Source organism: Williamsia sp. Leaf354 (genome assembly GCF_001424365.1).
Lineage (GTDB): Bacteria > Actinomycetota > Actinomycetes > Mycobacteriales > Mycobacteriaceae > Williamsia_A.
In genome coordinates this window covers 1,479,026-1,536,182 of record NZ_LMPL01000001.1, presented here as the reverse complement: position 1 = coordinate 1,536,182, position 57,157 = coordinate 1,479,026, and the positions used below count along the sequence as shown (strand labels likewise).

The following is a 57,157-nucleotide window of genomic DNA, read 5'->3' as shown; positions in this document are numbered from 1 at the left end:
TGGGCCAGGGGTCGCCGCCGAACGGCCGATCCTCCGGCGCCACCGGGCGACGGGGTTGCTCGTAGCGCAGCGACTCCCCCAGGTCGGTCCCGACGCGGGCGTAGAGGTGCCGGGCGTACTCCTGCCACAGGAGTTCGTCGCGGTACTTGCTCTTGTCGCGACCCGGTGTGTCGGACACCGCGTCCCACACCTCGCGCAGCGACAGCAGCCCGTGGCGGATGTAGGGCGACATCCGACTCGCGCCGCGACGGTTCACGGGCAGCACGGTGTTGCGGTCACGCGCGTAGCCGGTGATGTCGAGGGATGCCAACGCGACATCGGCCGCGGTCTGGCCGCCGGTGAACGCGCCGGCGGCGATGTCGGCCGGGTCCTCACGGGCCAGATCACCGAGATGTTCGGCGACCCAGGCGATCGTCGCGCTGTGGTCGTCGGTACCCGAGGGCGCCGGCGGAGTCGGTATCAGGGCCATGGTTCGACAGTAACCACCGACGCCGACACCGCCTCGGCGGTGACGTCAGACGAGACGCTTCTCCGGGCTCTTCGTGAGCGACGCGTCGCGGATGATGCTGCCCGACAACGCCTCGTCGATCTTCGCGAGCACGTCGGCGTCCAGGGTGACCTCGGATGCCTTCACGTTCTCGCTGATCTGCTCGGGCCTCGAGGCGCCGACGAGGGCCGCGGCGACGTTGTCGTTGGCCAGCACCCACGCGACGGCGAGCTGCGCCATCGTGATGCCGAGATCGGCGGCGATCGGTTCGAGCTTCGCGACGTCGGTCAGCACCGAGTCGTCGAGGTAGCGCTTGATCATCTGATCGCCACCCTTGTCGTCGGTGGCACGCGACCCGGCCGGCGGCGCCTGGCCCGGCTTGTACTTGCCGGTGAGCACGCCCTGGGCGATCGGCGACCACACGATCTGCGAGATGCCGAGCTCCTCTGAGGTCGGCACCACCTTCTCCTCGATGACGCGCCACAGCGCCGAGTACTGCGGCTGGTTGGAGATGATCGAGAAACCGGCCTCGCGGGCGAGGCGCTGCCCTTCCCGCAGCTGCTCTGCGGTCCACTCCGACACCCCGATGTAGAGGGCCTTGCCCGACCGGACGACATCGGCGAACGCCTGGATCGTCTCCTCGAGCGGCGTCTCGTGGTCGTACCGGTGGGCCTGATAGAGGTCGACGTAGTCGGTGCCGAGGCGACGCAGGGACGCGTCGATGCCCTCGGAGATGTGCTTGCGCGAGAGCCCGGTGTCGTTGGGACCGCGTTCGCCGACCGGGAAGTAGACCTTGGTGAAGATCTCCAGCCCCTCGCGACGCTCCCCGGCCAGCGCCTGTCCGAGCACCGTCTCCGCGGCACCGTTGGCGTAGACATCGGCGGTGTCGAAGGTGGTGATGCCGGCGTCGAGTGCGGCGCGCACACACTTCTCGGCGATGTCGTTCTCCACCTGCGAACCGTGGGTCAGCCAGTTGCCGTAGGTGATCTCGGAGATCTTCAGGCCACTGTTGCCCAGGTACCGATACGCCATCGCTGCACACGCTCCTCGTCTTCGTGGCAACCGGTCTCCTGTGACACGGTTCGCCGTCCACACGACTGTAGGCGCGGCGCCCGAGCAGCCGGAGGGCGTCGGTGTGACCTGCGACTCTTACAAAAAATTTGCACTCGTTCGCGACCATCTGCCCTCGGAGAGCGAGGTGGTGGGGATGAGCCAGCGGGAGATGCAGGACAGCGAGGTCGGTGGCCGCAGACATGTGGACAGTGATGAGCAGACCGACACGCTGCGGCGATGGGCGGGGCGCGCGCTGCGGGCCGGCAACCCGCTGACCGCGGGCGGTGCGACGATCAGTGGACACCTCTACATCGACGACACCGACCCCGTCTCGGTGCGACACCGGATGACGGTGCTGCCCCGTCTCGGTCGGGCGTCGATCATCGGGGCGACGCAGTTCCGCTACGTCCCGACTCGCTCCGCACTACGGTCCGCGGCGACCGGCGGACCGACCCACGACACCTTCGTGGTGACCGGCAGCGAGCGCAGCGGTACCGCGCGCCGTATCGCGGTGGTGGTGCCGGTCGGCACGGGGTCCCCGACGGCGGACGTGGCGACCAGCGCCAACACCACGAGCGCGACGATCCCTCTTTCGCACACGCCGTCCGCCCTCGTGGCGAGTCCCGACGGGGAACGGCTGTATGCGATCTCGCCCGACGCAGCCGTCGTCGTCGTGATCGACGCGATGTCGTGCCGCGTCGTGGAGACGTTCGACCTCAGCGGTAGGGCCGTCGCGCTCGTCGTCGACCCCCACCGACCACGGTTGTACGCCGCGATCGCCGGGAGCAATTGTGTCGACGTCCTCGACTCGGACTCCGGCGAGATCCTCGATTCGCTGTGGATCGACGACCCCATCCGTCTCGCGGTGTCGTCGGACGGGTCGCGTCTCGTCGTCGCGACCGGCGGCGGGGAGATCGAGGTGATCGACACCGCGACGATCCGCACCCTGGTGAACCTCGACGATCTCGGCGCGGTGCGCGATGTCCTGCTCTCACCCGATGACTCCCGGCTGTACGTGATCGCCCACGACGGTGTGGCGTGCGCCGTGCAGCTCATCGAGTCGCCGATGAACGCGCCGTTGCCGACCCACCGCTTCACCGCGCGCGGCGTGATCGGCGGTGTCGCGATGTCGGCCGACGGTCGCCGCCTCGCGCTCCTCGACGTCGGTGCCGATCACCGCGGGAACGGTGACCGGCTCGTCGTCCTCGACGCCGCGACCCTCATGACGCGGCACACCGTCTCCGTCGCACCGGGACATGGCGCCCCGACGTTCGGCGCCGATCAGCGGTCGGTGGTCATCGTCAACGCCCTCGACGAGACCGTCACCGTGATCGCCATCGATGGCGAGCGCACCGGCGCGGTGACGGTGCGCGCCGGCGCACGGCCCCGATGTGTGGTCGTCGCTACCGACGCCGACACCCTCTACTGCGCGGGGGCCGAGGGCGTGACGGTGCTGTCGCGGACGGTGACGGGCACCGTGCTCGGCGGCCTGCTCGACTCCGGCGTCCACCACGAGCTGTCGCGCGCCCCTCGCCACGGCTCGGTGTCGGTGTGCGAGGACGGTTCGTTCGTCTACACCACCGACGGTCCGTTCGTGACCGACGATCGTTTCGCGGTCCGGATCACCGATCTCTATCGGCGCAATGCTCCCGTCGATGCCGACGTGGTGGTCGTCGGCGTCCACTGAGCACCGACGGTCGCCTGCTCGGTCGTCAGACGCCGAGCGCGTCGGCGAGCAGGGCGACACGGCGGACGATCGCGGTCGCGCCGATGCGTTCGGCGCGCGCCGACACCGCCTGCAACTCCCCCGGCTCGACGCCGGCGCCGGTCTCGGCCGCGAGGATCAGGGCGAGGTGCTCGGTCTCGATCTCCCACGCCGCGTAGCCGCGACGTCGGTGCTCGCGTCGCGCGTCGGCGAGATGCACGGCCGCACATGTGTGGTCGCCGAGGGTGATGGCGAGGTGCGCCAGATGGTGGTGCACCACGCCGAACACCGCCGCCCACACCATGACCGTCTGATCGGCGAACGGCAGCAGCCGCGCGTACACCGCACGGCACGCCTCGAGGTTGCGCGTCACCGCCGCGGCGCGGGCGAGCGTCGCGAGGTATAGCGACGACAGCACCGACGTCGGGATCTCGGCGACGCGTTCGGCGGTGTAGTGGTCCATCACCTCGACGGCCTCGGCCCGCAGGGCCGCCGCACCCTCGACGTCGGTGTGCCCGATGTCGTGGAGGGCTAGCGCCAGGATCGGTCGGAACATCGGCACCACGCGCGCGAGCTCGGCGAACGTGTCGCGTTCGGCGACCTGGGTGGAGAAATCACCGCGCAGGGAGTTCAGCGCGAGCAGCGACAGCTGCAGCCGCCCCCACTTGCCGTGATCGTCGGGCGCGGTGGGCAATGCGTTGAGCATCGCGATGCGTTCCTCGGCCTGCGCGAGACGGCCGACGGTGACGTCGATGCCGACGAGCCCGTACTGCACCAGCGCCGCCAGCTCCGGGTTGCGTGACGTCTGGGCCTCGGTGATCCGGTCCAGGATCCGCAGCGCCGCATCGGGATCGCCGTGTTCGACCTCCGCGCGCGACGACCAGATGGCCACAGCCGGGTCGCGGACGCGACGGGTCGCGAGCGACATCAGGTCCGACAGCTCGGTCCGCGCCACCTCACGCAGATCGGCGCATTCGGGCACACGCAGGCCGATCAGCACCGACAACATCACCGCAGCGAGCGCATCGCGGTCACCGGTCGCGCGGGCGGCGGCCAACGCACGCAACGCGAAACCGCGGCGCGCCTCCCAGTCGTTCTCCCACCCGAGCTCGATCACCAACTGCGACAGCAACCGCGCCGTGTCGGCGTCGTCGGCGACACCGGCGGCCTCCTGCGCCGCGAGCACCTCGCCGAGACCGTCGACCCGCTCGTGGTCGATGCCCTGGATCTGGACGAACAGGATGCCCTCGAGCGCGTTCGCCAGCGTCGCCGCGATCTGCAGGTCGAGTTCGCCGAGGCGTCGCGCCATCGCCGCCGCCTCGAACAGGGTCGGACGGGCCTGCGCATCGCGGATCCGACGCATGGAACGCCCCCGGGCGATCAGCACCTCGCAGCGGGCCACCGAGTCGCCCCGCGGGACCATCCGGTCCAGCGCGTCGCCGAAGTACTCGATCGCGTCCTCGTAGGCGGCGACGCGATGGGCGCTCTCCCCCGCACGCCGCGAATACATCGCCGCGGCAGGCCGATCGGCGTCGAGCGCGCGACTGAGGTGATAGGCCAGCCGCACGAAGTCGTCGGTGTCGACCGACGCACCGAGCTCCTCGAGCGCGCGCGCCACCGACGAGTGCATCCGGGCGCGGACCGCACCGGCGGTGTTCGCGTACAGCGTCTCCCGCACGAGCGGGTGCCGCAGTCGCATGGCGTCGTCGGAGTCGTCGTCGGACAGCAGGAAGCGCCGCAGCATCAGCTCGTCGATCGCCTCGGCGAACCGGGTGTCGTCATCGAACGCATCGGGATCGAGCCAGCGGGCGGCATGTCGGAGCACGCTGCGCGACACCGACATCCCGATCACCGCACACAGGTGCAGCAACCCGACGGTGGCGTCGGACAGGCGGCGTTCGAGTTGGGCGACGGCGTCGGCGACCGACGAGGGCAGCGCCTCCTCGGGCATCCGCCAGTGCGCGGCCATCAGCGACGCGATGAACATGGGCAACCCGTTGGAGCGCTGGTGCAACGCGTCGGCGTCGATGTCGAAGCCCGCGAGCTCGACGAGTTCCTTGACGTCGGTCGGCGTGAGCAAACCCAGCGGGATGCGGTGCAGGCGGCCCGCGGACTCCGCGGCGTGCATCGTCGCGAGGAGTTCGGGGTGCGGGATGAAATCGTCACGGACCGTGGCCACCACGCACAGGTTCGACTGCGCGGACGCCCCCACGACGTAGCGCAGCACCGCCAACGTCGCCGCCGACGCCCACTGCAGGTCGTCGATGACCAACACCGTGATGGTGCCGGGATCACCGGTGAGCCACGTCGCCACCGCCTCCATCACCAGCGGCCGGTCGTCGGACACCGACGCCGGCGCGAGGTCTCCGAAGCGCCGCGCCGCACGTGGTGTGAGGCGCAGGATGTCGGCGCCGTGGCGGGTCAGCCACGCGCGGGTGTCGGCGGTGTCGCGGCGATCGATCTCGTGGGTGACCGCCTCGACGAAGGGTTCGTAGGGGGTGGCGGCGTTCTCGCTGCACCGGCCGACGACGACCTCGACACCGGCCGCGCGCGCCCGGCGGGCGGCCTCGGTCACCACCGTGGTCTTTCCCGTGCCGCTCTCACCGGACACCACGACGAACCGCCCGTGCCCACCGACGGCGGCCTCGATCGCGGTGTCGAGTTCGCGCAGCTGCTCACCGCGACCGACGATGTGCAGCCACGGATGGGTCGACCAGCCGACCGGGACCGGCTCGTCGATGGCGCCGCCGGGCGAGGCGGCGTGCGTGGCCGCGTCGTCGCGCAGCAGTCCCGCGAAGACGGCGTCGGTCTCGGCGGAGGGACTGACGCCGAGGGAGTCGGCGAGCACCCGACGACATCGCGCCGCGACCGACAGGGCCTGGGCGCGGTCGCCGAGGGCGGCGTAGGCGCGCATCGCCATCCGGTAGCCGACCTCACGCAGGGGATCGGCGGCCAGCAGGGCCTCGGCCGACGCCACGGCCTGCTCGTACTCGCCTGTCTCCAGCGATGATCCGGCGTCGAGATCGAGGGCACGCAACCGCAGGGTCACGCATTCGGCGCGGATCGGGTCGGCCCAGTCCCCCGTCACACCGACGAGCGCCTCGTCGGACAACAGCGCCAGCGCCGCACGCGCCCGCTCGGCGACCGCCCGGTGATCGATCTCGCCACGGGCATCGGGGATCGCCGGCCGACAGTTCGCCCGTGCCGTCTCGAGATCGACGGTGGCGGAGTCGGGGAGCAACAGCCGGACGTTGCCGCCGCGCGAGCGCACACAGTCACCCGCGATGCCGGCCGCCTCGACCGCGTCACGGACCTTCGAGATGAGACCCCGCAGCGCCGAGGTCCACGATCGCGGTCGCCCGTCGGGCCAGATGAGGTCGGCCAGTTCGGTGGTGCTCACCTCGCGCTGGCGGTGCAGAGCGAGGTAGGCCAGGACCTCGACACACCGCGGTCCACCGACCACGCGTGGATCGACGACACGTTCGCCGTGGACCGCCGACACGACCCCGACCGACACGACGCCGATCAGGCGAATCGTGATCGGAGCCCCGGTGTCCATCCGACGACGATATGCCGATACCCCGACCCCGTACTCGCCGAGGCGAGCCCCGCGGGGGATCCACGTCCACAAATCCCGACTCAACCATCCGTGAACTGCGGTTTTTGCATTTTTTTCGCACTTCGGGAGCAGTATGGGTGGCAGCAACACACAGGTGATCTCGTGGCGGCGGGGAAGGCAACGCACGGGGTCGAGAAGATGAACATCTGAGAAGAACCAGCGGGGGCGCGACATGCACGGGGTGGACGAGAACGGTCCGATCGAGACGGGCGTGATCCAGAGACGGGTCGCGTCACTCGACGGTGCACGGGACGAGAGCGGGATCGACGGACCGACGGCGACCGCGCCGCGAACCCGGAGCGGCCCGGCACATCTGCCGACCCACCTCGACCCCGTCGCGCCGCGGCTCCATCCCGGGGTTCCCGCCGTCCCCACCGCACCCGTCCCGGCGACACCGCGGTGGAAGACCTCACTGCGGCGACGCGTGTTCCACACCCCGACATCACCCGTCGGCGACACCGGCGTCCGACGGATCGTCGGTCGCGCCTCCGTCGTCGAGACCGGATGGGCGGACGCGGGCGACACGGCGTGTCGCCACACCCTGGAATCGGCACCGCAGCATGGTCGGGTGACCGTGCGCGCCGACGGGTCCTTCGACTACCTGCCGGGAACGGCGGTGCACCGCATGAGCCGCACGGCCGGCCCGATCGCCGACCGCTTCCGCGTCGTCGTGTCCGACGACGCGGGCCGACGTCACACCCTCGCGATCACGCCGATCGTGTCCGCGGACCCCGCGCGCACGCCGGTACGGTTCAGCGCGAACGCGACCGGCAGCGCGTCGATCGACCTGGGCGCGACCCCGCGGACCACGGCCCTCGACGCCACCGGCACCCGCCTCTACGTCATCAGCTCGGAGGCATCGACCCTGACGGTGATCGACACCGCCACATCGAGCGTCATCGCGGTGGTCGATCTCGCGGGCGTCCCGACGGCGCTGTGTGTCGACCCGACCGGCGCACGGCTGTTCATCGTCCTTCCCGCCGGCGACACGATCGCCGTCGTCGACACCGCCTCGGCCACGGTGACCGGTGCCATCCACGTCGCCGCCCCGGTGGCGATCGCGGCAGCGCCCGACGGCGCATCGCTGATCGTCGCCGGCGCCGACGGATCCCTGCGCATCCTCGACGTGTCCGGCCGCGAGATCGGGCGCGTCGACGGGCTCGGCCGGATCCGCTCGCTGCTGACCAGCGCCGACGGCCGACGCGTCTACGTGCTCGACGAGTCGGGCCCCGACGCCGTCGTCCATGTTCTCGCGCTCCACGACGCGGCGACGGGCGCACCGCGCAGGGTCGGCGCAATCCGTGCCGACGGCTTCGTCCACGACATGACTCTCGGCGCGAACGACACGCGGCTGCATCTCGTCTCGGCGAGCGCGCGCACCCTGATCTCCGTCGACACCCGCACCCTCATGGTCCACTCGGTCATCGACCTCGGAGGCTTCCACACCGGCGTCGCCGCCGCGCCCGACGGGCACATCGTCTATGTCGCCGAGTCGTTCGGCGACGCCGTCTCGGCGGTCGATCTGCGCACAGGAACGGTGGTCGCCACGGCACCCACCGGCGAGTTCCCCCGCCACCTCGTGTGCAGTCCCGACGGCGCCCTGGTCTACGCGGCGACGGCCGACGCCGTCACCGTGCTCACCCGAGCGGTGCCCGGCGTGATCGTGGGCCCCGACGACGGCATCGATCGGATCTACACCGTCGCCGGCGGTCCCCGCCACGGCTCGGTCCGCATCGAGACCGACGGCAGCTTCGTCTACACCTCGGATCTGCCATTCGTGGAGAACGACGAGTTCCGTGTGCTCGTCGACGACGGCCTGCGCACCGCGAGCACCGCCGTCATCTCCCTCTGCGCGACCCCACACGCCCAGACGTGAGACTCAGCCGTCGGAATCCGACATGACGGCTCAGCCGTCGGTGTCTGCGCTGACCGTCCCGGCGAACTGGCTGTTGTAGAGCCGGAAGTAAGCACCGCGGGCGTCGATGAGCTCGTCGTGTGACCCCTGCTCGACGATCTTGCCGCCCTCCATCACGAGGATGGTGTCGGCGTCGCGGACCGTCGAGAGTCGGTGTGCGATGACGAAACTCGTGCGGTCGGCGCGCAACGCCTGCATCGCCTTCTGGATGAGCAGCTCGGTGCGGGTGTCGACCGAGCTGGTGGCCTCGTCGAGGATCAGCAGTCGCGGTTGGGCGAGGAACGCCCGCGCGATCGTGATGAGCTGCTTCTCGCCGGCGCTGACACCGCCACCCTCCTCGTCGATCACGGTGTCGTAGCCGTCGGGCAGGATCGACACGAAGTGGTCGACGTGGCCTGCGCGTGCGGCGGCCATCACCGCGGCGTCGTCGGCATCGGGATCGCCGTAGGCGATGTTCTCGCGGATGGTGCCGCCGAACAGCCACGAATCCTGCAGCACCATGCCCGTTCGCTCGCGCAGATCCGCTCGCGACATGTCGCGGGTCTCGACCCCGTCGAGCGAGATGGTGCCCGAGTCGACGTCGTAGAACCGCATGAGCAGGTTCACCACCGTGGTCTTGCCCGCACCGGTCGGGCCGACGATGGCGACCATGTGGCCAGGCCGCGCCGTCAGCGACAGGGCCTCGATGAGCGGGGCGTCGTCGCGGTAGCTGAACGACACGTCGTCCACCGTCACCTCTCCGGCATCCCCGACGGGGACCTTCGGTGACGCCGGGTCGGCGTCCTCGACCTCGGCGTCGAGGATGTCGAAGATGCGCTCGGCCGAGGCGACACCGCTCTGCATCAGGTTGAACATCGACCCGATCTGGGTGAGCGGCTGGGTGAACTGGCGGGAGTACTGGATGAACGCCTGCACCTCACCGAGACTCAGGCTTCCCGACGCCACACGCAGACCGCCGACCACCGCGATCGCCACGTAGTTGAGGTTCCCCAGGAACATGATGGTGGGCATGATGATCCCGGAGATGAACTGCGCCCGCCAGCTCGACGCGTAGAGCGATTCGTTGCGCTCGTCGAAGCGGTCGGCGACCTCCTGGGCGCGCCCGAACACCTTGATGACCTCGTGGCCGGTGAAGGCCTCCTCGACCTGCGCGTTGAGCGCGCCGGTGCTCTTCCACTGCGCCAGGAAGTGGGGCTTCGACCGCTTGGCGACCATCGCGGTCGCGAGCACCGCCAGCGGCACGGTGACGATCGCGATCAGCGAGAGCAGCGGCGAGATGATGAGCATCATCACCAGGATCGCGATGACCATCAGCAGCGAGTTCAGCAGCTGGGAGATGGTCTGCTGCAACGACTGCGAGACGTTGTCGATGTCGTTGGTGACGCGACTGAGCAGCTCCCCGCGCGGGGTGGTGTCGAAGTAGCGCAACGGGAGTCGGTGGATCTTGTCCTCCACCTCGGTGCGGAGTTCACGCACCGTCGACTGCACGGTGACGTTGAGCAGGAGGCTCATCAACCACGCCAGCAGCGCCGAGGCGACATAGAGCACCAGCACGAGCGTCAGCGTCGACCCCAGCGCACCGAAGTCGACTCCGGTGCCCGGGGTGACGTTCATCGACGACACCATGTCGGCGAAGGTCCCGTCGCCGCGCTCGCGCAGACCCGCCACGGCCTGGGCCTTGGTGACACCGTCGGGCAACGACTTCCCGATCACGCCCGAGAAGATGATGTCCGTCGCGTGGCCGAGGATCCGCGGCGACAGCGCGGTGAGGACCACCGATCCGACCGCGGCCACGAAGATCACCGCCAGCGACAGCCGTCGGGTCGCGAGCCTGCCGCCGAGGCGTTTCACCGACGGCTTGAACGACCGTGCCTTCTCCCCCGGCACCCCGCCCATCGGGATGCCGGGGCCACCGCCACCGGGGCGCGTCATCGGGCGTCCACCGCCATCTGCGACTCGACGATCTCGGTGTAGGTGGGGCAGGTGTCGACGAGGTCGTGGTGTCGGCCCACGCCGACCACCCGACCGTGTTCGAGGACGACGATCTGATCGGCGTCGATGATCGTCGAGATGCGTTGGGCGACGATGATGACGCATGCGTCGGTGGTCGCCGGCCGCAGCGCCGCGCGCAGGCGGGCGTCGGTGGCGAGATCGAGCGCGGAGAACGAGTCGTCGAAGAGGTAGATGTTGGGCCGGCGAATGAGGGCCCGGGCGATCGCGAGGCGTTGTCGTTGCCCGCCGGAGACCGTCGTCCCGCCCTGCGCGACGGCGGTGTCGAGCCCATCGGGCATGTCGCGCACGAAGTCTGCCGCCTGCGCGACGGTCAACGCCTCCCAGATCTCGTCGTCGGTGGCGTCGGGCCGTCCGTAGCGCATGTTGGTCGCGATGGTGCCGGAGAACAGGTACGGCTTCTGCGGCACCAACCCGATGACGCGTCGCAACTCCTCGGGGTCGAGGGTGCGCACATCGGTCCCGCCGACCGACACCGCGCCGCCGGTCACGTCGACCAGTCGCGGGATGAGACCCAGCACGGTGGTCTTGCCCGAGCCGGTGGAGCCGACCACGGCGGTGGTGGTGCCGGGGGTGGCGGTGAACGAGATGTCGCACAGCACAGGCGCATCGGCGCCGGGATAGCGGAACTCGGCACCGCGGAACTCGACGGTGCCGGGGTCGGCGACGAACGGCGCGGGCTTGTCCGGCGGTGACACCGAGGTCTCGGTGTCGAGGACCTCGGAGATGCGTTCGGCGCAGACCGTGGCGCGCGGCGCCATCATGGCGAGGAACGACGCCATCATCACCGCCATCATGATCTGCATGACGTAGCTGATCATCGCGGTGAGCGAACCGATCTCGACGGTCCCGTCGGCGATCTTGTAACCGCCGAACCACACGATGGCCACCATCGTGACGTTGGTGATGAGCATGACGACGGGGAACATCAGCGCCATGAGGCGACCCACGCGCAGCGCCGAGTCGGTGAGGTCGTCGTTGGCGCGGTCGAACCGCTCGCGCTCGTAGGGCTCGCGCACGAACGCGCGCACCACGCGGATACCGGTGATCTGCTCGCGCAGAACACGGTTGACGGTGTCGATGCGGCTCTGCATCGCCCGGAACCCGGGGATCATGCGGGCGATGATGAGCGCCATGCTGCCGCCGAGGACGGGGACCGCGACGACGAGCACCCAGGCCAGCGAGCTGCCGACGTGCAGGCCGAGGACGATGCCGCCGATGCACATGATCGGCGCCGTGACGAGGATCGTGCACGCCATCACCGCGAGCATCTGCACCTGCTGGACGTCGTTGGTGGTGCGGGTGATCAGCGACGGCGCACCGAACTGACCGACCTCCCGCGCCGAGAACGTGCTGACGCGACCCATGAGGTCGCGGCGGATGTCGCGGCCCGCACCGAGCGACGCGCGCGCACCGAAATAGCTCGAGGCGATGCTGCACAGCACCTGCACCAGCGAGATGCCGAGCATCCACATGCCGATGTCGACGATGTAGTCGGTGTCGCCGCGTGCGACACCGGAGTCGATGATGTCGGCGTTGAGTGTGGGCAGGTAGAGCATCGCGATGGTGGCGACGAGCTGGAGCACCACCACGGCGAGCAGTTCACGACGGTAGGTCGCGAGATAGGTACGCAGAAGCCGGATCAGCATCGGCTCGACGATCCGGACATCTGACAGCGAGGGCCATTCACCCGGCTGAGGTTATCAACGCTCGACCGCCCGCGCGTCAGCCGAAAGTGCGTCACATGGTCGTCGCGATGGCCCTCGCGGGGCAGCGGTCGACGGCGTCGGCGATCTCCGATGTCCGCTTCGTGACGGGTGCGTCGGGGAGGACGTAGGAGATGCCCTCGTCGTCGGTCTGGTCGAACACGTCCGGTGCTGCGAGCACGCACTGGCCTGCGCCCACGCAGGCGTCGCGGTCGATCTCGATGCTCATGACGCCTCGACGGTGGATGTGTCGAAGGTGATGGGGAGCGACCGGACGCCGTAGACGAACATGTCGTCCTTGAAGTCGATGTCGTCGAGCTCGGCGGCCACGTCCAGACCGGGAACCCGCGTGATGAGGGCGCGGTAGGCGATCTCGAGCTCGAGACGCGCCAGCGCCTGACCAAGGCACTGGTGGACCCCGAAGCCGAACGCGACGTGGTGTCGCGCGGCCCGGTGGATGTCGAGGGTGTCGGGATCGCCCTCGAACGCGCCCTCGGCGCGGTTGCCCGCGTCGGCGGAGATGATGACGCCCTCCCCCGCGGCGATGGTGGTGCCGGCGATCTCGATGTCGTCGGTGGCCACACGTCGCAGCCCCTGGTGCACGATCGTGAGATAGCGCAGCAATTCCTCGACCGCGGAGGTCATCAGCGCGGGGTCGTCACTCGCCCTCAGCTCGGCGAGCTGGTTGGGATGGCGCAGCAACGTGAGTGTGCCCAGCGCGATCATGTTCGCGGTCGTCTCGTGTCCCGCGATGAGCAGCAGGCTGCACATGTCCGCGACCTCGGCGGTCGTGAGGTGGCCGGGACGCACCTGGTTCACCACGAGGTCGCCGATGAGATCGTCACCGGGGTTCTCCGCGGCCTTGTCGACCAGGTCGCGCAGATAGTCGGCGAGGTCGTCGCGGGCGGCCTCACGCTCGGCGATCGGGGCACTCAGGGTGAGTTGCACGCTGCTGCACCGTTGGAAGAAGTCGTGGTCGGCGTAGGGCACACCGAGGAGATCGCAGATGACCAGCGACGGCAGGGGCAGGGCGAAGTCGGCGACGAGGTCGGCGTGCCCCTGCTTGGCCAGCATCTGCTCGAGCAGCGTGTCGACCAACCCCTCGATGGCCGGACGCATCGACGCGATCCGCTTGACGGTGAAGTGCTTGATCAGCATCCGTCGTTGCTGCTGGTGTTCGGGGTTGTCCATCGAGATGAACGACCGCGTGCGCCGTGCCAGTACCCGCGCGGGGTAGCCGGGCTTGCGGAAGTCGGAGCTCAGGCGCGGGTCGACGAGGGCCTCGCGCTGCTCGTCGTATCCGGTGACCAGCCACGCGGTGGCACCGGTCTCGATCCGTACCTTCGAGACCGGGCCGTTCTCGGTCTGTTCGGCGGGTGGGTCGAACGGACAGGTCCGGGTCATCGGATAGTCCGGGATCACGTCAGACATCTAGCCTCCCTAATTACGTGTACTCACCAACTATATCGGAAACGGCGGCAAGCACGCGTCGATCACGTCACCATCCGACGTCGGGGGTTGGTGTCGACCGTTGCCATGAGGGAACAATCGACCCGGGTCGGTGACCTCATGAAGCAGAAAGTGACATCCATGCGCATCAGAGAACGAGTGACGGCACTGACCGTTGCGGCCGTGACCGTGCTGACCGTCGCAGTCGCGACCGTCTTGCCACTGGCGTCGACGCAGCTCGCCGGGGTGGCGAGCGCCGACGACATCTACGGCGAGTTCACCGTGGGCGGGCGGATCGAGGAGGCCTACAAGGCCACCGGTGGGCCCGACCAGTGGGGCAACCCGCTGATCCCCGAGTCCCCCGCGTTCCAGGGTGGCCGATTCCAGACCTTCGAGAAGAACGTCTCGTTCTACTGGAAGGCGAACGTCGCCGGCGGCACCGCGCACTACGTGGGCGGCGCGATCCGCGGCAAGTGGGCGTCGCTGCGGTACGAGCGCGGCGTACTCGGCTGGCCGCTCACGAACGAGATCGACGTCCCCGGTCGCGGGAAGCGTCAGAACTTCCAGGGCGGCAACGTCTACTACTCCTCGGCCGGCGGAACCCGCACGGTGTGGGGCGGCATCCTCGCGCGCTGGACCGCGAAGGGCGGCTCGACCGGGTTCTTCGGTTTCCCCGTCAGCAACGAATACCGCAACGGTCGTGGCTGGGCGCAGGACTTCAACGGCGGGACGCTCTTCTTCCCCTGATCCACTCTGCGTGAGTCCGATTGCGGCTCAGGCGAACCGGCGCATCCGTGCGTCGGTTCGCCGCGCCGGGTCCACCTCCGCGAGTTCGGCCAGCGCCGTGGCGACGGCGTCGCCGATGTCGCGACAGAACGCGACCGGGTCGTCCGCGGGATCGTCGGTCTCGGTCACGACGACGTCGACGAAGCCGTCGGCGAGCAGTTCGGCCGCCGAGATCGACTGAGCGCGCGACAGTTCCGGTGCGTGGTCGGTGTCGCGGTGGACGATCACACTGGCCCCCTCGGGCGGTAGCGGCGAGAGCCAGCCGCTGCCGGCGGCGATCACCCGGTCGGCCGGATACAGCGCCAACGCGGCGCCGCCGGCGCCCTGACCGAGCACCACCGACACCGTGGTCACCGGCAGCGCGATGAGATCGGCCAGGCAGCGAGCGATCTCGCCCGCCAGACCGCCCTCCTCGGAGTCGCGGGACAGGTCGGCCCCCGGGGTGTCGACGACGGTCACCAACGGCAGGTCGAGGTCGGCGGCCAGGGCCATGCCTCGTCGCGCGACCCGGAGCGCCGCGGGGCCCAGCAGTGATCCGGGCCGCTGCAGTCGCCGGTCCTGGCCGATCACCACCACTCCCCGACCACCGATCCGTGCCATCGCCAGCAGCAGTCCCCGGTCACTCTCCCCCTCACCGGTGCCACTGAGCGCCACGACGTCGGTCGCGATGTGCCGCAGCAGGTCTCGCACGCCGGGACGGTTCGGGTTTCGTGAGGCGAGGACGGCGTCCCAGGCGTCGGGTGCCGCGGGCGCTGCGACGCGGGCGTCGGTCGATCCGGGCGCGGCGGTACGGGAACGGTGGATGGTCAGCACGGCATCGACGTATCGCGGCAGGTCGGCGACCGGCGTCACGATGTCGACGAGACCATGGGCGCGGAGGTTCTCGGCGCGCTGCACGCCTTCGGGAAACGGTTCACCGGTCAGCCCCTCGTACACCCGCGGCCCGAGGAATCCGATGAGTGCGTCGGGTTCGGCGAGGGTGACGTGCCCGAGCGATCCCCACGATGCCAACACGCCGCCGGTGGTGGGGTGTCGCAGATGGACGAGGTAGGGCAGTCGGGCCGCCTTGTGGTCGACCACGGCCGCGGCGATGGCCACCATCTGCAGGAACGCCGGGGTCCCCTCCTGCATGCGGGTCCCGCCCGAGGCGGGCAACGCCAGCAACGGCAGCCCCTCGGCCGTGGCGCGTCGGACGGCGGCGACCATCCGGCGGCCGGCGGCGCGACCGATCGACCCGGCGAGGAAGCCGAACTCGCTGACCACGACCGCGACACGGTGACCCCGCACGAGTCCCGCACCGGTCAGAAGGGATTCGTCGACGCCACTCTTCTCACGCGCTCGGGCGAGATCGGCCGCGTACCGAGGGTCGTCGGTCTCGTCGGCGGCCGGAGCGTCCCACGACACCCACGTGTCCTCGTCGACGACGACGGCGAGGACCTGCGCAGCACTGCGGGGAGTCATCGACCGATTATGTCAATGCTCCCCGCAGCGCCCGGCCGATGGCCCGGTCCGATCTACTTCTGTTCGGGCAGAACGTGTTCGCCGGTCTTGTCACACGACAACGCCAGCGACGAGATGTACTGCTTCTCCCCGTTCGGGCCGGGCTTGGCCGAGGCAATCATGTCGGGCCGCTCGAACTCGATGCCGGTGACGCAGCACATCAGGCGCGCGTCGGACGGGTTGCCGTTCTCGTCGAGCATCGGCAGGTCGATCCCATCGTCGGTGCGACGGAGGTAGTACTTGCCCTTCGTCGCGACGGCGAAGATCGGCGGCAGCACCACCGCGAGCACCAGGGCGACGATCGGCGAGTACGGCTGGATGGCGTCGCCGAACACGTGGAAGTAGGTCATGATCGACAGCCCGCCGGCGATCACGACGCTGCCGAACCCGACCGGGTTCACGCTGTAGAGCATCCCGCGACGGAACTCGGGTTGCTTGGGCGAGAGCTTCAGCAGGAACTTGTTGATCGCGATGTCGGAGGCGACGGTGGCGATCCACGCGATGCCGCAGTTGGCGTAGAAGTTCAGCAGGTTGTTGAGGAAGCTGAACATGTCGGCCTCCATCAACACGATCGCGATGGCGACGTTGAACACCAGGAACACGAGGCGACCCGGGTAGGTCTTGGTGACGCGGGTGAAGCTGTTGGTCCACGCCAGCGAACCGGAGTAGGCGTTGGTGACGTTGATCTTGATCTGGCTGATCACAACAAGGATCACCGCGAGGGTGAGCGCCAGCCAGTGCGGCATGAAGTCCTCGTAGATGGCGAGGAACTGCTCGACGGGCTGGTTGGCGACGCCGGCCTGATCGGCGAAGTTGAGGATGAGGTAGACCGCGAGGAACAGGCCGACGACCTGCTTGATCGCGCCGAAGAACACCCAGCCCGGACCGGCGGTGAGCACCGCGGCCCACCAGCGGCGGTTGTTCTCGGGGGTCTTGGGCGGCATGAAGCGCAGGTAGTCGATCTGCTCGGCGATCTGGGCGATGAGCGACAGGCAGACGCCCGCGGCGAGCATGGTGCCGGCGAACGACACCCCCTGACCACCCTTGGCGTCGATACCGCCGCTGTAGGAGAGGAAGTCGCCGACGGCGCTCGGGTGGCTGATGAGCAGGTAGAGGAACGGGAGCACCATCATGACCAGCCACAGCGGGGTGGTCCACACCTGCAGCTTGGCCAGGGTGTTCATGCCGTAGATGACCAGCGGGATCACCAACACCGACGACACGAGATAGCCCAGCCACAGCGGGATCCCGAGTCCGAGCTTGAGGCCCTGGGCCATGATCGAACCCTCGAGGGCGAAGAAGATGAAGGTGAACGACGCAAAGATGACGTTGGTCAGCACCGAGCCGTAGTAGCCGAAACCGCTACCGCGCGTGATGAGGTCGAGGTCGATGTTGTACCGCGCCGCGTAGTAGGCGAGCGGATATCCCGTCAGCACGATGACGACGGCGAAGAACAGGATGCCCCACAACGCATTACCGGTGCCGTTGGCGATGCCGATGTTCGCGCCGATCGCGAAGTCGGCCAGATAGGCGATGCCGCCGAGCGCGGAGATCGAGACGACACCCGGACCCCACTTGCGGTAGCTGCGTGGCGCGAACCGAAGGGTGTAGTCCTCCAGTGTCTCTCGTGTCGCCGCGGCCTGCGGTCCGGTGAGAGCCGGATTCGGCTCCACTACTTCCTGGGTCATGCGTTCTCCTCGATCGCGTGTCGCAGTGATGTCCACCCCCTGGCGGGCAATATCGCGACGCTAGAGGCGACGTGTATCCCGAACGGTTCCAGCATGTTTCGAGCACGAAAACTCGCACCCTTTAGCCTTGCGCATGAACGCTGGGTAGCGTAGAGCGCGTCATCGCAAATGTCGTAGGCTCGAAGCGGTCACCGGACCGCACCGGTCCCCCTGAACATCGGAGCTCACGCTGTCCGGCAAGAAGTCCGCCACCACGCTGCCGACGGCCACCGTGTGCCGTGGTTGCTGCTGTGGCACCGCGCGCAAACACCCCGACATCGACCACGACGAGCATCTCGACGCCCTGCGCGCGTCGGCGAGCGACGCCGCGCGGGTGCGCACGAGCGATTGCCTCGACGACTGCGCGCGGTCGAACGTCATCGTGGTGTCGCCGTCGCGGGCCGGTCGGGTCAAGGGCGGTCGGCCGGTCTGGCTGCAGAAGGTGTTGACCGCCTCGGCCATGGCCGAGGTCGGCGACTGGATGCGCGCGGGCGGTCCCGGGATCGCGCCGCCGCCGGCGTCGGTGAAGCGACTCGTCTACCGACCGGGATCGTCGGTCAAGCGCCTGAAATAGCGCTCAGCGGCCCGTGAACCGCGGGCTGCGCTTCTCGGTCCGTGCGGCCCGGCCCTCGGCCAGATCCTGGCTCTCCCAGGCACGCATCATCGCCGCCGCACGATAGGCCGGCACCTCGTCACGGGCGCCGTCGCCGGCGAACACCAGCTTGTAGTGGGCGAGCGTGAGCGGAGCGAGTTCGGCGATGCTCGCCGCCCACTCCTGCGCCATCGCCAGATCGCCGATGCGATTGGCGAAACCCACCGACAGGGCGTGCTCGGCGGTGAGCGGGTCACACCCGATGAGCATTCCGCGCGCGGTGCCCGATCCGACCAGCGAGATGAGGCGACGGATCGTCCACTCGTCGACCGCCACGCCGATCTTCGCCGCGGGAATCCCGCACAATGCGTCGGGCGCCATCACGCGCAGATCGGCGACCATCGCCAGCTGCAGGCCGGCGCCGAGCGCGCTGCCGTTCAGCGCCGCGATCACCGGCACCGGCACCGCCTCGATGCGCTGCAGGGCCGACACCAGCTTGGTCAGGAACTCGGGGTCGTAGACCGGACCCGACAGGTCGGCCCCCGCGCAGAACACCCGACCCTCGCCCGTGAGGACGATGGCGCGCGCACCGGCCTCGACGGCGGAGTCGACCGCGGCCACCAAGTCGTCCACCATGGCGTGATCGAGCGCGTTGCGCTTGTCCGATCGCTGCAACTCGATGGTGGTGACGGACCCGTTCGACGTGCTCCCGATCATGAGCGTCAGCGTATCGCGAGGCGTGTCCTCCGCGGCCGTCACCCGAGACGGGGTGCGGCGTCGCCGTGGGCCATCGTCGTCGCCGAGTCAGACGTAAGGCCGCGTCGTGAGTTCGAGGTAGTGGCCGGCGGGATCCAGGAAGTAGACGCCTCGTCCGCCGTGCTCGGTGTTCGTGGCGTGGAGTGATCGCCGTTGCGGGTCGGCCCAGTAGTCGAGTTCATGATGCCGCATGTAGTCGAGTGCTCGATCGAAGTGGTCCTCGGTCACCAGGAACGCATAATGCTGAGGCGAGAAGTCGGTGGGCGGTGCTGCGAACTGGAGCAGAACTCCGCCGTCGAGTGTCAGGTTGATGAAGGGCCCCCACCTGGGGGCGTCGTCTGCTTCCAAGATGTGCCGGTGGAACCGGGCAGATGCCTCCGGGTCGTTCGCGGCGATGATGGTGTGGTTGAACCGTGCAGTCATGTCTCTTCTGATCTGGAGTGCGGATGGGCGGGCGAGGAGTCACCGCCGACCGGTGGCGAACGAGAAGTGACAGAGGTACGGGCGTGGAATCGCCCGCTCCGCTTCACCGCGTGTCCGGGAAGCCTTCCCGTGTACGGCGCGATGCCATCCCGGTTGTCATGCCGGAAAATTAGCACGGGAAACGACGTCACTCCACCGAGATCAGCGAATGCGGCTTAGGCTGCGGGACATGCGATTGATTCTCGACGTGGATCTCGATGCCCTCGACGGTGATGCGGCCGCGGAGGTGGGACGCATCCTGCGGTACTGGGCCGGTGCGGCCGCCCAGCTCCCCCTGGACCAGGCCGTGTCGCACGACCTGATGGACTCGCAGTACCGGGCAGTCGGAACCTTTCGGATCGAGTGAACCGGCCGGTCGCGCAGGGAAATTCGCGCTCGAACACACTTGCGAGTGTCGTATTCCTGAACTATACTTTTGGCAGTCGATGCATCCGGGGGGAGGCTGCGCTGTGGGGAACACTCTGATCGCCAAATATGCTGCGCTGGAATCACTCCTGGCCGAGATCGCCGACGAGTCCTCCGACGGCTTGACGGAGTCGGAGGTCGCAGAGGTCGCGGTCACCCACGAACGACTCACGCGCACCATGGGGTCCATGGGACTTCGGTGGATCGCCGACGTGTCCGATCGCGAGGCCTACCGAGCGGTGCAGTGCCGCAACCTGATCGAATTCGTCGGCGAACATCTCCGGGTCGCGGCGCCCAAGAAGCGGCTGCGCGAGGTCGCCGAACTGTCGTCGATGCTGTCGATGACCGGCGAACCGCTGCCCCCACGCTGCCCCGAGACCGCGGCCGCCATGGCCGACGGCGACCTTTCCCACGAGCACGTCATCGCAGTGCTCGACGTCCTCGACAAGGTTCCTGCCGCAACACCTTCGGATGCGCGCGACCGGGCCGAGGCACAGCTCGCCGACATCGCCCGCGACTTCGGTCCACGCGAGATCGCGCGCGCCGGCGCCCGCATCCTGGCTCATCTCGACCCCGACGGCGACCTGCCGTCGGACCGCGATCGCGCCCGCAACCGCGGTGTCGGCCTCGGTACCCAGGACTCGCTGCTCATGTCGAAGCTCACTGGCCATCTCGATCCGATGACACGAGCGCTGTTCGACGTCGTCCTCGCAGCCTGGGCCGCGCCCGGCATGAACAACCCAGACGACGAGCACTCACCGCACGGCGGCAACGACGACGACGGCATCGACCCCGCCCTGCTGCGCGAGGCCGCCGACCGCGACCACCGTTCACAGTCCCAGCGCAACCACGACGCCCTGAAGGCGCTGCTGCAGGCGGCCGTCGACGGACGGCTCCTCGGCGGCTCGCACCGAGGTCTGCCCCCGCACATCATCGTGTCGATCACCGATACGCAGCTGCGAGAACGAGCAGGCATCGCGCACACCGCCACCGGCGCAGACCTTCCCATGACCGACGTCATCGCACTGGCCGCCTCCGCGCAGATGCACCTGTCGGTGTTCGACGACATCACCGGCGAGCCCCTCTTCTACGGTCGCGCCAAGCGGTTGGCGACCCAGGCCCAACGATTCGTCCTGTTCTCCCAGTACGGCGGCTGCGGCAAGGCCGGGTGCCCCGCGCCCTTCTCGCACGTCGAGATCCATCACGCCGAAAGCGACTGGGCCGATGGCGGTGTCACCGACGTCACCGACCTAGCCCCCGCGTGTGGACCCCACAACCGCGCCGTCGGCGACGGCCCGGGGCAGTTCACGAGCATCAAGATCGACTCCGGGCCCGACCGCGGACGCTACGGCTGGACACCCAACGGCAATACGGGCCCACCCCGCGCCAACCACCTGCACCGACCCGCGCAGATCGTCGCCGACCACGCACCACCGGAACCCGTATCGGAGACGGTGCAACGACGGTTGCAGTTCCTCGTCACCGAGAGCATCAGGCTCCCCCGCGTTCACCGGCAGGCCGTGCTCGCTGAGTAGAGTTCTCGTCGTGTCCACCGACGAGCAGCTCGACTGCGTCGTGATCGGTGGCGGCCAGGCCGGACTGTCGGCGGGCTATTTCCTGCAACGTCGTGGTCTGAACGGACGCTTCGCCATTCTCGACCATGCACCCTCGTCGGGTGGTGCGTGGCAATTCCGTTGGCCCACACTCACCCTCGCCGGAGCGAACCACGTCCACGACCTCCCCGGATACGGCCTCGCCGAAGCCCTCGGAGTCGACTGCGATCAGTGGCCGGCATCGACAGCCGTCGCCGACTACTTCGGACGCTACGAACGACGATTCGACCTCCCCGTCCGCCGACCGGTCCACGTGAGCGCGGTGCGTCTCGTACCCGGACGCGACCCCGACGACCCCCGGTTCGCGGTGACCTCCGGCGCCGGCCCCGGAATGCCGGAGACCACGCTCGAGGCCGCAACCGTCATCAACGCGACCGGTACATGGGATCGCCCCTTCGTGCCACACACACCCGGCGCCGAACGCTTCACCGGCCGCATCCTGCACACCCACGACTACACCGGGCCGCACGACTTCGACGGACAGCGGGTGCTCGTGGTCGGCGCAGGGATCTCGGCGGTGCAACTGCTCATCGAGATCGCCCGTACCGCAACCGATGTGGAGGCCTTCTGGTGCTCGCGCACCGAGCCGGTGTTCGCCGACGGTCCGTTCACCCCCGAGGAGGGCCGCGAGGCCGTCGCCCGGGTGGAACGGCGGGTGCGCGCGGGACTGCCGCCGACGTCGGTGGTGTCGGTGACCGGCCTGCGACGCACCCCCGCGATCGCCGCGGCCCAGGCCGACGGGATCCTCGCGTGGCGACCGATGTTCACCCGCATCACCGAGACCGGCGTCGCCTTCGCCGATGGGACGCAGCTCGACGTCGACGTCATCTTCTACAACACCGGATTCCGCAGTGCGTTGGACCATCTCGCACCCTTACGACTGCGCAGTGCGGGCGGCGGGATCACCATGACCGGTCGCCTGGCGACGGTGGTCGCCGCGCAACCACGGGTCCAATTGCTCGGATACGGTCCTTCCGCGTCGACGATCGGCGCCAATCGCGCCGGTCGCGAGGCGGCGCGCGTCGTGGCCGAGATCATCGACAGGTGACGACACCCGGGCCCGATCCGCGTATGCTTAGCCAGACTATGGATATGAACGGTGTTGCCGAGCGATTCATCCTGCTGGCCCTCGATCCGTCCACCGGCGAGCCGTTGACCCAGGCCGGTTTCGCCGACGTGGCGATCTCCGGGGCGTTTCTCGCCGACCTCGCGTTGCGGGATCGGATCACGCTCACCGACGACACGATCACGGTGATCGACGATTCCCCCACCGGCAACGCCACACTCGACACCTGTATCGCGACGATCGCTGAGAAGAAGTCCCGCGATGCCGGCGCCCTGATCACCGCGTTCTGCCCGATCGCCCATCGCCGACGCGACGAGGTGTTCGTCGAGGCGGAGCAGGCCGGCCTCGTGGAGCACCTGACGCGGCGACACCTGTGGATCTACACGACACATCGGTACAAGCCCGTCGCCGGATCGACGCTGGTCCACCTGTCCGCGGAGGTGGACCGCACCATCACCTCCCCCGGCGCCTCGATGACGCCGGAGATCGGCGCCCTCATCGCGGTACTCGACGCCGCCCAGATCGCCACCCGTCGTTTCCCCGGGGCCGATCCGCAGCAGATCGAGGCCGCGCGGACGGGCGCCTGGGCGCAATCGGCGGTCCGATCAGCGACGACACAGATCCAACTGGCGGTCATGGTCGCCGTCATGGCTGCCACGACCGCCGCCACGACGATCACCATCACGTCCAACTGAACACATGCCCGACGACCTGGTGGCCTTCCGTTCAGCCTGATCGTTGGCCTGAACCTTTTACTTAACAATGCTAGTTTGATCGGCGTGTCCGCATACGCGTCGCCACCCGAACTGTCGGTGTTGCTGCCGTTCGTGCCACGGCGCCCCGAACAGGTGCACCCGTTCTCCTCGTTGGTCCAGTGGACCGCCGCGGCGCGGCTGTGGCAGGGCCATGGGGCCACGATGGACACCTTCGGCACGTTCGCGGCGACCGCGGGCGCGGGGTTCCGGGTTCCCGTGGGCGTCGGGGTCACGCTCATGCCACTCCGCCATCCCCTCGACATCGCCCACCAGGCTCGGTCGTTGGCGAAGACCACGCAGCACCCCGTGTGCCTGGGTATCGGCCCCGGCGGCCGCGACTTCCAGCGGGCCCTCCTCGGGGCGCCGTACCGCAGTCAGATCGGCGCGGTCGGCGAGTACGTCGACATCGTCGCGCGGCTGCTGCACGGCGAGATCGTCGACACCGCCGGCGAATACTTCTCCTGTCACACAGCCCTTCCCGCGGAACCGGTGCCCGACATCGAGGTCGGGCTCGGCGTCCTACGCCCGGCCATGGCGCAGCTCGCCGGGCGCAGCGCGGACACCGCCATCACCTGGCTCACCCCGCCGAGCTACCTCGACGAGATCATCGTCCCCGCACTCGAAGCCGGGCGCGCGCAGCGCACCGCGGAGTCCACGCCGATCACCGCGACCGACGTACCGTCGCGTCCCCGCGTGGTCGCGATGGTGCCCGTCGCCCTCGATCGCCCCGGCCGCGACCGCCACGACGTCGTCGTCGCGTCGAGCGGACGCCACATGGCCGCGCCGCACTACCGCGACATGCTCGACCGCGCCGGGATCGCCATCTCCGGCACCGAGCGGGCCGACACCGAACAGCTCGTCAAGGGAGGCGCTTTCGTGTTCGGCGACGCCGACGAGGTGCGTGAGATGCTGCTCGACTTCGGTCGGGCGGGCGTCGACGAGGTCGTGCTCAACACCGTCGGTGTCTGCGCAGTGAGCGGTATCGGAGCGGCACTGGCCGACCTCGGCGACATCCTCTCGGTGCCACACCCCTGACCTCCCGACCTCGCCACCCTGACCGCTGGATCGAAGGAGCACCGGATGACCGCGTCACCGTTCGACATCGCCGCCGCGACCAGGACACTGCTGGTCGGTGACACGGCCTCGGGCACATCCGGTCGACCCGGGGTGCAGCTCTATGTGGCCGACCCCGAGGGTGTCGCCGTCGCGCGCGCGGCGATCGACGGCGTCCCTGCGACGGTGTTCACCCCCGCCGATCACGTCGACACCGTCGCGTCCGCGTTCGACCGATCGCCGGTCGTCGGGATCGACGGCGACATCGGCGCTTTCGACGATCTGTACCTCGAGGTCCACGGCGACACGGCATCGGCCCAGGTCGAACCGATCGCCGTACGGATCCAGGACTACGCCTCGAGCCCGTATGTCTCCATTCTCGGGACCACCCTCGTGCGGCTCGATTCCGACGACGATGTCGAGGCGTTCCTCGCCGACGCCGACGCCGCCCACGACACCGGCGTGTTCGCGCCGTTCACGATCCATCCCGCGGTGGAGATCGCCGACTCCGGAGAGATCGACGGCCCCGCCACACGTCTGTGCGTCCACCCCGACGGTCGCCTCTCGGTCTCCCCGTTCACCCCCTCGACCGCGGAGTCGACCGTCCCGATGCTCGCGTCGGCCATCGGGGACGACGAGTGGTCGCGGCGTCCGTGGCTGCCGCGGTACCTGCGCGCCATCCGCGCGGTACGCCGGATCGGGGCCAACGGCCATGAGGGGGTGCGGGTCTCGGGCTTCGGCGCCCGATTGGACAGCCGTGTCGCGCCCACAGGTGTCGACGTGTCCGACGCACACCGGCCGATCCTCGCCTTCAGCCGCGAGAAGGCGTTCGTCGCCCAGGGCGGCGCCCTCGTCACCTGTTCACTCGAGGCCGGAACCCTCCTCGAACCCCTGCTCGCCGCCGACGACGTCGCGGACACGACCGACACCGGGGAATCCCTGCGCCGACTGCTCGACGCCCTGGCGTCGCAGGGCATCTCCGTACGCACCCGCTCCGAGGCGGTGGTCGCGTGAGCACCGACATCGCCGACGACAGGTCCGTGGCGCCGTCGCAGGTCCCCGCCGCACTGCGGGAGCTGTTCGGCGATCGCGCGCGGTTCGTCGACCTCTACGGCGACCCCCGCGGCGCGGCGCTCTACGACGACATCGGGTTCTCCAACACCGCCGAGATCTACGAGATCCTCAGCGCCCTGCGCAAGCGGCCCGGCCCGGTGCTCGAACTGGCCGCGGGCAGCGGACGCATCACCATCCCCCTGCTGCGCGCCCACCACACGGTGACCGCCGTGGACCTCGCGGCGGACATGCTCGCGATCCTCGCCGACCGCATCGCCGCGCTGGGGTCGTCGGCGGGGTCCTGCGACCTCCGATGTGCCGACATGGTCCGCATCGACTGTGCCCCCGGCACGTTCGACTCGGTCGTCATCGCGACCACCTCGGCGTCGTTGCTGACACCGGAGCAGCGAGCGGAGATGTTCACCGGGATCGCCCGCGCGCTCACCGACGACGGAATCCTGCTGATCTCCACCGTCGACTCGGCCGACGGTCACGGCGAGGGCGACGACCTCGACATCTCGACGGTCACCGGCAGCAGCGGGACCACCTACCGCATGCACGAACTGTGGCCCGCCCACGCCGACGCCCGCCACCTCGCGGTCGTCGAGATCGACCCCGCCACGGGCGAACCCCTTGACGACACCGAGGTCCACCTCTCGCGGGTCGGGGTGGTACCGGTGGCGACACTGATCGACGAGCTGCGATCGAGCGGGTTCGAGGTGCGCCGCGAGCGCGCGATCCGCGACACCGCGGGGACCCGACACCGGTACGTGCTCCTCGAGGCGGCGCTGCGATGACCGCGTCGAGGGATGCGCTGTGGCCGGCCCTGATCGACCACACCCGTCACGGCGAGACGGCCATCCGAACGCTGTCCGCCCACGGCACGCGCATCGAGTTCGACTCGGGGTGGAAGTTGTGCGGCACCAGCGGTCTGTGGAACGTCAACCTCGGGTACGGCAACGAGGTGATCGCCGAGGCGATCTCCCATGCCGCCCGCGACGCCTCGTACCTGTCGGTGTTCCGCCATGAGAACGCCTATGCCCGGCGGGCGGCCGACGACCTCGTCGCCTACGCCGGCGGCCGATACCCGCGGGTGATGTTCTCGACGTCGGGTGGCGCCGCGAACGACCTCGCGATGAAGCTCGCCCGCCAGTTCCACGCGGTGTCCCCCGCCCGTAACCGGGATCTCTTCGTCTCCCTCGACGGGAGCTTCCACGGACTCACATTCGGTGGATTCGCCCTCACCGGTGAGGATCTGGGCCAGGCGACCTACGGCGTGGACACCCGCACCATCCGCCACGTCCCGCCCAACGACCCCCAGGCGATCACCGACGCGATGCGTCGGTTCGGCAACCGGGTCGCCGCAGTCGTCGTCGAGCCGGTTCTGGGCACCGGCGCGGTGGTGCTCGACGACGAGTTCGTCGACACCCTGCTCGACCTGCGCGAGCAGTACGGGTTCCTGCTGGTGGCCGACGAGGTGGCCACGGGGTTCTGGCGTACGGGCCGACGATTCGCCAGCGATGCGTGGAGCAGCGCACCCGATGTGCTCATCACCTCCAAGGCCCTCACCAACGGCACCTGCGCGGGCGCCGCGGTCCTCGTCGGCGAACGGATCGACACCGTGTTCGCCGAGACCGGGGCCCTGTTCGTCCACGGTGAGACCCAGGCCGGCACCCCGATCACCTGCGCGGCCATCAGCGCCACCCTGGCCGAGATCGACCGCCTCGACATCGCGGGGCGCACACCTGCTCTCGCCGCGGCGATCACCGCCCGCATCGAGTCGTTCGTCGCCGACTCCCCGGTCCCGGTGCACCACAGCGGGATCGGTGCGATGCACGCGCTCGCCTTCGCCCCGCACGGCGAACCCCTCGACAACGCACGGGTGCCCGAGCTCGTCGCGCGGATCCGTGACGCGGGCGCGGTGGTCCATCCCGGTCCCTCGGGCGTGCAGTTGCTGCCGGCGCTGGTCTACTCCGAGGCCGAACTCGACGAGCTGTTCGCCGCGATCTCCACCGGTCTCACCGGCGTGCTCGCCGACGATCACGAGCCCGTCTCGGTCGGTGCGCCATGCTGACCACCACGCCGGTCCTGCACGGTCTGGCGTCGTTGCAGACGCTGCTCGGTGATCCGGCCACATCACCGCACCCGGGCGCCCGGGCGATCGTGGCCGTCGACCCGGCGCTCGTGGGATCCGCGGCCCTGGGCGAGCTGACCTCGATGCTGGCGTGGTGCGCGATCGATCACGAGATCGTCACGACCCCACCGATCGTCGATCTCGACGCCGTGCGCAGTGCCGCCGAGACGCTGAGCCGGGCCGCGCAGGTGCTGACGCTCGGCGGCGGCTCCACCCTCGACCTGGTGAAGATCGGCCTGCACCTCGGCGCCGTCCCCGGCCTCGGCGACCACCTCGCGCGGTGCGGTCGAGCCGGACTCATCCACCTCGGTGACGACGCCCCGAACCGGCCGCGGCACATCGCGATCCCGACCACCCTGGGCACCGGCGCCGAACGCAGCCCGCGGGCGTGCCTGTCGCTCGACGGCCACAAGCGCCTCCTCGTGGGCGGTGGACTGGCCCCCGATGCGGCGGTCCTCGACGAGCGCGCCACCCGCGACCTCCCGCACCACCTCGTCACCTACGGCGCGGCCGAGGCGTTCCTCCGCCTCGCCGGGGTGCTCACCGGCGACGCGGCCGCGTGGGCCGACGGGCTCGAGGACCGGCTGTCACTGGAGTTGTTGGCGCACACCGTGGAACACGCCGACCGCGCCGCGGCCGCCGACGGGCCGGTGCCGGGTGATGTGCGTCTGGCCCTGGCGAAGGCGAGCTCGTGGAGCCAGGCACCGGAGTTCCACCGCGTCGGCCGCGATCCCTTCGCCGCGAAGGGGTGGTACATCGCCAACGAGCTGTCGACGGCGACCGGTGCGACGAAGGTGTCGGCGTTCGGTGGGGTGACCGCCGCACTGTGGGCGCGTCTGCAGGCCGGTGACCTCCGCCTCGGATCGCCACAGCGCCTGCGCCTCGTGTGGGATCGGGTGCGCGACGCGAGTCCGGGTCTGCCGCACGCACCGGCCGACGGTCTGCGAGTCCTGCTCGAGCGGTGGGGTGTGGCGCCTCTCGACCCCATGACCACCTCGCAGGCCGAGGCGGTGGCCGCGGCATGCGATCGGCGTTGGGGGCGTGGACAACCCGCCCTGGGCGGGTTCTCCCGGAGCGAACTGACCGACATCGTCGCCGACGCCGCGCCGGACGACAGTCCGTCGGCACGCACGGTCGACCTCGCCGTCGGGGCGGTGTCGTGATGGCGATGGTCGACGAACGTCTGCGCGCACCCGAGCTCGCCGACAACGTCCGCATGCGCGAGATGCCCGACTCCCAGCCGATCCGGTGGGTCATCAGCGCTGGGACCGACCGCTACTTCCGGGTGGGCGCGGACCTCGCCGAACTCGCCCGCGCACTCGACGGCACCCGTGGGGTCGACGACCTGTGCGCGACGCTCGGTGACCGGTGGGACCGCGACCGGGTTTTGGGCGGACTGGGCGTGCTCGAGACCATGCAGGTCCTCACCGACGAGGACGGTGCGAGCCCCCCGACCCGCCAGAGCCGCGTCCGGTTCATCCCGCCGCTGACCGTGCAGATCTCGCTGATCGGCACCGCGGTCCACCGGATCCTGCCCGGCCCGTCGACCCGAGAGATGGGCACGGCACCCCGTCGACTCGTCGCCCTCGCCGCCGCGGTGGTCGCCGTGGTGGCACTGGGATGTTTCGCGACGCTGGTCCCGACGACGATCGATGCCCTGGCCACGAAGATCGACCTCGGCGTCCTCGCGACCGTGATCGCCGTGTCGCTGGTCGCGACCGCGGTGCACGAGTACATGCACGCGTGGGCGCTGAGCCGGTACGGCGGGCGCGTGAACCGCATGGGCGTCATGCTCTTCTACCTCGTCCCCGCGTTTTTCTGCGACATCTCCGACGCCTGGACTCTGGACTCGCGGCGACGTCGCGTGGTGGTCGCCGTCGCCGGGGGCAGTGTGCAGGCCGTGGTGTTCGCGGCCACGGCGATCGCCGGTGTGTGCGCCCGCCAGGGTGGCGCCTCCGACGGGGTCGTCACGACGCTGGCGTTGGTGTCGGCCACCAGCATCGTGATGGTGGTCGTGAACCTCGTCCCGTTCGTGAAGCTCGACGGCTACATCGCGCTCATGAGCGCCACCGACATCCCGAACCTCCGCGACAAATCCCTCTCCGCCTTCGCCGACCGGGTGCGTGCCGTGCTCTTCGGGACCCCCGCCGCGGCACCGCTGCGACCGTGGCTGCCGCGGTTCGGCGCGGCCTGCGCTCTCGTCCCGGTGGGCCTGGTGTACCTCGCGGTGTCGAACTGGTCGGGCGCACTCGCGGCGACCGGCGCGGTCGGCGACACCATCGTGATGCTGCTGACCTGTTACCTGCTGCTCATCGTCGTGGCCGTGATCCGGCGAACGGTGGCCCGGGCCCGCGCGGACGGCGCCGGACTAGTGCGCACCGTGGTCGTCGGCGTGCTCGGCGCGGCCGTCGTGGTCGGGGTCCTCGGCGGCGTCGACGTGACCCGCACCGCATCGGTGAGTTACCTGCGTACCGGCGACACCACACTTCTCGTCTCCACCGACCGCGCGACCCTGGCCCGGATCGGCGCCGGACGCGAGGTCACACTCCTCACCAACGGGGTGGTGCTCCACCATCGCGTCGGCCGGGCGGAGACCCGCGCCGGGGTGGCGTCGGCCCGCTTCCCGCTGTCGGCGGTGCTGCCGACCCGCTCCCCCGATCTGATCACCCCCGGTTACGCCGTCGTCGTCGAGGCGACGCTCGACCCGTCGGCGCCGTCGTCGGGCCTCGCGCGTGTCGAGGTCGGCAGGACCTCGCTGGGCCGCGACCTGGTCGACCGATACCTCTGGCCGGCGTCGATGCGCGGCGGGGCGACCGACCTGTGGCGGTGGATGACCCGATGATCCCCGTCGAGTACTGCCACCCCGACTCGGTCTTCTTCGAGCCACCGGGGACGCGTCCCCTGCACGACACCTACGGCGAGGGACTGTCGATACCGTCTCCGTGGACGGTGGGCGTGGGTCCCGACTGGACCATGGTCACCCACCCCGACGCGGTGCTCCCGACGCAGGGATGGAAGGTCCACGTCTCGGCGACACCGGCCAACGCCACCCAGGTGGTCGGTGTCGCGGCGAAATACTGCCTCGCCGAGGCGATCCCGTTCAAGTACATCCGATCCCCCGAGGTGCTGTTGCGCCGCAACGGCAAGTACGGATCGCGTTCGGGTAGCGGCAAGTTCGTGACCATCTATCCACCCGCCGACCGTCTCGACGACGTGCTCACCGACCTCGGCGGCATGCTCGAGGGTGTCGACGGGCCCTACATCCTCACCGACGTGCGCTGGCGCTCGGGACCGCTCTACGTCCGCTACGGCGGGATCGCGCCGCCGACCGCGCGTGGCGTCGACGGGCAGGTGCGCCACCTCATCCAGGACGGCACCGGGCGATGGGTCCCCGACTCCCGGCGTCCGTTCTTCCGTGTGCCCGAGGGGGTTCCGGTGCCCGAGGTCGTCGCGCGTGCCGTCGCCGACCGCGATCGCGCCACCCTCGGTGACCTCCCCTTCACCGTGACCTCGGCGCTGCACTACTCCAACGGTGGTGGCGTGTACCGGGGCACCGACGACCGCACCGGGACACCGGTGCTGATCCGGGAGGCACGTCCCCTCGCCGGGATCGATCTCGGCGGCAGCGACGCCGTCGACCGGTTGCGCGCCGAACACGCCGCACTGACCGCACTGTCCGACATCGACGGCGTCCCCGCGGTTCTCGACCACCGGATGGGTGCCGAGCACCACTACCTGATCCGCGAGTACATCGACGGCGAGACCGTGGAGACGGTGGCCGCGCGACGCCGGGCCCACTGCGACGCCGAGGATTTCACCACCTGGGCACGGTCGACGCTGTCGGCCGTCGAATCACTCGTCGACCGGATCGCCGCCCGCTCGATCACCGTCGGCGACCTGCATCCGGGCAACCTCCTCGTCGACACCGACGACCGGCTGCAGATCATCGACCTCGAGACGGCCTCGACCGCATCCGACGCCGTGCAGATCCAGGCCGCCATCGGATTCGTCGCGCCCGCCGACCGCGTGGGCCCGGCCATCGATCGCTACGCGCTGGGCTGCCTGAGCATCTCGATGTTCGCGCCCGGACTGCCCGCGACGCTGTCGTGGAACACCGACGCCGCCGACGTCATCGGCGACGTCCTCACCGCGCGCTTCCCTCTCGGCGACGACGACCTGCGCCCTGTGCTCGACCGCCTCGGCACCACCCGTCCGACCGCGGTGCCAAGCCGACTGTCCGACACCGCACCTGATGCCACGGCCTGCACCGACATCGCCGGCCTAACGCGCGGTGTGGTCGCGCGGGCGCGTGACTCCGGCGACGATCGCCGGTTCCCCGCCGATCCCGGTGCCGACGCGACCCCGGAGGGACCGCTGTCGCTCGCCCACGGTGCGGCCGGGGTGATCGGCGCCCTGGGGCGCGCCGGTGTCGACACCACCGACCACGTCGACTGGCTGGTCGCGAGGGTCGAGCGCGTCCTCACCCGCGCGCCCGGTGACCTCGGGTGGGGGCTCTACAACGGACTCGGCGGCGTGCTGTGGACGCTGCTCGACCACACCGACACCTACGACGATCCGCGCAGCCGCGCCGCAGCCTCGGCCCTCACCACACACCTTCTCGCCGTCGACCACGCGACGGCCCCGCTGACCGGCGCGCTCTACGGCGGCCTCGCGGGGATCGGGCTCACGATCCTGCGCGCCGAGAGGAGCACGCCCACCGCCGAACTGCGTGATCGCGCCCACCTGATCCTGGCCCGGATCCGCGAGATCGGACCCGGCGCCGGGCCCCGTGCGCACGGGCTGATGCAGGGCGCGAGCGGTGCGGCACTGTTCGCGACCGCTCTCGCGTGCCGATCCCGCGACCCCGAACTGCTCGACCTCGCCGTCGAGTGGATCGACCGCGATCTCGACGGACTCGACGCCCGGACCCTGCGACCGACGCTCGCCGCCGACCTCGGTGTCGCGCTTCCCCTGCTGTGCCTGCTGTCGACTCCGCTGGCGCCACAACCCATCCGGGACCGCATCGGCGCGTTGCTCGCGCGCGTGCGGACTCATCACATCGCCGACGGCGCCGGACTGTTCCACGGGTGGTCGGGTGCCGCGACCGTGCTGGGCGCGGCCCGCGCACACGGTATGGCCGACGCCGAGCGCCTGCGGCCGCTCCACGACACCGACATCCTGCGTGCCTACTCCGTGCGCCTCGACACCGGGATCGCGGTGCTGGGGTCGGCGAATCTCCGGTTGTCCGACGACCTGGCGACCGGGACCGCCGGGGTGATCTCCGCGCTCACCGCACTGCACTCGGGCGCGGTCGGCCTCCCCGGCCTCGACACCGCACCGGGGGCACGATGGTGACCGCGACCGGCGCACCGACGGTCTCGGTGATCTGCCCGACCCACAACCGGTCGACGGCGATCCTCCCGACCATCGCGTCGGTGCGCGCCCAGACGTTTCGCGACTGGCAGCTCGTCGTGGTGTCCGACGGCAGCACCGACGACACCGACGCCGTGGTCGCCGAGATCGCCCGCGCCGACGACCGCGTGCTGTTCGCCCGTATCGATCACCACGGCCACCCCTCCCCGGCCCGCAACGCGGGCATCGACCTCACCGACGGGCCGATCGTCGCCTATCTCGACCACGACGACCGATGGCACCCCGAGCACCTGCAGCGCGTGGTCGACGTCGTCACCGCCGGAGCCGATCTGGTGGCGACCGGCGGCCGGTACGTCGACACCGCCGGGGCGACGACGTTCGCCACCTCCGCGGGCAACGCGGTGTGGCATCCCGAGATGCAGCTGCTGGGACCCATGTTCGAGCCCTCGCGCTTCGCGCACCGCCGTGATCTGCTCGCACGGTGCGGGCCGTGGAAGTCGGGCCCCGGTGTGGAGGACTGGGATCTGTTGCTGCGCATGTCCGATGCGGGCGCCCGTGTCGCGACCCTCGCCGGACGCACCGTCGACATGCTGACCTCCACCTCCGCGCGGCGCGGCCGGATCCTTCTGCGCCACCACATCCCGCTGGCGACGTTCGCCACGGCCCGCCTCGCCCGGGCGGCCGCCGATCGGCTCACCGCGCCCGACGCGACGCGCGCGCTGCACGCCGCCTACACCGCCGACGTCACCGCGTGGTTCGACCGTCTGCGCGACGACCCCCGACTCGTGCTGCCACTCGACGCCGACGCAGACGTCGCCCTCGACGACCTGCGGCGCACGCGCCACGACCCCGTCGACCTCGGACCGCTCGCGGTCGTCGCCGATCGGGGCCGCTACAGCGTCGCCCAGCCGGTGGCCTGCGTGACCGCCGACCACGCCGCGCGGATCACCGCTGCGGCACAGACCATCCGGACCCACCACCGTCGCGTCATCGCCGACCTCTGCGGCGACCTCGACACGACGACACCCGAACCCGCGGTACGGCCTGCGCCGCTCCGCGCCACACACGTCCATCCCGGGCGACGACTGCAGCCCGCAGTCGGTTCGATAACGAAGGAAAGGTAGGAGATGAAGTCACCGCACGGAAACCCGAAGTCGATCGAACTCGCTCTGCAGGAGTTCGAGGTCGAACAGCTCGATGACCTGGACGCCCCCGGCTGGAGTGACGCCCTGAGCGCGATCGGCGGCCTCAGCGTCGGCGGAGCGATCAGCTACTCGGCGGCCGTGTCGATCCTGACGTGATGCCCCGGTGCAGCGCATCCCGCGCTGCACCCACCGTCGAGAAAAGGATTCGCCATGTCGAAACCGGATTCGTCAGGATCACAACCGGCAGTTGTCGCTCTCGTTCTCGCCCTCGTCGTCGGTGCCGCGGTCTCGCTGACCTACGCGCTGTCGTCCGGGGCGACGATCGGGTTGCCGGTCATGATCGTCGTCGACGTCGCCGTGATCGCACTCGTCTTCACGGCACTGTTCTACGTCCGGGCGCGCCGATCGCGTTCGTGACGACCATCGCACCACCTCATCGGCGGGTGTCACCCGCCATCGGCAACAGGAGAAGGACATGACCAGCAAGACCACCGAGCTCGCTCTGCAGGAGTTCGACGTCGAGCAGCTCGAAGATCTCGACGCCATGGACTGGGGAACCAGTTTCGCCGCGAGCCTCGGCGCCGGCGCCGGCGTGAGCGCCGCGATCTCGATCGCCGCACTGACCTAGGTCGGTCACGGCGTCACACGGCGTCAGGGGCGGGTGTGTCGTACACACCCGCCCCTGATGTCTTTTCCGGCACTTTGTTGCGAAGTATTGACATCGTGTTGTGTTTTCCTAATACTCAGTTGGGTGAGCCCAGTACGTCGCGGAGCACAGCTCCCCATCTACAACCGCATCGGCGTGCTGCGCGCCGAGCGCCGGATGACGCGTGCAGCACTCGCCGATCTGGTGGGGATCAACGTGCAGTCGGTGGGTGCGCTCGAACGCGGTGACAACTACCCCAGCCTCGATCTCGCCTTCCGGATCTGCGCCGTGTTCGAGCTGCCCGTGGAGGCCGTCTTCAGCCGCACCGAGTTCACCGCGATGTCGGCCGAGTTGTACGCGCACCGGAACGGAGCACAGTCATGACCGACCCCCATTCGGCGATTCCCGAACACGCGCAGCCGCAGGCCTGGCGACGCTACGAGAACTGGCGCGCGCGACGGTACGAACGGCTGCTCGTCAAGAACGCCACCAAGTGGCCGCGGCTGCGCACCCGTCGCTGGTTCCGGCGGCTGGTGGTTCTCCTCGCGATGTTCCTCCTCCTGCTGCTGGTGGCCGCCGTCATCGCGTTCTTCACCAACGAGTGGCTGTTCTTCATCCCGTACCTGGTCTCCCTGTCGGGCATCCTCGCGACCTTGGTGCTGCTCAAGACGGTGACCGGGTCGGTGGCCGATGCACCGGTGTCGGCACTCGACGAGATCCAACTGGCGCAACGCAACTCGGCCCGGTCGATCGGCTATCTCGTGCTCTTCACGCTGTCGTTCATACCGTTCATGATGCTCATCGTCATGGGTTCCGCATTCGCGCTGGTCTCCGGACGCAACGTGTACGGCATCGGCGTGCTGCTCATCACCACCACACTCATCGGGACCTGTACACCCACCATGCTGACCTCCTGGTGGATGGCCGATCCCGACCCCGAGGACTTCGACGAGATCGACGAGATCGACAGGTCCGACGAGATTGCGACCTCCCCCGTCGACGAGCACACGGACCCCACCGGTCCGCCGCCCGCGCGGACTCCCGCTGCGACGCAACCGCATCCGACCGTCCACGACGACCCACCCACACCGGCCACCTGGTGACACCGGCCGCACCACCCCGATCCCGACCACCCGCGCTCCACCGACAGAGAGGACGATCATGAACCACCCGCTCATCATCGACGGACTGACCAAGAGATACGGCGATCTCGTCGCCCTGGCCGACATGACCTTCACCGTGCACCCCGGTGAGATCTTCGGTTTCGTCGGCAGCAACGGCGCCGGCAAATCCACCACCATGCGCATCATCCTGGGCGTGCTCGCCGCCGATTCCGGTCGCGTGCTGCTCGGTGACCGACCCATCGACCTGGAGATGCGTCGGCAGATCGGGTACATGCCCGAGGAGCGCGGCCTGTATCCGAAGATGAAGGTGGGAGAACAACTCCGGTTCCTCGCCGAATTGCACGGGTTGTCGACCGCCGACGCCCGCGACAACGTCGAACGGTGGGTCGCGCGGCTCGGTATCGCCGAACGCATCGACGACAACGTCGGCGACCTCAGCCTCGGCAACCAGCAACGCGCGCAGCTGGCCGCGGCACTCGTGCACGAGCCGTCGGTGCTCGTCCTCGACGAGCCGTTCTCCGGACTCGACCCCGTCGCGGTCGATGTCATGAGCGACGTGCTCAAGGAGAAGGCGGCCGAGGGTGTGCCCGTGGTGTTCTCGAGTCACCAGCTCGATCTGGTGCAGCGGCTGTGCGACCGCGTCGGCATCATCACCAAGGGCAGCATGCGCGCACTGGGCACCGTCGACGAGCTCCGCGGCCGCGACGGCGTGACCCTGCACGTCACCGGCCCCGACACCTCCACGCGGTGGGCCGACGGCCTGCCCGGTGTCGTCGACGTCGACTACCGCGGCGCCGACAGCTTCCTCACGCTCGACGCAGGCGCCGACGACCAGCAGATCCTGGCCGCGGCCATGTCCCACGGGCCGGTGCACCGCTTCGCCACCAGCCTTCCCCACCTGACCGATCTGTTCCGAGAGGTTGTATCCGCATGAGCACCACAGGCCAGAACGCCCCCGCCTCCACCCGGCTCGGCGCCACCCGCGCGGTGTCGCTGATCGCGCGCCGCGAGATCAACACCCGCGTACGTGCCCGGTCGTTCCTCATCACCAACGCACTGCTCCTCGTGGTGATCATCGGCGGCCTCATCGTCGCGTCGATCTTCACCGGGGGTGACGACAAGCCCGAGAAGATCGGTGTCGTCGGCACCAACACCGCACTGTCGCAGTCGATCACCGCCGCAGGGCAGGTCACCGGCACGAAGGTCGAGATCGTCCCGCTCGCCGACGCCGCGCAGGCACGCACCCAGGTCGACGCGGGCGACGTGTCGGTGGCCCTGGCCCAAGGACAGGCCGGTGGGCCTGCGTTCACCGCCGTCACCAAGGACGGTCTCTCGGGCACCTCGGAGACCATCGTGCGGACCGCGATCGCCCAGCTCGCCCAGCAGCAGGCGTTGGAGCGCAACAACATCGACCCCGCGACCTTTGCCGCGGCCCAGCAGGCCGGCAACCGTCTGGACGTCACCGAGATCAACCCCGCCAAGCCCGACGAGGGTCAACGGCTGGCCATCGCCTACGTGGGCGTGATCCTGCTGCTGTTCGCGATCATGACCGGCGGCGGCATGGTGTCGGCCGGTGTCGTGGAGGAGAAGACCTCACGTGTGGTGGAGCTGCTGCTCGCCACCATCCGTCCGCTGCACCTGCTGTGGGGCAAGATCCTCGGCATCGGCGCGATCGTCTTCGGGCAGCTGGTGGTGCTCGGCGGGGCCGGGTTGATCACCGCGTCGGTGACCGGCGTCCTCACCGTGCCCGGTGCGGCGGTGTCGATGCTGGCAGCGGTCGTCGTGTGGTTCCTGCTCGGCTTCCTGTTCTTCGCGACGCTCTACGCCGCGACCGGCGCGATGGTGTCGCGACAGGAGGAGCTGGGCTCGACGGCGGCACCGCTGACCATCCTGTCGCTGGGCGTGCTCTACGCCGGCATCTTCGGCATCAACGCACTCGACTCCACCTTCATCAAGGTGCTCAGCTGGATTCCTCCGTTCTCGGCGTCGCTCATGCCGATGCGGATCGCCGCCGGTGAGACCGACACCGTCCAGGTGATCGGCACCGTGGTGATCATGATCGTCGCGTGCCTCGCCGCGGTCTGGGCCGCATCGCGCATCTACCAGCGGTCGATCCTGCAGACCGGCTCGAAGGTGCGGTGGGCCGACGCGCTGAAGGGGTCGTCGGGGTCGGCACCGGCGCCCGAGAAGGTCGGCGTTACACAGGGTTAACAGCGCAGCAACCACCGGCACCTAGCGTCGGCGCCATGGTTGCTACCCACCCATCCGTCGGTACCCGTCCCCCTGGGACGGGTATCGACGTCTCCGGGCTCACCAAGGTGTTCGGGTCGCGATCGTCGACGGTGACCGCGCTCGACGACGTGACCTTGCAGACGCCCGAGGGATCGTTCCTCGCGCTGCTCGGCCCGTCGGGCTGCGGCAAATCGACGGTGCTGCGCATCCTCGCGGGCCTCGAACAGGCCACCGGCGGCACGGCGCTGATGAACGGGAAGTCGCCGCGCGACCTGCAGCGCGACCACGGCCTGGGGATCGCGTTCCAGGACTCGGCCCTGCTGCCGTGGCGCAGTGTCGCGGCCAACATCAAGCTCCCCCTGCAGGTCGCGGGTCTGCCCGTCGACGACGGTCTCGTCGCGGAACTGATCGACCTGGTCGGGCTGACCGGATTCGAGAAGGCGAAGCCCGCCACCCTGTCGGGCGGTATGCGTCAACGCGTCTCGATCGCCCGTGCTCTCGTCGTCAAGCCGACCGCGCTGCTCCTCGACGAACCGTTCGGTGCGCTCGACGACATGACGCGCCAGCGCCTCAACATCGAGTTGCTGCGCATCTGGACCGAGAAGCCTGCGACCACCCTGATGGTCACGCACGGCATCGCCGAGGCGGTGTTCCTCTCCGACGAGGTCGCGGTGATGAGCCCACGCCCGGGACGCGTCATCGAGGTGTTGCCGATCGACCTGCCGCGACCCCGCGTACCCGAGATGATGCGCACCCCGGAGTTCCACGCCCTCCACGATCACCTGAGCGGACTGCTGTTCGGCGCTGCGACCCCGGCCCAGACATGAGTTCGATCGACACGAGCACCGCGATCGAGGGCGTACCCGTCCCGGGAGCGCGCTGGGGTGGACTGCGTACGGCCGGATCCCGATGGGGCGCAGGCGTCGCCGGGTTGATCGCGGTCGTCGTCGTGTGGACCATAGCCGGTGTCGCGCGGTGGTTCTCCGGCACGATCCCGACTCCGCTGGCGGTGATCGACGCCTTCGGCGAGCAGGGCTCGCAGTTCTACTCGACCAACGTCACACCCACCGTCGAGCTGGCACTGCGCGGATTCCTGTGGGGCAACCTGCTCGCGATCGTGGTGGCGCTGCTGGTCGTCGTCATCCCGTTGATCGAGGGTCTGGCGACGCAGCTCGCCATCATCAGCTACTGCACCCCGCTGATCGCGGTGGCGCCGATCATCCAGGTCGCGTTCGCCGAGGTGCAGACGATGATCGTGTTCCTGGCGGCGATCTCGGTGTTCTTCACGACGATGATCGGCACACTGACCGGTCTGCGGTCACCTCCGCAGGCCGGGCTCGACCTGGTGCGCGTGCACGGGGGCGGAGTGTTCGCCCAGCTGGTGCGGGTGCGTGTCGTCGCAGCCCTGCCGAACATCCTCGGCGCGTTGAAGATCGCCGCCCCGGCCGCCGTGCTGGGTGCGGTGCTCGGCGAGTTCCTGTCGATGCCCGAGCAGGGCATCGGACCGGCGATGATCCTCGCCCAGCAGAGTGCCGCGATCCCGCAGGTGTGGGCGATCGCCCTCATCGCCGGCGCCGTGGCCGGTATCGGCTACGCGATCGCCGCGGTGGTGTCGGTGTTCGCGACCCGCTGGGCCACCGGGGAATCGGTGCTGTCCGGATCGGGTGTGGGCCGATGACCCGCTCGTCTGTGTTCTCCACGACCACCCGCTTCCTCGGCGCGCTCGTGGGATCGCTGGTGCTGATCGTGGTGATCTGGTCGCTGTTCCTGCTGGCGTTCCCCGACATCGGGCCCATCATCGGGCGCACCCCTATCGACGTGTTCGAGTTCCTCGTCTCCGGTTCCGATGCCGCGTCGCAACGGTCGGTGATCTTCGACGACCTGTGGATCACGCTCGGTGACACCGGGATCGGGTTCGTCACCGGCATGGTGGCGGCCATCGTGGTCGCCGCGGTGTTCGTGATGTTCCGCCCGGCGGCGCAGACCTTCATGCCGCTCGCGATGTTGCTGCGCTCGGTCCCGCTGGTCGCGATGACGCCGCTGATCACCATGATCGTCGGTCGCGGACCGGCGTGTGTGGCCGTGATGGGCGGCATCATCGTGTTCTTCCCCGCCCTGGTGATGATCATGACCGGACTGAACAACGCGCCGCGGCAGATCAGCGACGTCATCACCGCGTACGGCGGAACCCGGTTCACGACGATGCGGATGGCGTCGCTGCCCTCGGCCGTGCCCGCGCTGTTCGCCGCGGCGAAGGTGTCGGTGCCCGGCGCGATGATCGGTGCGACGGTCAGCGAATGGCTCGGCACCAACAAGGGTCTGGGCGCCAGCCTGCAACAGGCACTGCCCGCGGCCGCCTACGACGAACTATGGGCGTCGGTCGTGGTCATCACCGTCAGTTCCATCGTCCTCTACGCCGTCGTCGGCGTGATCGAGAACATCGTGCTCGCCCGCATGGGCACCGAACCCACCTGAGGAGAATCATGAGTCCCACCTTCGATCGTCGTTCCTTCCTGCGCTATTCGCTGATCGCCGGGGGCGCCGCGACCGCCGTCGGCGGCTCGGGGCTGCTCGCCGCGTGCAGTTCGGGATCGTCGTCGTCGAGCTCCGACGCGATCAAGATGCAGCTGTCGTGGATCAAGAACATCGAGTTCGCGGGCGAGTACCACGCGCTCGACAAGGGGTACTACAAGGCCGCGGGCCTGCCGTCCGATCCCGAACTCATCACCGGCGGCGGCGCGGGAACCGGCGTCGAGACCGGCCTCACCTCGAACAAGGTGTGGATCGGCACCACCGCACCACAGCTCACCGCGCCCGTCATCCTGCAGGGCGCCAAGCTGAAAACCGTTGCCGCGACCTATCAGAAGAACCCGTTCTGCATCATGTCGTCGGCGAAGAAGCCCATCTCCTCCCCCGCGGACATGAAGGGCAAGAAGATCGGGGTGCAGGCCTCGAACGAGAACGTCTTCAAGGCGCTGTTGACCGCGAACAACCTCAGCGAGAGCGACATCCAGAAGATCACGGTGCAGTACGACCCGACACCGCTCACCACCGGTGACGTCGACGGCTGGGTCGCCTACAGCACCAACGAGCCGATCACGTTGGCGGCAAAGGGGTTCCCGACCGAGACCCTCCTGTTCGCCGACTACAACCTGCCGCTGGTCGCCGAGACCCTCGTGGTGCGCCAGGAGACCATCGACACCGAGCGCGACAAGCTCAAGAAGTTCCTCAAGGCGGAGGTGCAGGGTTGGAACGACGCCGTCGCCGACCCCCAGAAGTCCGCCGAGCTCGCGGTCAACGTGTACGGGAAGTCGTTGGGCCTCAAGCTCGACGAGCAGGTGAAGGAGGCTCAGGCGCAGAACGAACTCGTCGTCTCCGCCGACACGAAGGCCAACGGGCTGCTGACGATGACCGACGAACTCATCGCCAAGAACATCGAGGCGCTCGCGAAGGCCGGCCACACCATCTCCGCCACCGACATCTTCGACATGTCGGTGCTGGCCGAGGTGTACGCGGAGAACCCCGACCTCAAGAAGGCCTGACCCGACGCGACGCCGACGCGCGTCCACCGTTCATCCGCGCATGGAGCTTGGCGCGCGTGTGAACGGTGGGCGCGCGTTGTCCGTGAGGGTCAGCCGGTTCCGGTGACCGTGAGGCCGATGAGGGCGACGTTGAGGGCGACGACCACCACGGCGATGGCGATGGCGACGCCACGCAGGCTGCGTGAGTCGGCGAACTCCCCCATCAGCGCACGGTCGCGGGTGAGACGCCCCAGCGGGATGATGGCGAACGGGATGCCGAAGCTGAGCACCACCTGGCTGATCACCAGGGCCCATGTCGGGTCGACGCCGCTGCCGAGCACCACCAGCGCCGGGATGAGCGTCACCAGCCGCCGCACCACCATCGGCAGCCGGATCCGCAACAGTCCCTGCATGATCGAGGCCCCGGCGTAGCACCCGACCGAGGTCGAGGCGAGCCCTGAAGCCAGCAGCCCGACGGCGAAGACGGTGGCCATCAGCGGGCCCATGGCGTCGCCGACCGCGCGCTGCGCGCCCTCGATGGTGTCGGTGCCGTCCTTGCCCTGCAGGTTCTGCGCGGCCAACAGGAGCAGCGAGATGTTCACCGCACCGGCGACCACCAACGCGCACACCACATCCCAGCGTGTGGCCCGGACCAGGCGACGACGACGGGCGTCGGTCTTGCTGGGTCCGTGTCGGTCGACGACGAGCGCCGAGTGCAGGTAGATGGCGTGCGGCATCACGGTGGCGCCGAGCATGCTGGTCGCCAGCAGCACGGTGTCGGTGCCCTGGAGACGGGGTACGAGACCGCTGAACACGTTGCCCGCCGACGGCGGGTTGATGACGAGACCCGCCAGGAATCCGACGACGATGATCAGCAGCAGCCCGGCGATGATCGACTCGAAGGTGCGCTGACGGTTGCGGGACTGAAAACCCAACAGCGCCATCGAGATGACGCCGACGATGGCGCCTCCCACCACCAGGGGGAGGTCGAACAGCAGCTGCAACGCGATGGCGCCACCGACGACCTCGGCGATGTCGGTGGCCGCGGCCACGATCTCGGCCTGCCCCCAGAACGCGAGACGCCGGCGACGAGGGAGCCGCTCACCGAGCAGCGCGGGCAGCGTCTTGCCGGTGACGATCCCGAGTTTGGCCGACTGGTACTGGATGACCACGGCCATCGCGCAGGCGACGACGAGAACCCAGACGAGCAGGAAGCCGTACCGTGCGCCGGCGGTGACGTTGGCCGCGACGTTGCCGGGGTCGACGTAGGCGATGGCCGCGACGAACGCCGGCCCGAGCAGCGCGACACCGGCGAATCGACGGCTGCGCCGGCCGGCACCGTCGGTCGGCGTCGGCTCGACCTCGGCGCCGGAGGTCGGCGAGTCGACGGGAGGGGTGGCCATCGGACCAATCTGACACACCCCGACACCGAGTTCAACTCGGGCGAAGAAAAAGTTTCGGCTTACCTAACTCAGCAGCCCGTCGGTCACTTCTTCGACAATGCCTGATACCTGCGCAGGGCCTCTTCGCGTTCGGCCTTGTGGTCGACGATGGGGTCGGGGTAGTCCGACGGCCGACCGTCTTTCAGCTCGTGGACGGCCTTGCCCTCGATGTCGGCGAGCTCGGGCACCCACCGGCGGACGTAGTCGCCCGTCGGGTCGAACTTGAGACCCTGGGTGGTCGGGTTGAACACGCGGAAGTACGGCGAGGCGTCGGTGCCGCAGCCCGCGGTCCACTGCCAGCCGTGCTGGTTGCTCGCGAGGTCGCCGTCGATCAGCTGGTCGAGGAACCAGCGTGCGCCCCACTGCCACGGGACGTGCAGGTCCTTCACCAGGAACGAGGCGACGATCATGCGCAGGCGGTTGTGCATGAACCCCGACCCCGACAGCTGCCGCATGCCCGCGTCGACGATCGGGAAACCCGTCTTGCCCGCCTTCCACGCCTCGAACGCTGTGTCGGCGTCGGTGCCCTCGTCGACCTCGATCGCGTCGAAGTCACGGTTCCAGTTCTGCCAGGCGCTGTGCGGCCACTGCTTGAGGACCGAGGCGTAGAAGTCGCGGAAGCACAGTTCGCGCAGATACGAGGTGGCGCCGGTCTTCGTCTCAGCGTCGGACTCGAGGCGGGTGAGGTCGGCCAGCATGGTGCGCGGATGGATGTTGCCGTACTTGAGATACGCCGACATCCGGCTGGTCGCGTCGTGGTCGGGACGGTCGCGCTCGTCGTCGTAGTCGCCGACGGCGTGCTCGCTGTAGTCGCCCGTGCCGCCCCGGAACTGCTTCCACCGCTTGAGGGCCGCGCGCTCGCCGGCGGGGATCGACAGGTCGACGTCGAGGTCGGGGATGTCGTGGGCGTGGATCTCCGACGACGTCACGTCGGCGGGGTCGACCCATGTCGCCGACGTCGGTCCGGACTTCGCCGGCGAGTGCCAGCCGTGGTCACGCCACGCACGGAAGTACGGCGTGAACACCTTGTACGGTTCACCGTCGGACTTCGTGACGCGGCCCGGCGTCACCGCGAACGACGAACCGGTGGCGTGCAGTTCGACACCCTCGCCCACCGTCGACAGCGCCGCCTCGACACGTTCGTCGCGGGCCACGCCGTACGGGGTGTGGTCTTCGGAGATGTGGACCGAGTTCGCGCCGACCGCCTTCGCGATCAGCGGGATCCGGTTCTCGGGCTTGCCGCGCACCACCAGCAGGCGGCCGTCGAGCTGCTCGTCGAGATCGCGGAGCGAGTCGTAGAGGAACGTCAGGCGACGCTCGCCGGAACTCGCGATGAGCGTCGGGTCGAGCACGAAGCACGCCAGCACCTCGTCGGCGGCGTCGGCGGCCGCCAGCAACGACGGCAGGTCGGCGAGACGGAGGTCGCGGCGGAACCAGAGCAGCGCGGTGTCGGTCATCTCCTCCATGCAACCACGACACCGTGCGCGCCGACCACGTGCCCGGCCGGGCGCGCTGGGCACAATGGAACCCATGCCCGACGAGTCGACCTCCGCCACCGACGTCAGCGTCCTCGTCGTCGATGACGACGCCGACGTCCTCAACTCGCTGCAACGCGGGCTGCGCCTGGCCGGGTTCTCCGTCGACACCGCCACCGGCGGCGCCGAGGCCCTGCGCGCGATGCAGGTCCGCCGACCGGCACTGCTCGTGCTCGACATCAACATGCCCGGACTCGACGGTGTCGGGGTGGTGACGGCCCTGCGCGCGATCGGCGACGACATCCCGGTGTGCGTGTTGTCGGCGCGGACGTCGGTCGACGACCGCATCGCCGGTCTCGAGGCCGGCGCCGACGACTACCTCACCAAACCGTTCGACCTCGGCGAGCTGGTCGCACGGATCAAGGCGCTGCTCCGCCGCCGTCCCGCCGACGCCCCGGCCCCGGCGACCGACGCCGCCGCGGCAGGTGGCGCGGAGCGTGACGGAACCGCTGCGGTGCGCAGCGTCGCCCACGTCGACCTCGACCCCGGTGCCCGTCGGGTCTACAGCGACGGCCACCTCGTCGACCTGACGCGACGCGAGTTCGAACTGCTCGCGGTGCTGATGGAGCATCCCGGCATGGTCCTCAGCCGGGTGCAGCTGCTCAGCCAGGTGTGGGGATACGACTTCGCCGCCGACACCAACGTCGTCGATGTGTTCGTCGGTTACATCCGCCGCAAGCTCGAGGCCCATGGCCAGCCGCGCATCGTCCAGACCGTCCGCGGTGTCGGTTTCGTGGTCCGGACGACGCCGTGACGCGCGCACGCACACCGTCGCTGCGCACCCGCGTCACCCTGGCCGCGACCGCGGCCACCGTGGTCATCGTCGCGATCGTCGGTGCGGTCGCCTGGACCCAGGTGCACACCAGCGCCTACCGCGAACTCGACGCCCGCGTCGACACCCTCTCGGCGGCGATGCAGCCCAGCATCTCGAACCCCAACGCGACGACCGTGGCCACCGGTGTGGCCGCCGGCGCGCTCGCCACCATCCGGCTCGGCACCCTCTCGGTCGCGTCGACGACACCGCCGGTCCCGGCGCAGTCGGTGGGGGTGCGCGACGAGACGATCAACGGCACCGACTACCGCGTGAAGACGGTGTCGGTGCTGGACTCGACGGTCCTGGGCGGGTTGGCGACGGTGTCGGTGGCGATCCCGTTGCGCGACACCGGCAACCGCATCGACGACCAGCGCCGAGCACTGCTGTTCATCGCGTCGGCCGCGGTCGTGGCGGCGGCGGTGTTGGCGTGGCTGCTCGGCGGTCTCGCCGTGCGTCCCCTGCGTCGACTGGCCCGACAGACCGCGGCCATCGGGGTCGACGCCGGCCCGGAATCCCCCGAACGCACTGCGCTGCAGTCGGTTCGCGGTGCCCGGGAGGCCGAGGACCTCGCCGAGGCCATGGACGCCCTGCTGCACCGGGTGGACGACGAACGCGCACGCACCCAGGAGGCGCTGGCCACCGCGCGCGATTTCGCGTCGGTCTCGGCCCACGAACTGCGGACCCCGCTGACGGCGATGCGCACCGACCTCGAGGTGCTCGACACCTTCGCACCCGACGCCGCCGCGCGGGCCGAGATCGTCGGCGACCTACGGCGCGCCCACGCCCGGATCCAGGAGACCCTCGCGGCGCTGGAGAGCCTCGCCCAGGGCGAACTCGGCGGGCGGCACCGCGAGACCCTCGACATCGTCGACCTCCTCGACCGCGTGGTGACCGAGGCGAGCGCACGACATCCGGGGGTGGCGATCACCCTCGCCGGCGCGCCGTCGGTGATCGCGCCCGTCGTCGAGACCGGGCTGCGGATGGCGGTCGACAATGCCGTCCTCAACGCGATCCGCCACGGCGAGGCGACCGAGGTCGTCGTCGCCGCGCACCCCGAGCCGACCGGTGCGGCCGTCGTCGTCGACGACAACGGACGGGGCATCCCCGTCGCCGACCGCGACCGCCTGTTCCGGCGGTTCGAGCGCGGCACCAGCAAGCACTCCGGATCAGGCCTCGGATTGGCGTTGATCGCCCAGCAGGCCGCGCTGCACCACGGCACCGCGACCCTCACCGAGAGCCACCTCGGCGGCACGCGACTCGTCATCACCATCGGCGCCTGACCGACCGATCGCCCCCGCGCTGGTCAGAGCGCACCCGCCGGGCGTGTCCGATTTGTCACGCTACGGTGGACGACAGGTCGCGACGCTGCAGAACCGCCGGTGCCTGCGCGGCCTCCACAGTGACACTCCACGAGGAGACTCCATGGCCCAGCACATCTCTCGCACCCGTATCTCCCGCACCGTCGGCGTCGCGATCGCGGCCGCCGGTGTCGGCGTGATCGCCCTCATGCCCGCCACCGCGTCGGCCGCACCGGCCGATCGCGCCGTCCCCGGCACGTCGTGCACCGTCGGCCAGGTCGAGCGCGCCGCCACCGCGGTGTCCCCCGCGATCGGCGGCTACCTGCGCAACCCGCAGATCCGCGCCGAGTTCGAGCGCATCGTGGTGCTGCCCGAGCCGCAGCGCCGTGCCGAGGTGGCGCGCTACCTCGACCGCAACCCCGACGTCGCCGCCCAGGTCGACCGCTTCCGGCCGCAGATCGACCGCGGCGTCGCCCGGGTGATCGCCACCTGCGACCGGTTCTGACCGTCCGGCTCTGACCGAGCCGCGCCGACCTGGCCGCTCAGTCCTGCGCGAGCAGCGCGCGGCCCAGGTCGGCCGCGCCCACGATGCCGGCGTCGTCGCCCAGTGCCGACACCACGAACTCCCGATCGGGATTCGGTTGCAGCACCCACGGGGCGGCGGCGTCGGCGATCCGGTCGGCCAGTGCACCGCCGAGCTTCTCGGCCAACCCGCCACCGATCACCACGAGGTCGAGATCGAGCAGGTTGAGCGTCGAACCGATGGCGACGCCCAGGGTCTCGACGGCGGTGTCGAACAGCGACGTCGCCAGGTCGTCGCCGGACTCGAGGGCCTTCTTCCACACCTTCGAGGTCACCTTCGTCTTGCCGACGTCGTCGCGGATCTCGAACAGGCGTGTCTCACGGCCCGCGTCGACCATCGCCTGCGCGGTCGTCTCCATCGATCGCCGACCCGCGTAGGCCTCGACGCAACCGCGACGCCCACAGCCACACAGCGCGCCGCCCTCCCGCACCACCACGTGGCCGATCTCGCCGGCCGCGCCGCGCGATCCCTCGAAGAAGGCCCCGTCGAGGATCAACGCGCCGCCGATGCCGGTACCGAGCCACACACCGAGGACGTTCGTGACATCGCGCGCCGCACCCGCACGCCACTCGCCGCGCAACCCGACGTTGACGTCGTTGCCCAGTGCCACAGGCAGATCGAGACGGTCGCCGAGGTCGTCGTCGATCGCGACCCGCTCGTGCCAGTTCTCGAGATTGGGGACGGTGAGCACCTCACCGTCGTGCACCACACCGGGGATGCCCACCCCGACCGCCGCGGGGCGGTGCTTCAGCGATCCGACGAGGTCGGCGATCGTCGACAACACGGCGTCGGGTCCCTCGGTCGGCGTCGACGCCTTCGCGCGGTCGATCACCTCGTGATCGGCGTTCACCAACCCGACCTCGATGTTGGTGCCGCCGACGTCGACGCCTGCGACCAGTCCCGACCCGCGATGCTGTTTCACCGTCAAAGTCTGTCACGCGGCCGCGCCGTGCTGAGATCAACGGGTGAACGGTGAGAGTGCATGAACGACGACGTATGGAACGAGAACGTCCGAGGCGAGACCCCGATCGAGCGCCTCGACCGCAACTGGTCGTTCCTGCTGCAGGAGATGCGCGTGATCCAGACCGGGATCCAGCTGCTCACCGGGTTCCTGCTGACGCTGCCGTTCCAGTCGCGGTTCACCGGTCTGTCCGACCGGGATCTCACGATCTACCTGGTGACGTTGACCGCGTCGGCGCTGGCGACGGTGTTCCTCGTGACACCCGTCGCCATGCATCGCGTGCTGTTCCGTCGACACGCCATCGCCTCGGTGGTGCGATGGGCCAACCGGCTCGCGGTCGCCGGACTCGCCCTGCTCGGGGTCGCGGTGGTCGGCGTGGTCACGCTGATCTTCGACGTCGTCGTCGACGAGTCCGCAGGGCTGGTGGTGGGTGTCGCGGTCGCGTTGGCCGCGATCGCACTGTGGGCGGTGCTGCCCCTGTCGATCAGGCGACACACGCCGTGAGTGGGGCTATCCCACGCCCAGCAGGTCGATGACGAACACGAGCGTCTTGCCCGAGAGTCGGTGTCCTGCACCCGCGGGTCCGTAGGCCAGCTCCGGCGGAGCGATGAGCTTGCGGCGACCGCCGACCTTCATGCCGGGGATGCCCTGCTGCCAGCCCGGGATGAGTCGGTCGAGGGGGAAATTCGCGGATTGTCCACGGTCCCACGAGGAGTCGAACTCCTCGCCGGTCTCGTACTCGACGCCGACGTAGTGCACGTCGACCATGCCGTGCGGCACGGCCTCGTCACCGTCACCGACGACGAGGTCCTCGGTCACCAGTTCGGTGGGCGCCGGGCCCTCCGGGAAATCGACCTCGGGCTTGGTCTGGTCGGCCATCAGCGCTGTCCCATCTCGGTGAAGTCACGCTCGGTGTACCCGGTGTAGATCTGGCGCGGGCGGCCGATCTTGGTGCTCGGGTCGGCGTTCATCTCCTGCCAGTGCGCGATCCATCCCGGCAGACGGCCGAGGGCGAACAGCACGGTGAACATGCGCGTCGGGAAGCCCATCGCGCGGTAGATGAGGCCGGTGTAGAAGTCGACGTTCGGGTACAGCTTGCGCTCGATGAAGTAGTCGTCGTGCAGGGCGACGTCCTCGAGTCCCTTGGCGATGTCGAGCAGGTCGTCGGTGACGCCGAGGGTCTTGAGGATCGTGTCGGCGGTCTCCTTCACGATGGCCGCGCGCGGGTCGTAGTTCTTGTAGACCCGGTGTCCGAAGCCCATGAGCTTGACCCCGGCCTCCTTGTTCTTCACCCGGTTCATGAACTCCTTGGTGTCGCCACCACCGGCGCGGATGTCGTCGAGCATCTCGAGGACGGCCTGGTTGGCGCCGCCGTGCAGCGGGCCCCACAGCGCGTTGATGCCGCCGGAGATCGAGGTGAACAGGTTGGCCTGTGACGACCCGACGAGACGGACCGTCGAGGTCGAGCAGTTCTGCTCGTGGTCGGCGTGGAGGATGAACAGCATGTCGAGGGCCTTGGCGACCTCGGGGTCGACCTCGTAGGGCTCGGCGGGGAACCCGAACGTCATGCGCAGGAAGTTCTCGACGAGGCTCAGCGAGTTGTCCGGGTACAGGAACGGCTGACCGACCGACTTCTTGTACGCGTACGCCGCGATCGTCGGCAGCTTCGCGAGCAGACGGATCGTCGACAGCTCGACCTGCTCGGGGTCCTTCGGATCGAGCGAGTCCTGGTAGTAGGCACTCAGCGCGTTGACGGCGCTGGAGAGCACCGGCATCGGGTGGGCGTTGCGGGGGAACCCGTCGAAGAACCGCTTGAGGTCCTCGTGGAGCAGGGTGTGCCGCTGGATCCGGTTGGTGAACTCGTCGAGTTCGCTCGCGCTCGGCAGCTCGCCGTAGATCAGCAGGTAGCTGACCTCGATGAACGTGGACTGCTTCGCGAGCTGGTCGATCGGGTACCCGCGGTAGCGCAGGATGCCCGCGTCACCGTCGATGTAGGTGATGGCCGACTTGGTCGACGCGGTGTTGACGAACCCGCCGTCGAACGTGGTCATGCCGGTCTGGGCGAGGAACTTGCCGAGCCCGACACCGGCGGCACCCTCGGTGGCCTCGATGATCGGGAGGTCGAGTTCGCCCCCGGGGTACTCGAACTTGGCGGTCTGGGCTTGTGCCCCGTTGGACGAGACTGTTTCCGCGGACACTGGAGGCCCCTTTTCGACTGGCTGGAGGGCCTCGTGGGCCGTTTCCAGGGTGTGCGTATGCCTTGAGGTCAACCTAGTCGCTCGTGAGCTCCCCCGCCCACGGAGGGTCGGCGCCGGGTCGCGACACGGTGATCGCCGCGGCCCGCGCGGCGAACGACAACGCCTCCTGCCAGGCGTCGCGGTCGAGGTCGCGCACGGCCTCGGCGCCGAGCGCCCCGTGTGCGCCGAGCCAGTGCAGCAGCGCTCCGACCACGGTGTCACCGGCACCGATGGTGTCGGCGGTGACCACGGCCGGGGCGGCGACCTCGGCGGTGAACTCGCCCGTGGTCACCGCGAGTCCCGCACCACCGCGGGTGGTGACCACCGCGCCGACACCGGCGTCGAGCCAGTCGGCGGGACGCGAACCGCCGGGGCCGTCGGCGAGCCAGTCGGCGTCGTCGTCGGACACCTTCACCACGTCGACCGACGGCAGCCAGCTCACGAACCGACGGCGGTAGGCGTCGGCGTCGGCGATGACCGGTGTCCGGATGTTGGGGTCGAGCATGATCAGGCGTCCCTGGGCGTGATGGGTGTGCATCATCTGCTCGTAGACCGAGGCGCCGGGTTCGAGCACCAGGGACAGCGTGCCGAAGGCGAGCGCGCCGACGGTGCCCGGCAGCGGCCCGGGATCGACGACCCGACGATCGGCCGTGCCCTCGACGTAGAACGTGTAGCTCGCCGCGCCGTCGTCGCCGAGCGACGCCAGCGCCAGCGAGGTCGGGGCGTCGGGATCACGTTGCAGCAGAGACAGGTTCACCCCCGCCGCATGCAGCGACGCCACGAGTTCGTCGCCGAAGTGGTCGGTCGACACGCGCGAGCAGAACGACACCGCCGACCCGAGCCGACCGAGCGCGACGGCGACGTTGAACGGCCCACCGCCCAGCGCCGGGCGCAGGGGCGCGAGGCCGCCGGTGTGCGCGACGAGGTCGACGAGCGACTCCCCGCAGACCACGATCTCCTTCACCGCACACCGGCCGCGTGGTGTGCCAGTCCCCAGGTCCCCGACCACATCTGGCCGGGTGCGCAGACGATGAGGTCGGTGCCCGAGGCCAGGGCGTTCGGCGGAGCGGTCATCGGCTCGATCGCCAGCGCGCGGCCACGGCCGGGGAACGCCTGATCGTGGGCCGGATCGGCGGTGAACACCTGCGCCCACCCGAAGCCGAGGTCGGTCCACAGTTCGGTGGTCCCGCCGTCGGGTGCGGTGAGTCGGTTGCGGTGGCGGTCCCCGGATCCCGACGGCTCGACGGCCATGTCGGTGAAGGGGGTGTCCATCCACACCCCGTCGACACGTCGGGGCGAGGAGAAGTCGAGGTCGGTGCCCGCGACCGGTGTCGGATCACCGGCGGGGAGCTGGCGCTCGGGGTCGAGTGGCAGCGTCGAGGCGCCGGCGAGTTGCAGCGTGCAGTCGTCGATGTCGGCGTCGCCGGCGCGCACGAACGTGTGGATGCCGAGCGCGAACGGTGCGGTGGTGTCACCGACGTTGGTGACGGTGACCGTCACCGTGAGGCCGGTGTCGGCGTCGAGCGCGTACTCGGCGACGAGGGTGAGATCGAACGGCCAGCCCGGGTGCCGACCGATCGGGACGCCGAGGGTCACCGACCGGTCGGTCACCTCGTGCAGGTTCCACTCGACGGTGCGGACGAAACCGTGATTGGCGTTGTTGCGGGCGGTCTCGGTGATCTCCAGCTGGTGGTCGACGCCGTCGAACGTGTAGCGGCCGTCGGCGGTGCGGTTGGGCCACGGCGCCAGCACCAGGCCCGCCGACAGCGGGGGTTTGCCGCCCTCGGTGGCCAGCACCTCCGCCGCGTCCCACGTCTCGGTCAGCAGTCGGTCGCCGTGGCGCACCGCCCGCAGGCCGGCCCCGCGAGCCACGATGTCCGCGCTGTAGTCGCCCGCCGTGATCCTGAATTCGCCCACGCCGTCGAGTCTGGCACACCGGGACCGGGCGACGGCCGGGCTCGGGAACCGCCGATCGACGCCGTCGCGGTGGTGCGCCGCGGCGGCCGCGACGTACGGTTGGCCGATGCGGGAGTTGCCTGCCGGAATCGACGCCGTGCTGCTCGATTTCGCCGACGCCGAGGCCCCCTGGCGCCATGCGCTGCTCGCTGCCGACGCCCTGCGTGCGGCCGCCGCCGAGGACGCGCTCACCGGGGTTCTCGACGTCGTGCCGACCGCGGAGACGGTGCTGGTGCAGGGCACCCCGGGGGCCGGTCTCGACCGCCTCGGCATCCGTCGCGTACTGCGCGCCGCGGGCTCCACCCGGCCCGACACCACCGACGTCACCGGGCCGGCGGCACCGTCGATCACGGTCGACGTCGCCTACGACGGCGCGGACCTCGACGACGTCGCCGCGACGCTCGGGGTCGACCCCGAGCAGGTCGTCGCCGCCCACACCGACACGGTGTGGCGGGTGCAGTTCATGGGTTTCGCACCGGGTTTCGGGTACCTCGTGCCCGACTCGACGGCAGCAGGTGCCGACCCGCACGACCCGACCCTCGACGCACTGCGCGCGCTCGGCCGGCGCTCGGAGTCGAGATCGTCGGTGCCTGCGGGGTCGGTGGCGATCGCCGCGGGCTACAGCGCCGTCTATCCGCGCTCGAGCCCCGGTGGCTGGAACCTGTTGGGCACGAGCACGATCGACCTGTGGGACGTCGACCGCACACCGCCGGCGACGCTCGCGCCGGGCGCCACGGTCCGGTTCCGCGCGACGTGACCACCCTCGAGGTGCTCGCGACGGGTCCGCTCGCGACGGTGCAGGACCTCGGCCGACCGGGACACGCACACCTCGGGGTGCCGCTGTCGGGGGCGGCCGACCGCGGAGCGCATCGGCTCGCCAACCGCCTGGTGGGCAACGCCGAGACCGCGGCGACCCTCGAGGCGACCCTCGGCGGAGTGCGGATCCGTGTGGGAGGCGACGCGTTCGTGGTGGTGACCGGGGCGCCCTGCTCGGTGACCCGCGGCGACACGCCGATGGGCCACGGTGCCGCGTTCGCGGTGCACGCCGGCGACGTGATCGCCCTGGGCTCCCCGACCGTCGGGCTGCGTTCGTATCTCGCCGTCCGTGGCGGTATCGACATGACGCCCGTGCTGGGATCGCGTGCCACCGACACCCTCTCGGGGTTGGGTCCGCCGATCGTGGCGACCGGGCATCGACTGCCGATCGGGTCCGACGCCGCGGCGTGGCCGACCGCCACCGAGTCGTTCACCGCCGCCGCCGCGCACCACGGCCCGATCACCCTGGCGGTCTCGCCGGGACCGCGCGCCGACGCTCTCGTCGATCACGACGCGCTCACCACGGGCATCTGGATCGTCAACCCCGCGAGCGATCGCGTCGGCGTGCGCCTCGACCGAGACCCCCGTCGCACCGATCCCCTCGCCGCCGTCCACCCGGCGAGCACCGAACGCGCCTCGGAGGGTGTGGCACTCGGGTCGGTGCAGGTGCCGCCGAGCGGGCAACCGGTGCTCTTCGGCGTCGATCATCCGGTGACCGGTGGCTATCCCGTCGTCGCGGTGCTCACCGCCGACGCGATCGACGCCGCCGCCCAGCTCGTCGCGGGCGACCGGGTGCGGCTCGTCCCGACGGCCCGATGACGCACGCCTCGACCCCAGCCCATTGACGAGGCGGGTGAGACGGAATTACTGTTTCGTCTCATGACGGCCACGCACCCCGACCGAGCTCCGCGCACCGACGACGAGATCCCGATGCTCGGTCCCGATTCGGTGACGTGGAAGTACTTCGGCGGGTGGCGCGGCATGCTGATGGGCCTGTGGTCTGGGTCGATGCAGAACATGCACCCGAAACTCGGCGCGGCGGTGTGGGAGCACTCGGACTTCTTCGGTGAGCGGTGGCAGCGGTTGATGCGGTCGCTGTACCCGATCTCAGGGGTGGTGTTCGACCGCACGCCCACCACCGGCCGCGAGGTGCGCGACTACCACCGCGCGATCTCCGGGGAGATGCCCGACGGCAGTCGCTACCACGCCCTCGACCCCGACGTCTTCTACTGGGCGCACGCCACGTTCTGGTACGGCGCGGTGCGGTGCGCAGAGGCGTTCGGGCCCCCGATCTCCGAGGCCGACAAGCGCGCCATGTTCGACGAGTCGCGCGTCTGGTACTCGATGTACGGGCTGAGCATGCGCCCGTGCCCGGACACCTACGAGGACTTCCTGGCGTACTGGGATCACATGTGCCGCAGCGTCCTCGAAGACCATCCCGCCGTGCGTACGGTCCTCGACATCGCCGAGTTGCCCCCGCCGCCGTGGATGTCGTGGATTCCCGGCATGCTGTGGCGCCCGGCCGCGAAGATCGTCGCGCGGGGCTTCGTGTGGGTCACGACAGGTCTCTACGATGAGCCGGTCCGCGAGCTGCTCGGCCTGTCGTGGTCGGCCGCAGACGAGCGACGGTTCCGCCGATTCGGTCGCGCCGTCGACGTGACGATGCGCCTGGTGCCGCCCCGGTATCGCATCCACCCGCGTCCCCGCGACGCGTGGGACCGGGTGTCGGGTCGCGTCGCCGCCGACGCACCCCTCGTGGAGACCCCGACGCGCAATCTCCCGCCGCTCGACCGCCGTGGGCTGCCCGAGCACTACTGCCCGGTGAGCGCCGCGCGCCGGGCCGATCTGCCCTGGCAGCGCTGAGCTGACCGCACCCCTCCGCACCGGTCCGGAATACATGACTGCGCATGTTGTTGTCCGAGGGGAACCGGGCGCGACCACCGACGCCCGCACAGACCCCAGGATGGTGCGCCATGCAGATCGGTATCGACAACTTCGTCTCCTCGGTCGTCGAGTACGACACCGGGCGCGAGATCGACGGCCGGACCCGCATCGGGCACCTGCTCGAGGAGGTCGAGGTCGCCGACCGATCCGGGGTCGACGTGTACGGCATCGGCGAGCACCATCGCCCCGAGTTCTACGACTCGGCGCCCACGGTGCTGCTCGCCGCCGCAGCGGCCCGCACGAGCGACATCCGGCTCACCAGCGCGGTGTCGGTGCTCTCGGCCGACGACCCGGTACGCCTGCACCAGCAGTTCGCCACCATCGACCTCATCTCGAACGGTCGCGCGGAGATGGTCGTCGGTCGCGGATCGTTCACCGAGGCGTTCCCGCTGTTCGGACTCGAACTCGCCGACTACGACTCACTGTTCGCCGCGAAACTCGATCTGCTGCTGCGCATCCGGGAGAACCCGGCGTCGGTCACCTGGAGCGGCCCGCACCGTCCGGCACTGCGCGGGCAGGGTGTCTACCCGAAGCCGGTGCAGGGCGCGATACCGATGTGGCTCGGCGTGGGCGGGAGTCCCGAATCATTTGTGCGCGCAGGCCGTCTCGGGCTGCCGCTGATGGTCGCGATCATCGGCGGTGAGCCACGTCGGTTCCGTCCGCTGATCGATCTGTACCGCGAGGCCGGGTCGCGGTCGGGGTTCGCCCCGGAGCAGCTGCCTGTGGGGATCCACGCGCCCGGTCTCGTCGCCGACACCGACGACGCCGCGGTCGCCGCCGCCTACCCGGGCTGGGCCGATCTGTTCGGACGCATCGGCCGCGAACGCGGCTTCGGCGCACCGGGCCGCGCGGAGTTCGACGCCATGGCCGGACCCCACGGTGCGATGTTCGTGGGCTCGCCCGACACCGTCGCGGAGAAGATCGCCCGGGTCTCCGACGATCTCGGCGGTCTCGCACGCCTCACCGTGCAGATGACGAACACCAAGCTGCCGCACGACGCGATGCTGCGCGGCATCGAGCTGCTCGGCGGGTCGGTGAAGCCCGCGGTGGCACAACTCATGGGGGCGAACGTGCCGGCCGGGAACCCGACGGCCACGGACCGGGTGTGATCGAGACCGGCCACAGCGTCGCCCCGACGGGCAGAGCGCTGGCCAACGAGGCCTGGGAGGCGCTGTACCGGGCGCAGGCGACGATCGCCCGCGACCTCGCCGACAGTGCCGTGTGGGAAGAGGTGCACGCCAGCGAGTACGGCGTCCTGCACGCCCTCTCGGCCGCGAACGCGCCGCGGGGTAAGCGGATCACCGCCCTCGCCGACGACGTGCTGCTCACCCAGCCGGGCCTGTCGCGTCTCATCGCCCGGATGGAGGCGCGAGGTCTCATCGCGCGCAGCCGCGACGACGGCGACGGACGTGCGGTCGTCGTCACCCTCACCGAGGCCGGCCGCGCGCTGTCGAAGCGTGCCGGATCCGCGCACGCCCGCGAGGTGTCGCGCGCGATGCGCGGCCGACTGTCACCACGCCAGCTGACCCAGCTGCGCGACCTCTGTCTACTGGTGACCGACCCGCACGAACACCCCGGATGAACGGGGTTCCACCGGCGTCGATGTATGCTGTCGTGCATAGTCCGAGGACGCGACCGGGGCGAGAGGTGGGCGGTGATGGCA

55 protein-coding genes (2 of these 55 cut by a window edge) are annotated in these 57,157 nt (G+C 69.7%); 37 read left to right on the top strand and 18 right to left on the bottom strand.

The features are described 5' to 3' along the window. Nucleotides 1–469: the start of an FAD-binding domain-containing protein gene (locus tag ASG12_RS07395; RefSeq protein WP_055786936.1), read on the bottom strand. The gene continues 782 nt to the left of window position 1, outside the view; 469 of the gene's 1,251 nt are visible here — the first part of the coding sequence; it begins with the start codon at nucleotides 467–469; its stop codon lies off the left edge, out of view. A gap of 45 nt (nucleotides 470–514) precedes the next feature. Next, nucleotides 515–1,519: an aldo/keto reductase family protein gene (locus ASG12_RS07390; protein ID WP_045824094.1), complete on the bottom strand. Its 1,005-nt coding sequence runs from the start codon at nucleotides 1,517–1,519 to the stop codon at nucleotides 515–517. A gap of 175 nt (nucleotides 1,520–1,694) precedes the next feature. On the opposite strand from ASG12_RS07390, the gene ASG12_RS07385 reads away from it, so the two are divergent. Next, nucleotides 1,695–3,227 (top strand): YncE family protein, encoded by a 1,533-nt coding sequence (locus tag ASG12_RS07385; RefSeq protein WP_156377956.1) that lies wholly within the window; start codon nucleotides 1,695–1,697, stop codon nucleotides 3,225–3,227. Nucleotides 3,228–3,252: 25 nt separating this feature from the next. Here the strand turns inward: ASG12_RS07385 and ASG12_RS07380 are convergent, their stop codons facing one another. Beyond that, a complete protein-coding gene (locus ASG12_RS07380; RefSeq protein WP_055786931.1) occupies nucleotides 3,253–6,804 on the bottom strand; it encodes an ATP-binding protein in 3,552 nt (1,183 codons plus the stop codon). Nucleotides 6,805–7,075: 271 nt separating this feature from the next. On the opposite strand from ASG12_RS07380, the gene ASG12_RS07375 reads away from it, so the two are divergent. Further along, nucleotides 7,076–8,740, top strand: a complete 1,665-nt coding sequence (locus tag ASG12_RS07375) for an Ig-like domain-containing protein (protein ID WP_162243407.1) — start codon at nucleotides 7,076–7,078, stop codon at nucleotides 8,738–8,740. Nucleotides 8,741–8,770: 30 nt separating this feature from the next. Here the strand turns inward: ASG12_RS07375 and ASG12_RS07370 are convergent, their stop codons facing one another. The 4 genes from ASG12_RS07370 to ASG12_RS07355 form a co-directional block, all read right to left on the bottom strand. After that, entirely contained in the window at nucleotides 8,771–10,711 is a 1,941-nt protein-coding gene (locus ASG12_RS07370; RefSeq protein ID WP_055786925.1) for an ABC transporter ATP-binding protein, read from the bottom strand. Continuing rightward, a complete protein-coding gene (locus tag ASG12_RS07365) occupies nucleotides 10,708–12,438 on the bottom strand; it encodes an ABC transporter ATP-binding protein (RefSeq protein WP_055786922.1) in 1,731 nt (576 codons plus the stop codon). The genes ASG12_RS07370 and ASG12_RS07365 overlap by 4 nt, the downstream gene beginning before the upstream one ends. Before the next feature lie 91 nt (nucleotides 12,439–12,529). After that, nucleotides 12,530–12,724 carry a ferredoxin gene (locus tag ASG12_RS07360; protein ID WP_055786920.1) on the bottom strand — a complete coding sequence of 65 codons (195 nt, stop codon included), beginning with the start codon at nucleotides 12,722–12,724 and terminating at the stop codon, nucleotides 12,530–12,532. After that, entirely contained in the window at nucleotides 12,721–13,926 is a 1,206-nt protein-coding gene (locus ASG12_RS07355) for a cytochrome P450 (RefSeq protein ID WP_055786917.1), read from the bottom strand. Before ASG12_RS07355 ends, ASG12_RS07360 begins: the two co-directional genes overlap by 4 nt. Nucleotides 13,927–14,127: 201 nt before the next feature. On the opposite strand from ASG12_RS07355, the gene ASG12_RS07350 reads away from it, so the two are divergent. Further along, the gene (locus tag ASG12_RS07350; protein WP_235456101.1) at nucleotides 14,128–14,691 is read left to right on the top strand and encodes an LGFP repeat-containing protein; all 564 of its coding nucleotides are present in this window, start codon (nucleotides 14,128–14,130) and stop codon (nucleotides 14,689–14,691) included. Between the two features lie 27 nt (nucleotides 14,692–14,718). Here the strand turns inward: ASG12_RS07350 and ASG12_RS07345 are convergent, their stop codons facing one another. Beyond that, nucleotides 14,719–16,191 (bottom strand): carboxyl transferase domain-containing protein, encoded by a 1,473-nt coding sequence (locus tag ASG12_RS07345; RefSeq protein WP_055786915.1) that lies wholly within the window; start codon nucleotides 16,189–16,191, stop codon nucleotides 14,719–14,721. 53 nt (nucleotides 16,192–16,244) lie between these two features. Continuing rightward, nucleotides 16,245–17,918, bottom strand: coding sequence for a purine-cytosine permease family protein (locus ASG12_RS07340; RefSeq protein ID WP_045824103.1), 1,674 nt, complete (start codon nucleotides 17,916–17,918; stop codon nucleotides 16,245–16,247). Nucleotides 17,919–18,189: 271 nt separating this feature from the next. Between ASG12_RS07340 and ASG12_RS07335 the strand changes: the two genes are divergently transcribed. After that, nucleotides 18,190–18,531 carry a hypothetical protein gene (locus ASG12_RS07335; RefSeq protein ID WP_055786912.1) on the top strand — a complete coding sequence of 114 codons (342 nt, stop codon included), beginning with the start codon at nucleotides 18,190–18,192 and terminating at the stop codon, nucleotides 18,529–18,531. Nucleotides 18,532–18,534: 3 nt separating this feature from the next. Here the strand turns inward: ASG12_RS07335 and ASG12_RS07330 are convergent, their stop codons facing one another. Together ASG12_RS07330 and ASG12_RS07325 are read right to left on the bottom strand one after the other, a co-directional pair. Next, complete coding sequence (locus tag ASG12_RS07330) at nucleotides 18,535–19,266, bottom strand: enoyl-CoA hydratase (RefSeq protein ID WP_055787899.1); 732 nt, start codon at nucleotides 19,264–19,266, stop codon at nucleotides 18,535–18,537. Nucleotides 19,267–19,353: 87 nt separating this feature from the next. Continuing rightward, nucleotides 19,354–19,728 (bottom strand): VOC family protein, encoded by a 375-nt coding sequence (locus ASG12_RS07325; RefSeq protein ID WP_055786908.1) that lies wholly within the window; start codon nucleotides 19,726–19,728, stop codon nucleotides 19,354–19,356. Between the two features lie 229 nt (nucleotides 19,729–19,957). Between ASG12_RS07325 and ASG12_RS21960 the strand changes: the two genes are divergently transcribed. The 23 genes from ASG12_RS21960 (at nucleotide 19,958) to ASG12_RS07220 (ending at nucleotide 41,929) form a co-directional block, all read left to right on the top strand. Then, nucleotides 19,958–20,134 carry a hypothetical protein gene (locus ASG12_RS21960; protein ID WP_200932735.1) on the top strand — a complete coding sequence of 59 codons (177 nt, stop codon included), beginning with the start codon at nucleotides 19,958–19,960 and terminating at the stop codon, nucleotides 20,132–20,134. A 103-nt stretch (nucleotides 20,135–20,237) separates the two neighbouring features. Then, complete coding sequence (locus ASG12_RS07315) at nucleotides 20,238–21,728, top strand: HNH endonuclease signature motif containing protein (RefSeq protein WP_055786904.1); 1,491 nt, start codon at nucleotides 20,238–20,240, stop codon at nucleotides 21,726–21,728. Nucleotides 21,729–21,738: 10 nt separating this feature from the next. Next, nucleotides 21,739–22,854 (top strand): flavin-containing monooxygenase, encoded by a 1,116-nt coding sequence (locus ASG12_RS07310; RefSeq protein WP_082501706.1) that lies wholly within the window; start codon nucleotides 21,739–21,741, stop codon nucleotides 22,852–22,854. Between the two features lie 44 nt (nucleotides 22,855–22,898). Continuing rightward, a complete protein-coding gene (locus tag ASG12_RS07305; protein WP_055786902.1) occupies nucleotides 22,899–23,567 on the top strand; it encodes a GOLPH3/VPS74 family protein in 669 nt (222 codons plus the stop codon). 84 nt (nucleotides 23,568–23,651) lie between these two features. After that, nucleotides 23,652–24,662: an LLM class flavin-dependent oxidoreductase gene (locus ASG12_RS07300; protein ID WP_200932734.1), complete on the top strand. Its 1,011-nt coding sequence runs from the start codon at nucleotides 23,652–23,654 to the stop codon at nucleotides 24,660–24,662. A 45-nt stretch (nucleotides 24,663–24,707) separates the two neighbouring features. Further along, nucleotides 24,708–25,694 carry a hypothetical protein gene (locus ASG12_RS21885; RefSeq protein ID WP_055786899.1) on the top strand — a complete coding sequence of 329 codons (987 nt, stop codon included), beginning with the start codon at nucleotides 24,708–24,710 and terminating at the stop codon, nucleotides 25,692–25,694. Next, complete coding sequence (gene mpaM / locus ASG12_RS07290) at nucleotides 25,691–26,530, top strand: daptide-type RiPP biosynthesis methyltransferase (RefSeq protein WP_055786896.1); 840 nt, start codon at nucleotides 25,691–25,693, stop codon at nucleotides 26,528–26,530. Before ASG12_RS21885 ends, mpaM begins: the two co-directional genes overlap by 4 nt. Further along, entirely contained in the window at nucleotides 26,527–27,807 is a 1,281-nt protein-coding gene (mpaD, locus tag ASG12_RS07285) for a daptide-type RiPP biosynthesis aminotransferase (protein WP_055786893.1), read from the top strand. The genes mpaM and mpaD overlap by 4 nt, the downstream gene beginning before the upstream one ends. After that, on the top strand, nucleotides 27,801–29,030 hold the full coding sequence (mpaC, locus tag ASG12_RS07280; RefSeq protein WP_055786890.1) for a daptide-type RiPP biosynthesis dehydogenase: 1,230 nt from the start codon (nucleotides 27,801–27,803) through the stop codon (nucleotides 29,028–29,030). The genes mpaD and mpaC overlap by 7 nt, the downstream gene beginning before the upstream one ends. After that, complete coding sequence (mpaP, locus tag ASG12_RS07275; RefSeq protein WP_055786887.1) at nucleotides 29,030–30,709, top strand: daptide biosynthesis intramembrane metalloprotease; 1,680 nt, start codon at nucleotides 29,030–29,032, stop codon at nucleotides 30,707–30,709. The genes mpaC and mpaP overlap by 1 nt, the downstream gene beginning before the upstream one ends. Then, nucleotides 30,706–33,222, top strand: a complete 2,517-nt coding sequence (lanKC, locus tag ASG12_RS07270) for a class III lanthionine synthetase LanKC (RefSeq protein ID WP_156377954.1) — start codon at nucleotides 30,706–30,708, stop codon at nucleotides 33,220–33,222. Before mpaP ends, lanKC begins: the two co-directional genes overlap by 4 nt. Continuing rightward, a complete protein-coding gene (locus ASG12_RS07265; protein WP_055786881.1) occupies nucleotides 33,216–34,364 on the top strand; it encodes a glycosyltransferase family 2 protein in 1,149 nt (382 codons plus the stop codon). Before lanKC ends, ASG12_RS07265 begins: the two co-directional genes overlap by 7 nt. A 3-nt stretch (nucleotides 34,365–34,367) precedes the next feature. Beyond that, a complete protein-coding gene (locus tag ASG12_RS21955) occupies nucleotides 34,368–34,541 on the top strand; it encodes a hypothetical protein (RefSeq protein WP_200932733.1) in 174 nt (57 codons plus the stop codon). Nucleotides 34,542–34,595: 54 nt separating this feature from the next. After that, nucleotides 34,596–34,802, top strand: a complete 207-nt coding sequence (locus ASG12_RS07260; RefSeq protein ID WP_055786878.1) for a hypothetical protein — start codon at nucleotides 34,596–34,598, stop codon at nucleotides 34,800–34,802. 58 nt (nucleotides 34,803–34,860) lie between these two features. After that, nucleotides 34,861–35,013 carry a hypothetical protein gene (locus ASG12_RS21580; protein ID WP_156377953.1) on the top strand — a complete coding sequence of 51 codons (153 nt, stop codon included), beginning with the start codon at nucleotides 34,861–34,863 and terminating at the stop codon, nucleotides 35,011–35,013. A gap of 123 nt (nucleotides 35,014–35,136) precedes the next feature. Beyond that, complete coding sequence (locus ASG12_RS07255) at nucleotides 35,137–35,415, top strand: helix-turn-helix transcriptional regulator (protein WP_055786874.1); 279 nt, start codon at nucleotides 35,137–35,139, stop codon at nucleotides 35,413–35,415. Further along, nucleotides 35,412–36,134: a hypothetical protein gene (locus ASG12_RS07250; protein ID WP_200932732.1), complete on the top strand. Its 723-nt coding sequence runs from the start codon at nucleotides 35,412–35,414 to the stop codon at nucleotides 36,132–36,134. Before ASG12_RS07255 ends, ASG12_RS07250 begins: the two co-directional genes overlap by 4 nt. 58 nt (nucleotides 36,135–36,192) lie before the next feature. Beyond that, on the top strand, nucleotides 36,193–37,089 hold the full coding sequence (locus ASG12_RS07245; RefSeq protein WP_055786871.1) for an ABC transporter ATP-binding protein: 897 nt from the start codon (nucleotides 36,193–36,195) through the stop codon (nucleotides 37,087–37,089). Next, nucleotides 37,086–38,366 carry an ABC transporter permease gene (locus ASG12_RS07240; RefSeq protein WP_055786869.1) on the top strand — a complete coding sequence of 427 codons (1,281 nt, stop codon included), beginning with the start codon at nucleotides 37,086–37,088 and terminating at the stop codon, nucleotides 38,364–38,366. The genes ASG12_RS07245 and ASG12_RS07240 overlap by 4 nt, the downstream gene beginning before the upstream one ends. Before the next feature lie 35 nt (nucleotides 38,367–38,401). After that, on the top strand, nucleotides 38,402–39,214 hold the full coding sequence (locus ASG12_RS07235; RefSeq protein WP_055786867.1) for an ABC transporter ATP-binding protein: 813 nt from the start codon (nucleotides 38,402–38,404) through the stop codon (nucleotides 39,212–39,214). Further along, on the top strand, nucleotides 39,211–40,065 hold the full coding sequence (locus ASG12_RS07230) for an ABC transporter permease (protein WP_443089076.1): 855 nt from the start codon (nucleotides 39,211–39,213) through the stop codon (nucleotides 40,063–40,065). The genes ASG12_RS07235 and ASG12_RS07230 overlap by 4 nt, the downstream gene beginning before the upstream one ends. After that, nucleotides 40,062–40,862: an ABC transporter permease gene (locus ASG12_RS07225; RefSeq protein ID WP_055786864.1), complete on the top strand. Its 801-nt coding sequence runs from the start codon at nucleotides 40,062–40,064 to the stop codon at nucleotides 40,860–40,862. Before ASG12_RS07230 ends, ASG12_RS07225 begins: the two co-directional genes overlap by 4 nt. Nucleotides 40,863–40,870: 8 nt before the next feature. Further along, entirely contained in the window at nucleotides 40,871–41,929 is a 1,059-nt protein-coding gene (locus ASG12_RS07220) for an ABC transporter substrate-binding protein (protein WP_055786861.1), read from the top strand. A gap of 89 nt (nucleotides 41,930–42,018) precedes the next feature. Here the strand turns inward: ASG12_RS07220 and ASG12_RS07215 are convergent, their stop codons facing one another. After that, nucleotides 42,019–43,311, bottom strand: coding sequence for an Nramp family divalent metal transporter (locus tag ASG12_RS07215; RefSeq protein ID WP_055786858.1), 1,293 nt, complete (start codon nucleotides 43,309–43,311; stop codon nucleotides 42,019–42,021). Nucleotides 43,312–43,394: 83 nt separating this feature from the next. Then, nucleotides 43,395–44,807 carry a cryptochrome/photolyase family protein gene (locus ASG12_RS07210; RefSeq protein WP_055787888.1) on the bottom strand — a complete coding sequence of 471 codons (1,413 nt, stop codon included), beginning with the start codon at nucleotides 44,805–44,807 and terminating at the stop codon, nucleotides 43,395–43,397. A 73-nt stretch (nucleotides 44,808–44,880) separates the two neighbouring features. Here ASG12_RS07210 and ASG12_RS07205 point away from each other — a divergent pair, with 73 nt between their 5' ends. The 3 genes from ASG12_RS07205 to ASG12_RS07195 all read left to right on the top strand — a co-directional run bounded on the left by ASG12_RS07205 (nucleotide 44,881) and on the right by ASG12_RS07195 (nucleotide 47,502). After that, nucleotides 44,881–45,639: a response regulator transcription factor gene (locus ASG12_RS07205; RefSeq protein ID WP_055787886.1), complete on the top strand. Its 759-nt coding sequence runs from the start codon at nucleotides 44,881–44,883 to the stop codon at nucleotides 45,637–45,639. After that, complete coding sequence (locus ASG12_RS07200) at nucleotides 45,636–46,979, top strand: sensor histidine kinase (protein ID WP_055786855.1); 1,344 nt, start codon at nucleotides 45,636–45,638, stop codon at nucleotides 46,977–46,979. Before ASG12_RS07205 ends, ASG12_RS07200 begins: the two co-directional genes overlap by 4 nt. Before the next feature lie 142 nt (nucleotides 46,980–47,121). Beyond that, entirely contained in the window at nucleotides 47,122–47,502 is a 381-nt protein-coding gene (locus tag ASG12_RS07195) for a hemophore-related protein (RefSeq protein WP_055786852.1), read from the top strand. Nucleotides 47,503–47,539: 37 nt separating this feature from the next. On the opposite strand, the gene ASG12_RS07190 is transcribed toward ASG12_RS07195, so the two are convergent. After that, the gene (locus ASG12_RS07190; RefSeq protein ID WP_055786849.1) at nucleotides 47,540–48,502 is read right to left on the bottom strand and encodes an ROK family protein; all 963 of its coding nucleotides are present in this window, start codon (nucleotides 48,500–48,502) and stop codon (nucleotides 47,540–47,542) included. A gap of 60 nt (nucleotides 48,503–48,562) precedes the next feature. Between ASG12_RS07190 and ASG12_RS07185 the strand changes: the two genes are divergently transcribed. Further along, complete coding sequence (locus tag ASG12_RS07185) at nucleotides 48,563–49,045, top strand: DUF6328 family protein (protein WP_055786847.1); 483 nt, start codon at nucleotides 48,563–48,565, stop codon at nucleotides 49,043–49,045. 6 nt (nucleotides 49,046–49,051) lie between these two features. On the opposite strand, the gene ASG12_RS07180 is transcribed toward ASG12_RS07185, so the two are convergent. The 4 genes from ASG12_RS07180 to ASG12_RS07165 form a co-directional block, all read right to left on the bottom strand. Further along, nucleotides 49,052–49,420, bottom strand: a complete 369-nt coding sequence (locus ASG12_RS07180; protein WP_055786844.1) for an FKBP-type peptidyl-prolyl cis-trans isomerase — start codon at nucleotides 49,418–49,420, stop codon at nucleotides 49,052–49,054. Further along, nucleotides 49,420–50,739, bottom strand: a complete 1,320-nt coding sequence (locus tag ASG12_RS07175; RefSeq protein ID WP_082501702.1) for a citrate synthase — start codon at nucleotides 50,737–50,739, stop codon at nucleotides 49,420–49,422. Before ASG12_RS07175 ends, ASG12_RS07180 begins: the two co-directional genes overlap by 1 nt. Nucleotides 50,740–50,812: 73 nt before the next feature. After that, complete coding sequence (locus ASG12_RS07170; RefSeq protein ID WP_055786841.1) at nucleotides 50,813–51,742, bottom strand: carbohydrate kinase family protein; 930 nt, start codon at nucleotides 51,740–51,742, stop codon at nucleotides 50,813–50,815. Then, nucleotides 51,739–52,695 carry an aldose 1-epimerase family protein gene (locus ASG12_RS07165; RefSeq protein ID WP_055786838.1) on the bottom strand — a complete coding sequence of 319 codons (957 nt, stop codon included), beginning with the start codon at nucleotides 52,693–52,695 and terminating at the stop codon, nucleotides 51,739–51,741. The genes ASG12_RS07170 and ASG12_RS07165 overlap by 4 nt, the downstream gene beginning before the upstream one ends. Nucleotides 52,696–52,801: 106 nt before the next feature. On the opposite strand from ASG12_RS07165, the gene ASG12_RS07160 reads away from it, so the two are divergent. From ASG12_RS07160 to ASG12_RS07135, 6 genes are all read left to right on the top strand, one after another. Further along, nucleotides 52,802–53,491 carry a 5-oxoprolinase subunit B family protein gene (locus tag ASG12_RS07160; RefSeq protein ID WP_055786836.1) on the top strand — a complete coding sequence of 230 codons (690 nt, stop codon included), beginning with the start codon at nucleotides 52,802–52,804 and terminating at the stop codon, nucleotides 53,489–53,491. Continuing rightward, nucleotides 53,488–54,369 carry a biotin-dependent carboxyltransferase family protein gene (locus ASG12_RS07155; RefSeq protein WP_055787881.1) on the top strand — a complete coding sequence of 294 codons (882 nt, stop codon included), beginning with the start codon at nucleotides 53,488–53,490 and terminating at the stop codon, nucleotides 54,367–54,369. Before ASG12_RS07160 ends, ASG12_RS07155 begins: the two co-directional genes overlap by 4 nt. Nucleotides 54,370–54,429: 60 nt before the next feature. After that, nucleotides 54,430–55,413: an oxygenase MpaB family protein gene (locus tag ASG12_RS07150; RefSeq protein ID WP_055786833.1), complete on the top strand. Its 984-nt coding sequence runs from the start codon at nucleotides 54,430–54,432 to the stop codon at nucleotides 55,411–55,413. A 110-nt stretch (nucleotides 55,414–55,523) separates the two neighbouring features. Further along, nucleotides 55,524–56,603, top strand: a complete 1,080-nt coding sequence (locus ASG12_RS07145) for an LLM class flavin-dependent oxidoreductase (RefSeq protein WP_055786830.1) — start codon at nucleotides 55,524–55,526, stop codon at nucleotides 56,601–56,603. Then, nucleotides 56,600–57,076, top strand: a complete 477-nt coding sequence (locus tag ASG12_RS07140) for a MarR family winged helix-turn-helix transcriptional regulator (RefSeq protein WP_055786826.1) — start codon at nucleotides 56,600–56,602, stop codon at nucleotides 57,074–57,076. Before ASG12_RS07145 ends, ASG12_RS07140 begins: the two co-directional genes overlap by 4 nt. A 75-nt stretch (nucleotides 57,077–57,151) precedes the next feature. Then, nucleotides 57,152–57,157 carry the 5' portion of a TetR/AcrR family transcriptional regulator gene (locus tag ASG12_RS07135; RefSeq protein ID WP_055786823.1) on the top strand. Its footprint extends 573 nt past the window's final position, so only the first 6 of its 579 coding nucleotides appear in the window; it begins with the start codon at nucleotides 57,152–57,154; its stop codon lies off the right edge, out of view.

Bases quoted from the DNA above. Each gene is read 5' to 3' on its own strand.
- ASG12_RS07390 (WP_045824094.1), bottom strand. From the start codon at position 1,519: ATGGCGTATCGGTACCTGGGCAACAGTGGCCTGAAGATCTCCGAGATC.
- ASG12_RS07385 (WP_156377956.1), top strand. From the start codon at position 1,695: ATGAGCCAGCGGGAGATGCAGGACAGCGAGGTCGGTGGCCGCAGACAT.
- ASG12_RS07380 (WP_055786931.1), bottom strand. From the start codon at position 6,804: ATGGACACCGGGGCTCCGATCACGATTCGCCTGATCGGCGTCGTGTCG.
- ASG12_RS07370 (WP_055786925.1), bottom strand. From the start codon at position 10,711: ATGACGCGCCCCGGTGGCGGTGGCCCCGGCATCCCGATGGGCGGGGTG.
- ASG12_RS07365 (WP_055786922.1), bottom strand. From the start codon at position 12,438: ATGCTGATCCGGCTTCTGCGTACCTATCTCGCGACCTACCGTCGTGAA.
- ASG12_RS07360 (WP_055786920.1), bottom strand. From the start codon at position 12,724: ATGAGCATCGAGATCGACCGCGACGCCTGCGTGGGCGCAGGCCAGTGC.
- ASG12_RS07355 (WP_055786917.1), bottom strand. From the start codon at position 13,926: ATGTCTGACGTGATCCCGGACTATCCGATGACCCGGACCTGTCCGTTC.
- ASG12_RS07345 (WP_055786915.1), bottom strand. From the start codon at position 16,191: ATGACTCCCCGCAGTGCTGCGCAGGTCCTCGCCGTCGTCGTCGACGAG.
- ASG12_RS07340 (WP_045824103.1), bottom strand. From the start codon at position 17,918: ATGACCCAGGAAGTAGTGGAGCCGAATCCGGCTCTCACCGGACCGCAG.
- ASG12_RS07330 (WP_055787899.1), bottom strand. From the start codon at position 19,266: ATGATCGGGAGCACGTCGAACGGGTCCGTCACCACCATCGAGTTGCAG.
- ASG12_RS07325 (WP_055786908.1), bottom strand. From the start codon at position 19,728: ATGACTGCACGGTTCAACCACACCATCATCGCCGCGAACGACCCGGAG.
- ASG12_RS21960 (WP_200932735.1), top strand. From the start codon at position 19,958: ATGCGATTGATTCTCGACGTGGATCTCGATGCCCTCGACGGTGATGCG.
- ASG12_RS07305 (WP_055786902.1), top strand. From the start codon at position 22,899: ATGAACGGTGTTGCCGAGCGATTCATCCTGCTGGCCCTCGATCCGTCC.
- ASG12_RS21885 (WP_055786899.1), top strand. From the start codon at position 24,708: ATGACCGCGTCACCGTTCGACATCGCCGCCGCGACCAGGACACTGCTG.
- mpaD (WP_055786893.1), top strand. From the start codon at position 26,527: ATGACCGCGTCGAGGGATGCGCTGTGGCCGGCCCTGATCGACCACACC.
- mpaC (WP_055786890.1), top strand. From the start codon at position 27,801: ATGCTGACCACCACGCCGGTCCTGCACGGTCTGGCGTCGTTGCAGACG.
- mpaP (WP_055786887.1), top strand. From the start codon at position 29,030: ATGGCGATGGTCGACGAACGTCTGCGCGCACCCGAGCTCGCCGACAAC.
- lanKC (WP_156377954.1), top strand. From the start codon at position 30,706: ATGATCCCCGTCGAGTACTGCCACCCCGACTCGGTCTTCTTCGAGCCA.
- ASG12_RS07265 (WP_055786881.1), top strand. From the start codon at position 33,216: ATGGTGACCGCGACCGGCGCACCGACGGTCTCGGTGATCTGCCCGACC.
- ASG12_RS21955 (WP_200932733.1), top strand. From the start codon at position 34,368: ATGAAGTCACCGCACGGAAACCCGAAGTCGATCGAACTCGCTCTGCAG.
- ASG12_RS07260 (WP_055786878.1), top strand. From the start codon at position 34,596: ATGTCGAAACCGGATTCGTCAGGATCACAACCGGCAGTTGTCGCTCTC.
- ASG12_RS21580 (WP_156377953.1), top strand. From the start codon at position 34,861: ATGACCAGCAAGACCACCGAGCTCGCTCTGCAGGAGTTCGACGTCGAG.
- ASG12_RS07250 (WP_200932732.1), top strand. From the start codon at position 35,412: ATGACCGACCCCCATTCGGCGATTCCCGAACACGCGCAGCCGCAGGCC.
- ASG12_RS07245 (WP_055786871.1), top strand. From the start codon at position 36,193: ATGAACCACCCGCTCATCATCGACGGACTGACCAAGAGATACGGCGAT.
- ASG12_RS07240 (WP_055786869.1), top strand. From the start codon at position 37,086: ATGAGCACCACAGGCCAGAACGCCCCCGCCTCCACCCGGCTCGGCGCC.
- ASG12_RS07235 (WP_055786867.1), top strand. From the start codon at position 38,402: ATGGTTGCTACCCACCCATCCGTCGGTACCCGTCCCCCTGGGACGGGT.
- ASG12_RS07230 (WP_443089076.1), top strand. From the start codon at position 39,211: ATGAGTTCGATCGACACGAGCACCGCGATCGAGGGCGTACCCGTCCCG.
- ASG12_RS07225 (WP_055786864.1), top strand. From the start codon at position 40,062: ATGACCCGCTCGTCTGTGTTCTCCACGACCACCCGCTTCCTCGGCGCG.
- ASG12_RS07220 (WP_055786861.1), top strand. From the start codon at position 40,871: ATGAGTCCCACCTTCGATCGTCGTTCCTTCCTGCGCTATTCGCTGATC.
- ASG12_RS07215 (WP_055786858.1), bottom strand. From the start codon at position 43,311: ATGGCCACCCCTCCCGTCGACTCGCCGACCTCCGGCGCCGAGGTCGAG.
- ASG12_RS07210 (WP_055787888.1), bottom strand. From the start codon at position 44,807: ATGACCGACACCGCGCTGCTCTGGTTCCGCCGCGACCTCCGTCTCGCC.
- ASG12_RS07205 (WP_055787886.1), top strand. From the start codon at position 44,881: ATGCCCGACGAGTCGACCTCCGCCACCGACGTCAGCGTCCTCGTCGTC.
- ASG12_RS07195 (WP_055786852.1), top strand. From the start codon at position 47,122: ATGGCCCAGCACATCTCTCGCACCCGTATCTCCCGCACCGTCGGCGTC.
- ASG12_RS07185 (WP_055786847.1), top strand. From the start codon at position 48,563: ATGAACGACGACGTATGGAACGAGAACGTCCGAGGCGAGACCCCGATC.
- ASG12_RS07180 (WP_055786844.1), bottom strand. From the start codon at position 49,420: ATGGCCGACCAGACCAAGCCCGAGGTCGATTTCCCGGAGGGCCCGGCG.
- ASG12_RS07160 (WP_055786836.1), top strand. From the start codon at position 52,802: ATGCGGGAGTTGCCTGCCGGAATCGACGCCGTGCTGCTCGATTTCGCC.
- ASG12_RS07150 (WP_055786833.1), top strand. From the start codon at position 54,430: ATGACGGCCACGCACCCCGACCGAGCTCCGCGCACCGACGACGAGATC.
- ASG12_RS07145 (WP_055786830.1), top strand. From the start codon at position 55,524: ATGCAGATCGGTATCGACAACTTCGTCTCCTCGGTCGTCGAGTACGAC.